48 protein-coding genes, 12 tRNA genes, 1 riboswitch and 1 other annotated feature (1 of these 62 running past the window's edge) are annotated in these 50,538 nt (G+C 47.4%); of the genes, 49 read left to right on the top strand and 11 right to left on the bottom strand.

Annotated features, from left to right (window positions below; translation table 11 throughout):
* Positions 1-53 precede the first annotated feature (53 nt).
* From FQV30_RS11885 to FQV30_RS11830, 12 genes are all read left to right on the top strand, one after another.
* A tRNA-Ala gene (locus tag FQV30_RS11885) sits at positions 54-129 on the top strand.
* Between the two features lie 21 nt (positions 130-150).
* Positions 151-224, top strand: a tRNA-Met gene (locus FQV30_RS11880).
* An 8-nt stretch (positions 225-232) separates the two neighbouring features.
* Positions 233-309, top strand: a tRNA-Ile gene (locus FQV30_RS11875).
* A gap of 15 nt (positions 310-324) precedes the next feature.
* Positions 325-417: transfer RNA gene (locus FQV30_RS11870), tRNA-Ser, on the top strand.
* A 180-nt stretch (positions 418-597) separates the two neighbouring features.
* A tRNA-Met gene (locus FQV30_RS11865) sits at positions 598-674 on the top strand.
* 3 nt (positions 675-677) lie between these two features.
* Positions 678-753: transfer RNA gene (locus tag FQV30_RS11860), tRNA-Asp, on the top strand.
* Positions 754-770: 17 nt separating this feature from the next.
* Positions 771-846: transfer RNA gene (locus tag FQV30_RS11855), tRNA-Phe, on the top strand.
* 6 nt (positions 847-852) lie between these two features.
* Positions 853-926: transfer RNA gene (locus tag FQV30_RS11850), tRNA-Gly, on the top strand.
* A gap of 10 nt (positions 927-936) precedes the next feature.
* Positions 937-1,013 (top strand) — tRNA-Ile (locus tag FQV30_RS11845).
* Between the two features lies 1 nt (position 1,014).
* A tRNA-Asn gene (locus tag FQV30_RS11840) sits at positions 1,015-1,089 on the top strand.
* Between the two features lie 6 nt (positions 1,090-1,095).
* A tRNA-Ser gene (locus tag FQV30_RS11835) sits at positions 1,096-1,186 on the top strand.
* Positions 1,187-1,192: 6 nt separating this feature from the next.
* Positions 1,193-1,264 (top strand) — tRNA-Glu (locus tag FQV30_RS11830).
* Positions 1,265-1,337: 73 nt separating this feature from the next.
* On the opposite strand, the gene FQV30_RS11825 is transcribed toward FQV30_RS11830, so the two are convergent.
* Positions 1,338-2,321, bottom strand: a complete 984-nt coding sequence (locus FQV30_RS11825) for a DMT family transporter (RefSeq protein WP_146500345.1) — start codon at positions 2,319-2,321, stop codon at positions 1,338-1,340.
* Between the two features lie 292 nt (positions 2,322-2,613).
* Here FQV30_RS11825 and FQV30_RS11820 point away from each other — a divergent pair, with 292 nt between their 5' ends.
* The 7 genes from FQV30_RS11820 (at position 2,614) to FQV30_RS11790 (ending at position 10,642) form a co-directional block, all read left to right on the top strand.
* Entirely contained in the window at positions 2,614-4,005 is a 1,392-nt protein-coding gene (locus tag FQV30_RS11820) for an isochorismate synthase (protein ID WP_146500344.1), read from the top strand.
* Positions 3,992-5,692 (top strand): 2-succinyl-5-enolpyruvyl-6-hydroxy-3-cyclohexene-1-carboxylic-acid synthase, encoded by a 1,701-nt coding sequence (gene menD / locus FQV30_RS11815; RefSeq protein ID WP_146500343.1) that lies wholly within the window; start codon positions 3,992-3,994, stop codon positions 5,690-5,692. The genes FQV30_RS11820 and menD overlap by 14 nt, the downstream gene beginning before the upstream one ends.
* Positions 5,693-5,697: 5 nt before the next feature.
* A complete protein-coding gene (gene menH / locus FQV30_RS11810) occupies positions 5,698-6,501 on the top strand; it encodes a 2-succinyl-6-hydroxy-2,4-cyclohexadiene-1-carboxylate synthase (RefSeq protein ID WP_146500342.1) in 804 nt (267 codons plus the stop codon).
* 11 nt (positions 6,502-6,512) lie between these two features.
* Positions 6,513-7,331 (top strand): 1,4-dihydroxy-2-naphthoyl-CoA synthase, encoded by an 819-nt coding sequence (gene menB / locus FQV30_RS11805; protein WP_146500341.1) that lies wholly within the window; start codon positions 6,513-6,515, stop codon positions 7,329-7,331.
* A 61-nt stretch (positions 7,332-7,392) separates the two neighbouring features.
* On the top strand, positions 7,393-8,826 hold the full coding sequence (locus FQV30_RS11800; protein WP_146500340.1) for an o-succinylbenzoate--CoA ligase: 1,434 nt from the start codon (positions 7,393-7,395) through the stop codon (positions 8,824-8,826).
* On the top strand, positions 8,817-9,881 hold the full coding sequence (gene menC / locus FQV30_RS11795; protein ID WP_146500339.1) for an o-succinylbenzoate synthase: 1,065 nt from the start codon (positions 8,817-8,819) through the stop codon (positions 9,879-9,881). Before FQV30_RS11800 ends, menC begins: the two co-directional genes overlap by 10 nt.
* Positions 9,882-9,961: 80 nt before the next feature.
* A complete protein-coding gene (locus FQV30_RS11790; protein ID WP_146500338.1) occupies positions 9,962-10,642 on the top strand; it encodes an MOSC domain-containing protein in 681 nt (226 codons plus the stop codon).
* Between the two features lie 255 nt (positions 10,643-10,897).
* Here FQV30_RS11790 and FQV30_RS11785 read toward each other — a convergent pair whose 3' ends face one another.
* Together FQV30_RS11785 and yidD are read right to left on the bottom strand one after the other, a co-directional pair.
* Positions 10,898-11,908, bottom strand: a complete 1,011-nt coding sequence (locus FQV30_RS11785) for a metal ABC transporter solute-binding protein, Zn/Mn family (protein ID WP_146500337.1) — start codon at positions 11,906-11,908, stop codon at positions 10,898-10,900.
* A gap of 88 nt (positions 11,909-11,996) precedes the next feature.
* Positions 11,997-12,227 carry a membrane protein insertion efficiency factor YidD gene (gene yidD, locus FQV30_RS11780; protein ID WP_146494247.1) on the bottom strand — a complete coding sequence of 77 codons (231 nt, stop codon included), beginning with the start codon at positions 12,225-12,227 and terminating at the stop codon, positions 11,997-11,999.
* Between the two features lie 113 nt (positions 12,228-12,340).
* Between yidD and FQV30_RS11775 the strand changes: the two genes are divergently transcribed.
* From FQV30_RS11775 to FQV30_RS11765, 3 genes are all read left to right on the top strand, one after another.
* Entirely contained in the window at positions 12,341-12,787 is a 447-nt protein-coding gene (locus FQV30_RS11775) for a Dps family protein (RefSeq protein WP_146500336.1), read from the top strand.
* 70 nt (positions 12,788-12,857) lie between these two features.
* On the top strand, positions 12,858-13,316 hold the full coding sequence (locus FQV30_RS11770; RefSeq protein ID WP_146500335.1) for an NUDIX domain-containing protein: 459 nt from the start codon (positions 12,858-12,860) through the stop codon (positions 13,314-13,316).
* Complete coding sequence (locus FQV30_RS11765; protein WP_146500334.1) at positions 13,297-14,073, top strand: alpha/beta hydrolase family protein; 777 nt, start codon at positions 13,297-13,299, stop codon at positions 14,071-14,073. The genes FQV30_RS11770 and FQV30_RS11765 overlap by 20 nt, the downstream gene beginning before the upstream one ends.
* Positions 14,074-14,159: 86 nt before the next feature.
* Here FQV30_RS11765 and pckA read toward each other — a convergent pair whose 3' ends face one another.
* The gene (pckA, locus tag FQV30_RS11760; protein ID WP_146500333.1) at positions 14,160-15,752 is read right to left on the bottom strand and encodes a phosphoenolpyruvate carboxykinase (ATP); all 1,593 of its coding nucleotides are present in this window, start codon (positions 15,750-15,752) and stop codon (positions 14,160-14,162) included.
* 233 nt (positions 15,753-15,985) lie between these two features.
* Positions 15,986-16,096, top strand: a riboswitch (SAM riboswitch).
* A 200-nt stretch (positions 16,097-16,296) separates the two neighbouring features.
* On the opposite strand from pckA, the gene metK reads away from it, so the two are divergent.
* The gene (gene metK, locus FQV30_RS11755) at positions 16,297-17,499 is read left to right on the top strand and encodes a methionine adenosyltransferase (RefSeq protein ID WP_186725637.1); all 1,203 of its coding nucleotides are present in this window, start codon (positions 16,297-16,299) and stop codon (positions 17,497-17,499) included.
* A gap of 262 nt (positions 17,500-17,761) precedes the next feature.
* Here the strand turns inward: metK and FQV30_RS11750 are convergent, their stop codons facing one another.
* A complete protein-coding gene (locus tag FQV30_RS11750) occupies positions 17,762-18,277 on the bottom strand; it encodes a gamma carbonic anhydrase (RefSeq protein ID WP_146500331.1) in 516 nt (171 codons plus the stop codon).
* 109 nt (positions 18,278-18,386) lie between these two features.
* Between FQV30_RS11750 and FQV30_RS11745 the strand changes: the two genes are divergently transcribed.
* Together FQV30_RS11745 and FQV30_RS11740 are read left to right on the top strand one after the other, a co-directional pair.
* On the top strand, positions 18,387-19,190 hold the full coding sequence (locus FQV30_RS11745; protein WP_146500330.1) for an alpha/beta hydrolase: 804 nt from the start codon (positions 18,387-18,389) through the stop codon (positions 19,188-19,190).
* A 22-nt stretch (positions 19,191-19,212) separates the two neighbouring features.
* The gene (locus tag FQV30_RS11740) at positions 19,213-20,226 is read left to right on the top strand and encodes an LLM class flavin-dependent oxidoreductase (RefSeq protein ID WP_146500329.1); all 1,014 of its coding nucleotides are present in this window, start codon (positions 19,213-19,215) and stop codon (positions 20,224-20,226) included.
* 31 nt (positions 20,227-20,257) lie between these two features.
* On the opposite strand, the gene FQV30_RS11735 is transcribed toward FQV30_RS11740, so the two are convergent.
* The 3 genes from FQV30_RS11735 to mnmL all read right to left on the bottom strand — a co-directional run bounded on the left by FQV30_RS11735 (position 20,258) and on the right by mnmL (position 23,432).
* Positions 20,258-21,736, bottom strand: a complete 1,479-nt coding sequence (locus FQV30_RS11735) for a protein adenylyltransferase SelO (protein WP_146500328.1) — start codon at positions 21,734-21,736, stop codon at positions 20,258-20,260.
* A 179-nt stretch (positions 21,737-21,915) separates the two neighbouring features.
* Positions 21,916-22,482: a tRNA 5-(aminomethyl)-2-thiouridylate-methyltransferase MnmM gene (mnmM, locus tag FQV30_RS11730; RefSeq protein ID WP_146500327.1), complete on the bottom strand. Its 567-nt coding sequence runs from the start codon at positions 22,480-22,482 to the stop codon at positions 21,916-21,918.
* A complete protein-coding gene (gene mnmL, locus FQV30_RS11725; protein WP_146500326.1) occupies positions 22,479-23,432 on the bottom strand; it encodes a tRNA modification radical SAM protein MnmL/YtqA in 954 nt (317 codons plus the stop codon). Before mnmL ends, mnmM begins: the two co-directional genes overlap by 4 nt.
* Positions 23,433-23,589: 157 nt before the next feature.
* Here mnmL and FQV30_RS11720 point away from each other — a divergent pair, with 157 nt between their 5' ends.
* The 4 genes from FQV30_RS11720 (at position 23,590) to leuS (ending at position 29,119) form a co-directional block, all read left to right on the top strand.
* Complete coding sequence (locus FQV30_RS11720; protein ID WP_146500325.1) at positions 23,590-24,786, top strand: MDR family MFS transporter; 1,197 nt, start codon at positions 23,590-23,592, stop codon at positions 24,784-24,786.
* A gap of 169 nt (positions 24,787-24,955) precedes the next feature.
* Positions 24,956-25,648, top strand: a complete 693-nt coding sequence (locus FQV30_RS11715) for a CoA transferase subunit A (RefSeq protein WP_146500324.1) — start codon at positions 24,956-24,958, stop codon at positions 25,646-25,648.
* Positions 25,649-25,666: 18 nt separating this feature from the next.
* Entirely contained in the window at positions 25,667-26,323 is a 657-nt protein-coding gene (locus FQV30_RS11710; protein ID WP_146500323.1) for a 3-oxoacid CoA-transferase subunit B, read from the top strand.
* Between the two features lie 45 nt (positions 26,324-26,368).
* Positions 26,369-26,576 (top strand) — a binding site (T-box leader).
* A 131-nt stretch (positions 26,577-26,707) separates the two neighbouring features.
* Complete coding sequence (gene leuS / locus FQV30_RS11705; RefSeq protein ID WP_146500322.1) at positions 26,708-29,119, top strand: leucine--tRNA ligase; 2,412 nt, start codon at positions 26,708-26,710, stop codon at positions 29,117-29,119.
* Positions 29,120-29,172: 53 nt separating this feature from the next.
* Here leuS and FQV30_RS11700 read toward each other — a convergent pair whose 3' ends face one another.
* Positions 29,173-30,450 (bottom strand): BaiN/RdsA family NAD(P)/FAD-dependent oxidoreductase, encoded by a 1,278-nt coding sequence (locus tag FQV30_RS11700; RefSeq protein WP_146500321.1) that lies wholly within the window; start codon positions 30,448-30,450, stop codon positions 29,173-29,175.
* 164 nt (positions 30,451-30,614) lie between these two features.
* On the opposite strand from FQV30_RS11700, the gene FQV30_RS11695 reads away from it, so the two are divergent.
* Both FQV30_RS11695 and FQV30_RS11690 read left to right on the top strand, forming a co-directional pair.
* Positions 30,615-32,222 carry a putative polysaccharide biosynthesis protein gene (locus FQV30_RS11695; RefSeq protein WP_146500320.1) on the top strand — a complete coding sequence of 536 codons (1,608 nt, stop codon included), beginning with the start codon at positions 30,615-30,617 and terminating at the stop codon, positions 32,220-32,222.
* A gap of 9 nt (positions 32,223-32,231) precedes the next feature.
* Complete coding sequence (locus tag FQV30_RS11690) at positions 32,232-32,945, top strand: pseudouridine synthase (protein WP_146500319.1); 714 nt, start codon at positions 32,232-32,234, stop codon at positions 32,943-32,945.
* 41 nt (positions 32,946-32,986) lie between these two features.
* On the opposite strand, the gene FQV30_RS11685 is transcribed toward FQV30_RS11690, so the two are convergent.
* Complete coding sequence (locus tag FQV30_RS11685; RefSeq protein WP_106534341.1) at positions 32,987-33,208, bottom strand: DeoR family transcriptional regulator; 222 nt, start codon at positions 33,206-33,208, stop codon at positions 32,987-32,989.
* A gap of 294 nt (positions 33,209-33,502) precedes the next feature.
* On the opposite strand from FQV30_RS11685, the gene pepV reads away from it, so the two are divergent.
* From pepV to FQV30_RS11655, 6 genes are all read left to right on the top strand, one after another.
* On the top strand, positions 33,503-34,876 hold the full coding sequence (gene pepV, locus FQV30_RS11680) for a dipeptidase PepV (protein WP_146500318.1): 1,374 nt from the start codon (positions 33,503-33,505) through the stop codon (positions 34,874-34,876).
* Positions 34,877-34,893: 17 nt separating this feature from the next.
* Complete coding sequence (dat, locus tag FQV30_RS11675; protein ID WP_146500317.1) at positions 34,894-35,742, top strand: D-amino-acid transaminase; 849 nt, start codon at positions 34,894-34,896, stop codon at positions 35,740-35,742.
* Positions 35,743-35,814: 72 nt separating this feature from the next.
* Entirely contained in the window at positions 35,815-36,351 is a 537-nt protein-coding gene (gene thpR, locus FQV30_RS11670) for an RNA 2',3'-cyclic phosphodiesterase (RefSeq protein WP_146500316.1), read from the top strand.
* A complete protein-coding gene (locus tag FQV30_RS11665) occupies positions 36,348-37,325 on the top strand; it encodes a diacylglycerol/lipid kinase family protein (RefSeq protein WP_255473416.1) in 978 nt (325 codons plus the stop codon). Before thpR ends, FQV30_RS11665 begins: the two co-directional genes overlap by 4 nt.
* Positions 37,325-37,975 (top strand): tRNA (guanosine(46)-N7)-methyltransferase TrmB, encoded by a 651-nt coding sequence (trmB, locus tag FQV30_RS11660; RefSeq protein WP_146500315.1) that lies wholly within the window; start codon positions 37,325-37,327, stop codon positions 37,973-37,975. The genes FQV30_RS11665 and trmB overlap by 1 nt, the downstream gene beginning before the upstream one ends.
* An 18-nt stretch (positions 37,976-37,993) precedes the next feature.
* Complete coding sequence (locus FQV30_RS11655) at positions 37,994-38,848, top strand: YtnP family quorum-quenching lactonase (RefSeq protein ID WP_146500314.1); 855 nt, start codon at positions 37,994-37,996, stop codon at positions 38,846-38,848.
* Between the two features lie 156 nt (positions 38,849-39,004).
* Here FQV30_RS11655 and FQV30_RS11650 read toward each other — a convergent pair whose 3' ends face one another.
* On the bottom strand, positions 39,005-39,319 hold the full coding sequence (locus FQV30_RS11650; RefSeq protein WP_146500313.1) for a PepSY domain-containing protein: 315 nt from the start codon (positions 39,317-39,319) through the stop codon (positions 39,005-39,007).
* A 169-nt stretch (positions 39,320-39,488) separates the two neighbouring features.
* On the opposite strand from FQV30_RS11650, the gene FQV30_RS11645 reads away from it, so the two are divergent.
* The 12 genes from FQV30_RS11645 to FQV30_RS11590 form a co-directional block, all read left to right on the top strand.
* On the top strand, positions 39,489-40,562 hold the full coding sequence (locus tag FQV30_RS11645; protein WP_146500312.1) for a M42 family metallopeptidase: 1,074 nt from the start codon (positions 39,489-39,491) through the stop codon (positions 40,560-40,562).
* Between the two features lie 64 nt (positions 40,563-40,626).
* Positions 40,627-41,175, top strand: a complete 549-nt coding sequence (locus FQV30_RS11640; RefSeq protein WP_146500311.1) for a DUF84 family protein — start codon at positions 40,627-40,629, stop codon at positions 41,173-41,175.
* A gap of 33 nt (positions 41,176-41,208) precedes the next feature.
* A complete protein-coding gene (locus FQV30_RS11635; protein WP_146500310.1) occupies positions 41,209-41,724 on the top strand; it encodes a hypothetical protein in 516 nt (171 codons plus the stop codon).
* Positions 41,725-41,738: 14 nt separating this feature from the next.
* Positions 41,739-42,056 carry a thioredoxin family protein gene (locus FQV30_RS11630; RefSeq protein WP_146500309.1) on the top strand — a complete coding sequence of 106 codons (318 nt, stop codon included), beginning with the start codon at positions 41,739-41,741 and terminating at the stop codon, positions 42,054-42,056.
* Between the two features lie 59 nt (positions 42,057-42,115).
* Positions 42,116-42,931, top strand: coding sequence for a DUF1444 family protein (locus FQV30_RS11625; protein ID WP_146500308.1), 816 nt, complete (start codon positions 42,116-42,118; stop codon positions 42,929-42,931).
* Positions 42,928-43,536 carry a YtpR family tRNA-binding protein gene (gene ytpR / locus FQV30_RS11620; RefSeq protein ID WP_146500307.1) on the top strand — a complete coding sequence of 203 codons (609 nt, stop codon included), beginning with the start codon at positions 42,928-42,930 and terminating at the stop codon, positions 43,534-43,536. The genes FQV30_RS11625 and ytpR overlap by 4 nt, the downstream gene beginning before the upstream one ends.
* A 6-nt stretch (positions 43,537-43,542) precedes the next feature.
* On the top strand, positions 43,543-46,164 hold the full coding sequence (locus FQV30_RS11615; protein WP_146500306.1) for a DNA translocase FtsK: 2,622 nt from the start codon (positions 43,543-43,545) through the stop codon (positions 46,162-46,164).
* A gap of 157 nt (positions 46,165-46,321) precedes the next feature.
* Positions 46,322-47,635, top strand: coding sequence for a UDP-N-acetylmuramate--L-alanine ligase (murC, locus tag FQV30_RS11610; RefSeq protein WP_146500305.1), 1,314 nt, complete (start codon positions 46,322-46,324; stop codon positions 47,633-47,635).
* A gap of 137 nt (positions 47,636-47,772) precedes the next feature.
* Positions 47,773-48,264 (top strand): DUF948 domain-containing protein, encoded by a 492-nt coding sequence (locus tag FQV30_RS11605; RefSeq protein ID WP_146494212.1) that lies wholly within the window; start codon positions 47,773-47,775, stop codon positions 48,262-48,264.
* A gap of 33 nt (positions 48,265-48,297) precedes the next feature.
* Positions 48,298-49,230 carry a YtxH domain-containing protein gene (locus tag FQV30_RS11600; RefSeq protein WP_146500304.1) on the top strand — a complete coding sequence of 311 codons (933 nt, stop codon included), beginning with the start codon at positions 48,298-48,300 and terminating at the stop codon, positions 49,228-49,230.
* A gap of 26 nt (positions 49,231-49,256) precedes the next feature.
* Entirely contained in the window at positions 49,257-49,586 is a 330-nt protein-coding gene (gene ytxJ / locus FQV30_RS11595; RefSeq protein ID WP_146500303.1) for a bacillithiol system redox-active protein YtxJ, read from the top strand.
* A gap of 169 nt (positions 49,587-49,755) precedes the next feature.
* Positions 49,756-50,538 carry the 5' portion of a bifunctional 3-deoxy-7-phosphoheptulonate synthase/chorismate mutase gene (locus tag FQV30_RS11590; RefSeq protein WP_146500302.1) on the top strand. 303 nt of this gene lie beyond the right edge of the window, so the window shows 783 of its 1,086 coding nt (coding positions 1-783); it begins with the start codon at positions 49,756-49,758; its stop codon lies beyond the right edge, outside the window.

Raw genomic sequence — 50,538 nt, 5'->3', positions numbered from 1 at the left:
GTTTGGGACCAAGGGGTCGCAGGTTCGAATCCTGTCTTCCCGACCATTACAATGGGGCCTTAGCTCAGCTGGGAGAGCGCCTGCCTTGCACGCAGGAGGTCAGCGGTTCGATCCCGCTAGGCTCCACCAACTATATATTATAAAGATCCTGGCGGCGTAGCTCAGCTGGCTAGAGCGTACGGTTCATACCCGTAAGGTCGGGGGTTCGATCCCCTCTGCCGCCACTTTTTAAGGACCTTTAGCTCAGTTGGTTAGAGCAGACGGCTCATAACCGTCCGGTCGCAGGTTCGAGTCCTGCAAGGTCCACCACATATATATTATCTCGGAGGAATACCCAAGTTTGGCTGAAGGGATCGGTCTTGAAAACCGACAGGGGAGTCAAATCCCGCGGGGGTTCGAATCCCTCTTCCTCCTCCATATTTTTAAAGTGTGGGCAAGTCTTGAAAATTATATATTAAGAGATTAATACATAATTGATCGTATTGTCGCGGAGTGGAGCAACGAACAGCGAAAGCTGCGAGTTACATCGATGCAGACGAAGCAGATGTCCATTGCGAAACAAGCGCAAGAGAAACAGCTTATCATCATTAATATTATCGCGGGGTGGAGCAGTTCGGTAGCTCGTTGGGCTCATAACCCAAAGGTCGCAGGTTCAAATCCTGCCCCCGCAACCAAATGGTCCCGTGGTGTAGCGGTTAACATGCCTGCCTGTCACGCAGGAGATCGCCGGTTCGATCCCGGTCGGGACCGCCATTTTTTCTTACATATGTGGCTCAGTAGCTCAGTCGGTAGAGCAAAGGACTGAAAATCCTTGTGTCGGCGGTTCGATTCCGTCCTGAGCCACCATATTTTGCGGGTGTAGTTTAGTGGTAAAACCTCAGCCTTCCAAGCTGATGATGAGAGTTCGATTCTCTTCACCCGCTCCATTTTACATATGGGCCTATAGCTCAGCTGGTTAGAGCGCACGCCTGATAAGCGTGAGGTCGATGGTTCGAGTCCATTTAGGCCCACCATTCCGAAGTAGCTCAGTGGTAGAGCACCGCACTGTTAATGCGATGGTCGTAGGTTCGAATCCTACCTTCGGAGCCATATACTGGGGAAGTACTCAAGTGGCTGAAGAGGCGCCCCTGCTAAGGGTGTAGGTCGGGAAACCGGCGCGAGGGTTCAAATCCCTCCTTCTCCGCCAGTATACGGCCCCTTGGTCAAGCGGTTAAGACACCGCCCTTTCACGGCGGTAACACGGGTTCGAATCCCGTAGGGGTCATTCCAAAAAACACTATGCATATTCTGCATAGTGTTTTTTATTATATAAAAAGCAGCTAGCTGAAAAAATTCGGCTAGCTGCTTTTTGGATTGTCAATGATTTTTTCAGGAATAGAAGTGCTTCTTTTTATCGAGGCTTGACTATGGATGATCATGCCGAGCATAACAACTATAATGCCTATCCATGAGGTTGGAGAGGGAAGGGCGATTGAGAGAATGATAATTTCTCCAGCCAAGGCGAAAAGAACTTCCAGTGATTGGGTAGCTTCGACTGCCGCTAACTTTTTCATGTCTTTTCGGACAAGATCAGTTGCTTTGAAAAAAAGAACAGTAGCAATGACTCCGGAACTTATTGCTACGATTAAGGATTGAAGGCTTTGGCTTATGCTTGGCACTCCCACTGTCGATACACCATAAATGGATAAGATGAACCAGAAGGGCAAACTGGCTAAAGTCATTCCAAGAACACGCTGGTAGGCATCCAATCGCCCATCACACAACTCCATCATTTTACGGTTTCCTAAAGGATAAGCGAAACAAGCGACCATAACAGGCAAAAATCCTAACAAAAAGACTTCCAATGAGATTTTTTGTGCACTTTCAACTTGCATTATAATGACCCCCAGCAAAATGATTATCGAAAACATTAAGCCCTTATAAGGAATTTTTTCGCGCCTCCACTGGGGTCCGCTAGAAGTATGTATTCTTGCAAAGAAAAAGGGAGCGATCAAAGACCCGGCTATAATTGTGATTTGCCAGCTGCCTGCGATAAGCCATCCAGGAGAATAGGCAGCTGCAAAACAAAGGGGCATGTAGAAAAGGCCAAATCCAATGAAACTCCACAGCAGCCAAGCTTGAGGGGCCTTCTTCATTTCCTTCAATAAAGGCTTCAAGTTTCTTCTAGCAAGCACAATGGCCACTAGAAAAGGAACCATAAAAATATACCTTAAAGCGGCACTCCAAATCCAGCTCCCTCCAGTAGCGTCCATACTTGCATTCAAAACAAAAGTGAAAGCAAAAAAGAATGCGGCAAAAATCCCTATAACAATCGGTTTCATAATATGCACCCCAATCCCAAACAATTATTAAATGATATGCTAATATATCGCATTTAGAAATTTCAGTCAACAGCCGGTTTTATTCAAAAATAGCAAAACCACCTCGACACGCCTAAGCTATTGCCTTATGGCCTTCTGCCATGACGATTCGGTGTTTTTTTTCTGTTTTATCAAAATAAGGTCGGGCAACAGCAAATGTTGTGCTGATTTTTATAGAAAAGAGTATGATAGAGGGTAGAGATTTAAAAGTGAAGAAGTTTAGCCATACTTATTTGAAAACGGAGGTAATCTGATGAATTCACAACCGTATTCATCGACCGAGAAATACGAAGATACGCGGTTTTTAGCGTATCGCTTCTATACTGAAACAATTGAAGTGACTGGAATGTCAGCACTAGCTTTTTTTGAAGCGGGAAAGGCTTCCTTCAAAGGGCAGCGGATGTTTTGGCAGAATCGTGAAAAAACGTTCACGCTTGTCGGGGTAGGGCATGCACATACACTTTCTACAGTGAATCACCATGGGCGATTTGAAGATATTCAAAAGGATTGGCAAAGCTTGTGCAAACAGATTGTCAATGAGGAACGTTCGGTACAGCCGGTTTTGTTTGGCGGATTTTCGTTTGATCCATTGAACAAACAGCAAAGTGAATGGGTCCGGTTTCCACAGGCTTATTTTGCTGTACCGTCATTCCAATTGGTCATAAAAAATGACCGGGCTTATGTCAGCATCCATTTGATCACCAAAGAGGAAGAAACATTCAATGAGTTTGAGGCTTTAAGGAAAGAACGGGACAAGATGATCCACACAGCCCAAGTGTCGGAACTGGCCGCTTATAATAAGCCGATTGTGAGTGGGCGGCAGGAATTGAAAAAAGAACAGTATATGGAATCGATTAAAAAAGTGACTGCCATCATCAAAGCGAAGCAAGCCGAAAAAGTGGTCATCGCCCGCACCTTGAAATTGAAATACAAAGAGGCCCTCTCTCCGGCATCTGCCCTTTATCAAGTTTCAAAAGAACAGCCTGAAAGCTTCTTGTTCGGTTTGGAGGCAGAAGACCAATTTTTCTTTGGGGCAACGCCAGAACGGCTTGTGAAGGTGGAAAATCGGCAAGCGCTCTCTACTTGTCTGGCTGGTTCCACTTCCAGAGGAAAAACAGTGGAGCAAGATACCGAGTTGGGCGAGGAATTATTGCGGGATCGGAAAAATCGTTCAGAACACCAATATGTTGTTGCGATGATCAGTAAAGTCTTTGCAGAACATTGCAGGGAGACCCTTGTCCCTAAAATGCCTGCGTTGATGAAAACCAGAGATATCCAGCATTTGCATACTCCGGTAAAAGGTGAATTGAAAGCGGGATCGACATTGTTCGATTTGGTGCGTGATTTACATCCGACACCTGCTTTAGGAGGGGAACCGAAACAGGCAGCCCTCAGTTTGATCCGCCAGTATGAAACGATGAATCGCGGGTATTATGCTGCACCTATCGGCTGGGTGGATGCCGGGGGCAACGGAGAATTTGCAGTTGCCATCCGATCAGCTCTATTAAATGAAAAAGAAGCATATTTGTATGCAGGCGGCGGAATTGTTGAGGATTCCACTCCCGAATCGGAGTATTTGGAGACTTGGATCAAGTTCCGGCCGATGCTCCGTGCGCTTGGAGGTCAACTACGTGATGAATCGTGAATATTTAACTGAATATGTATCGGCATTTACCCATTCGCTTGTCCATTTAGGGGTGAAGAATGCGGTGATCAGCCCGGGTTCCCGGTCTACACCGCTCGCTTATGCATGCATGAAACAGCAAGGCTTGAAAGTATACCGGCAGATTGATGAGCGTTCAGCAGCCTATTTTGCCCTTGGTTTGGCTAAAGCATCGGGAGAGCCTGTGATGCTGCTTTGCACTTCCGGGACGGCTGCAGCCAATTATTTTCCGGCGATTGTGGAAGCTTTCTATGCTCGAGTGCCGCTTATTGTAGTGACGGCTGACCGGCCGCATGAATTGCGTGAAGTCGGAGCACCGCAAGCGATCAACCAAATTGACCTCTTTGGATCCCATGTGAAATGGTCGGTTGATTTGCCGATGCCCGAACAGGAAAACCGGTTTGCTTTTTTGAGCCGCCATTTGCATCGGTCGGTTGCTTCCGCTAAAACAGAACCGAAAGGGCCTGTACATATCAACGTGCCGTTCCGGGAGCCTTTGAGAATTGATTTTGAACAGGGTTATGAGAGCCGGGGAGAAATTGCACATTTTTCCGGGGAATTAGCTTTATCTGAAGAAATGAAGAGCTTTTTGCTAGAGATGTTGGACAAACCAAAAGGAATAGTGATTGTCGGAGAAATGTCAGAGGCGCTTCCTGCCGAGTTTTGGGAGTTTGTCCAAAAACTGCAGTGGCCGGTTCTGGCAGATCCTCTTTCGAATATCCGGACGAATATCGACCCATCCTGCAAAGAGCTGATCATCGATTCTTATGATGCCTTGCTAAAGAATGAAGCATTCAAAAAAGAGGCGGTTCCGGAGGTGGTTATCCGCATTGGCCCTCAGCCGGTATCAAAACCGCTGTCGCTCTATTTAACGGCCATCAACCCTGAAACGTATATCGTATTTGATGAAAGCCCTATGCTGAGGGATGCCCAGTCGGTTGTGACGCATCACATCCAGGCTTCAGCTGCCGGTTTGTGGAATTTGCCCATAAAAGCAAAACCAGAAACTGATTATCGCTTGCAATGGACAAAAGCGAGAGATGTTTATTGGCAAGTGGTGGTGCGCCATTGTATGGAAGAAAAAGATGAAGGTGTAATGGCCAAGCTCTTTTTTGAAGAGTTGGATGCCTGTGATTTGGTTGTAGGCAGCAGCATGCCGATTCGGGATACCGATACATTCCTGCAGTCGACAGAACGGGATGTGCGGATTTATGCAAACCGGGGGGCAAACGGCATAGATGGCGTGGTGTCGACGGCGTTTGGCGTACAAGCTGCAAATGATCGGCCGGCATATTTGTTTATCGGTGATTTATCGTTTTTGCATGATATGAACGGATTGATCGCTTCGAAAATGCAGGCAACCGATTTGACGATTGTCATCATGAACAACGATGGCGGCGGCATTTTTTCCTATTTGCCTCAATCGCAAGAAGAGCGTTATTTTGAAGAATTGTTCGGCACCCCTACAGGATTGACGTTTGGCGAAGCCGCAAAAATGTACGATGCTGAATATGCGGCTGTCCAAACGAAAGAACAGCTGCTTGAAGCACTGCGGGCAACAAAACAAAAACAGGTGAAAATCATCGAAGTGTTTACGGACCGCCAAGAAAATGTCCGGGCTCACCGCAAATTATGGGAGCGCCTGAACGAGGAGTTGGCAAAGCAGTGAATGTAATGGCAAATGGTGTCCGTTATCATGTTGAAGTTGTTAATGAAGCAAAACAGCAGACGATTGTCTTTTTGCATGGATTTACTGGCAGTACAAAAACGTGGCGTCCGATTACAGAACAGCTGAAAGGCTTTAGAATAGTCTTGATCGATTTGATCGGACACGGGCAGTCGGAAAGTCCGCAGTCAGCAGAGCGTTATGCCATGGATCGGCAAATCAAGGACCTGGATGATATGATCAGCGAGCTGGCATTAACAAATTTCATCATGGTCGGCTATTCGATGGGCGGGCGCACGGCGCTTGCCTACGCCTGTACATATCCAGAACGCCTTAAGGCGCTAATCCTGGAAAGCGCTTCTCCTGGCCTTTGGACGACAGAAGAACAGAAGGAGCGGCAAGAGCGTGATGCTGCCTTGGCTCGCCGGATTTCAAGCGGCGGCATTCCGGCTTTTGTTGATTTTTGGGAAAATATTGCGTTGTTTGACAGCCAGAAACAATTGCCGGACCCGGTAAAACAAGCAGTGCGGCAAGAGCGGCTGGCGCAAAATCCGATTGGGCTTGCCAATAGTTTGCTTGGCATGGGAACTGGCTCTCAAGCTTCATACTGGGAAGCTTTGAAAGATCTGAAAATGCCGGTTTTATTGCTTGCAGGGACGCTGGATGCAAAGTTTAAAGGGATCAATGAAGCGATGCTCGCCCTTTTGCCGAATGGCCGCCTAGAGATTATGGAAGCAGGCCATGCAATTCATGTGGAAAAACCGCTCGAATTTGCTACAATGGTAAAGGAGCATTTGACATTAGAATTTTGAGGAGGAACATCATGACACGCGAGTGGATTACAGAACGTACATATGAAGATATCAAATATGAAACGTACAACGGCATTGCGAAAATTACGATCAACCGTCCGGAAGTGCGGAATGCTTTCCGCCCGAAAACGGTCCACGAATTGATTGACGCGTTTTCACGTGCACGCGACGATTCAAAAGTAGGAGTTATTGTTTTAACTGGTGAAGGCGAAAAAGCTTTCTGTTCAGGCGGAGACCAATCCGTACGAGGCCACGGCGGCTATGTTGGCGAAGATGAGATTCCGCGCCTGAATGTGCTGGATCTTCAGCGCTTGATCCGCGTCATTCCAAAACCGGTTGTTGCAATGGTTGCGGGCTATGCAATCGGCGGCGGCCATGTGCTGCATGTTGTCTGTGATTTGACAATTGCGGCTGACAACGCACGTTTCGGCCAAACAGGACCGCGCGTCGGATCTTTTGACGCTGGATACGGTTCCGGCTATCTGGCGCGTATTATCGGCCATAAAAAGGCTCGTGAGATTTGGTATTTGTGCCGCCAATACGATGCACAGGAAGCGCTTGACATGGGGTTAGTCAACACTGTGGTCCCTTATGAGCAGCTTGAAGATGAAACCGTTAAATGGTGCGAAGAAATGCTTGAAATGAGCCCGACAGCACTTCGTTTCATCAAAGCGGCAATGAATGCCGATACAGATGGCTTGGCGGGACTTCAGCAAATGGCAGGAGACGCGACATTGCTTTACTATACAACGGATGAAGCGAAAGAAGGACGAGACGCGTTCAAAGAAAAACGCAAACCGGACTTTGGCCAATTCCCTCGTTTCCCATGATTTAAATAGTTGAAAGCTGTCCTCTCGGGGGCAGCTTTTTTTGAAGGAAGGGTTTTAAAATATGAACTATCCGAACTGGTTATCACAGCGTGCCTATTTAAGCGGCAACCGGATGGCGCTGTCCTATGAAGAACAGGAATGGACGTTTTCTGAAATTGATCATATAGCGCAAGTGTACGCAGGCAAGCTCGCTGCACTGGGCGTCAGCAAGAAATCACGCGTGGCCATCCTTTCGAAAACGCATCCTGAATCAGTCTTTATCATGTATGCATGCCTTCATATCGGCTGCGAGATGGTCATGCTGAATGAACGGCTATCGGCTGTAGAATTGAAGTATCAGCTTGAAGATTCAGCTGCCCGGTTTATCCTGGCTGACGATGAATTGATTGGGAAAATCGAAGATTCAAATGCAATCTCTTTTGGTTCGATCCGAACTGAGGAACCGGCTGAATTTGTGATGCAGGAAGAGTGGGAGAAAGGGCAGACAGTTTCAATCATGTATACATCGGGAACAACGGGAAATCCGAAAGGCGTCCGCCAGACCGCAGAAAACCATTTTTCCAGCGCGGTATCATCAGCTTTGAATATCGGAGTATCACCGGAAGATATTTGGCTTTGCACGATGCCGCTGTTTCACATTAGCGGGTTTTCAATCTTGATGCGTTCGCTCATTTACGGCATGGGGGTTCGGCTGTATGCGAAGTTTGACGCTCAAAAATGCGCGGAAGAATTGGCGGAAGGATCAGTCACCCATATGTCGGTCGTTGGAGTCACATTAGAGCGGATTCTTAGTGTTTTGGATAAAGAGGAAATGACTGTATCATCAAAATTCAAGACGATGCTGGCTGGAGGCGGACCGATACCGGTAGCCTATATCCAGCGTGCTGAAGCGTATGGCATTTCAGTGCTGCAGACATATGGCATGACGGAAACCTCATCACAGACAACAACGCTGCAGCCGGCAGATGCGGAGCGGAAAATCGGGTCATCCGGAAAACCGCTATTCCTCTATATAGTGAAGATTGATGGAGCGGAGAATCCCGGTGAGCCGGGAGAAATTCATATTCGCGGGCCTCAAGTGGCGCCAGGCTATATCGGACGCTATTCGGAATTCCCTGTACAAAAAGACGGCTGGCTGCATACAGGAGACATCGGCTATTTGGATGAAGAAGGGTTCCTGTATGTCGTAGACCGGCGTTCGGATTTGATCGTCTCAGGGGGAGAAAACATATATCCGGCGGAAATCGAAAAAGTGCTGCTTGGGCATCCCGCTGTGCGTGAAGCGGGAGTATGCGGGATGCCGAGCGACGAATGGGGCGAAGTTCCGGCTGCGTTTGTTGTATTGAGCAATGGAGTCGAGGCGGATGAGCTGCTGGCATTTTGCCGGGGACAGCTTGCTTCCTACAAACTTCCAAAATCCATAAAAGCGGTGGATTCTTTGCCGCGCAATGCTTCCAACAAACTGCTGAGAAGAGAGCTGAAGGCATGGAACTGACTATTGCCGGCATCGAACTGCACCATGTGAAAAAGCCGCTTAAAACGCCTTTTAAAACCGCATTGCAGACGGTAAGGGAGCGGGAGTGCATCCTCATTCGGACAATGGATGCCGAAGGGGTTGAGGGATACGGAGAATGCGTCGCTTTTTCCACGCCCTGGTACACGGAAGAAACGATAGCTGGCTGCAGGTTTGTTTTGGAGAAGGTCTTGATGCCGCTGGTATTGAATAAAACTTTAACGTCTCCTGGACAAGTAGAGGAACTCTTTAAAAACGTCAAAGGCAACCGAATGGCGAAAGCTGGCATTGAGACAGCAATTTGGGATTTGTTTGCAAAAAAACAGAAGGTACCGCTATGGAAGTTCATCGGAGGGATTGACAAGCCGATTCCGGCGGGGGTCGTAGTGGCGTCAGATGAAGACAAGATCATGGAGCAAGTCGAGGCGGCGGCTGCCAAAGGCTATGAGCGCATCAAACTGAAAGTCACTCCGGCGTCTGACAGGGACTTGCTGAAAGGGGTAATCGGGAGATTTCCGGATATCCTATTTTTTGCCGACGCCAATGGCGGATTTGACGATGAGCCCTTTGAAAAGCTGCTCGCATTCGATTCGATCGGCTTTGCGCTTATCGAACAGCCATTCAGCGAAGAACAATGGCTGCTTCACGCACGGGCGAAAAAAGAAATGGAAACACCGATTTGCCTGGATGAAAGCATACGCAGCGCCGAAGATGCCCGGCGCATGATTGAACTGGAGGCAGGGGATGTCATTGTGCTTAAAATGGGCCGGCTTGGCGGCTGGAGTGAAACATTGAAAGTGGTCGAGTTGTGCCGGGCGCACGGAATCAGGATGTGGGTTGGAGGCATGATTGAGTTTGGTGTTTCCAAAGCGCATAACTTGGCGCTGGCCTCTTTGCCTGATATTTCATTGCCGGGCGATTTTTCCGATTCGGACCATTTCTGGCATGAAGATGTTGTCGAGCCGGAGATACGCGTTGACACCGGTAAAATCGCTCTTCGGTCGGAAACGGGCATAGGGTATAATTTGAAAATTTAAAGGAAAGCCTGAATTCTTGCCGAATTCAGGCTTTTTCTGTGATAACATGGCAGTAGAGATTTTGTTGGAAATGGGGTTTGATGAACTTGCAAAAAGTTGCTGCTATAGAAATCAGGAATTTAGCGGTCGGCCTGCCGGAACTGATGAAGTATGGGGAAGGAAAAGAAATGAAAACCGCCATACGCAAAAAGCCGGTGGAAAGAGTATTTTTATCAAAAGAAAAGTTCCAAGGAGACGACGTAGCAGACTTGAAGCACCATGGCGGGCCGGATCGGGCTGTTTGCATCTATCCTTATGAACATTATGCGTTATGGGAGAAAGAATTCGGCAAGCCGCTGCCCGCTTCCGCTTTCGGGGAAAATGTTACGGCGGCGAATATGCTGGAGGAGACAGTTTTTATCGGAGATATTTACCGGTTGGGAGAAGCCGTTATACAAGTGAACCAAGGACGGGTGCCGTGCAGTACGATTGACCGCAACCTGGATATGACGCCTCTTTTGAAAGCGATGGTGAAAACGGGGTTCACCGGTTATATGTGCCGGGTGCTCGAAGAAGGATATGTAAGCGCGGATTCCTCGCTGGAACTGCTTGAGCAGCATCCCCAGAAAGTTTCCGTCCTTTATACCAACCAAGTATTTTTCCATGAACCCAAAAATATCGAGGGAATAAAAAGAATTTTGGCTGTTCCCGAATTGGCGGACGAGTGGCGCGACAAGTTTGAAATGCGCTTGAGCAATTTGCTGAAAAAGCAGGCGGAATGAAATAAGATGTCCTTTTTTGGAAAACAGATAAAATGTTGGAATGACATGCAACCCAGTGCCAGAAAAAGCGCAGAAAGAAGATTTGTCTGTCCTAATGGATTTTAAAAATCGGCTTGCTGCAAGTAGACTGGAACATCCTTTTCAGCCAAAATTGTTGTTTGAATGGCTTGGGCCAAATGTTTTGTTGCCGGCAAAATTCATACGCAGTAGCATAAAAAAAGGCGGACCCTTAAGGGATCCGCCTTTTTTATGTGTTTATTTCAGTGCAGTTTTGAGCGTTTGAAGATTTTTCTCCATCAAGGTAAAATAGGTTTCCCCGTTATCAAGATCTTCTTGGGTAAGCACTCCGAGGTTATGCATTTGCAACGCTTCAGCACCGACTTCGTTTTGGATGACTTCCGTTAATTTCGAAGAAACATTCTGTTCAAAAATGATGTAATCGATGTTTTTCTCTTTTGCCAAATCGACTATTTCCGTCAGCTCTTTTTGGGACGGTTCATCCTGGCTGTTCAAGCCGGCGACTGGAATCTGCTCTAGGCCGTATGGTTCTGCAATATAGCCAAAAGCGGAGTGGGAGACAAAGAATGTCTTATTTGTTACCTGGTCCGATAAATCGGTGAACGACTGGTCAAGTTCTTCCAGCTCGCCAATGAGCTTCGCATAATTGGCTTCATATGTCTCAGCGCCTTCCGGATCTGCTTCTGTTAAAGAGTCTTTGATGGAGGCGGCTAATTTTTGGCTAAGCACCGGAGATATCCATACATGTGGATCTGTGTCGCCATGATTATGCCCTTCATGTGCTTCGGCTTCGTGCGCTTCTTCATGTTCATCTGAATGCTCTTCCTCATGTCCATCTGCATGCGCTTCTTCGTGTTCCTCTTCATGCGCTTCTCCGGACTCCAGTTCTTCGTCTGTGATAGCATCCGATGTCGCGACAAATTTTACATTTTCGTTTTCCAATGTCTTTTTCGCGTTGTCAATAAACCCTTCCAATCCAAGGCCGACATAGAACATCAAGTCAGCTTCGGCAAGCGCGATCATGTTTTGCTGAGTTGGTTCAAATGTGTGTTCATTGGCTCCGGCAGGGTAAATGGATTTGACATTGACCCGTTCTCCGCCAATGCGCTCGGTAAAGTACGTCAATGGATATACAGTAGTATAGACATCGACTTTGCCGGTTTCTTCGGCTTCGTTTTGCGAGCCGCCAGACTGGCCGCACGCGCCCAGTATTAGAACAAGAATAAACAAGAAAATTAATTTTTTCATAATAGGACCTCCAAAGTGTAATGATTACGTTTTTCTGACATTAGGTTATATTACACGAAACCGCCGAGAAAAACAAGAAACCCCCTAATTATTTTTTAGGGGGCCATTCTTCGGGAACAAAATCAATTCCGCCTTTATGAAATGGGTGGCATTTCAAGATCCGCCGTATTGCCAAATAAGCGCCTTTGACAGCACCGTGTTTCTCGACCGCTTCTATGCCGTAATGCGAGCATGTCGGATAAAACCGGCAGCTTGGCGGTGACAGGGGGGAGATGAACCGTTGATAAAAACGGAATAGCTTCAACAGCGCGGTTTTCATGGGAAGTCAGCTCTTTTCGGATGGTTTGAAAATCCTTTAATGTTTATTGTAAGGACTTTAGAGGTATTAATAAAGCATATAAGCTTAATCAACCTAAATGGAGAGTGATTGGAATGTCAGCGGAATTAAATCAGGAATTGAACGTGCAAGTGGCCACATGGTCGGTAGTCTACACGAAATTACATAATTTTCATTGGTATGTGAAAGGTCATCAGTTCTTCACTTTGCATGTGAAATTTGAAGAATTGTATAATGAAGCGACGCTGCACATGGATGAGATTGCCGAGCGGTTGCTGGCACTTGGCGGCAAGCCGGTTGCAACAATGAAGGAACAGCTGGAAATATCGGTTGTCGATGAAGCGACAAGCAAGGAAAGCTCTGATGAAATGGTCCAGACGGTCGTTTCCGACTATGACAAAATCATGAAATCGCTGAAACACGGCATGGAATTGGCTGCAGAAGACAACGATGACATGACAGAAGATATGTTGAATGCAATCCATCAAAACTTAGAAAAACATTCTTGGATGTTATCAGCATTTTTGGGCGAAAAGAAGTAAAATGGAAATAATGAAGCGTACACTGGTTCTTCAGTGTACGCTTTTTCTGATTGCCTAGAGGTGAATGAGGATGGAATATAAAGATTTGAACAATTACAGGTGTGAGTTGTCCTTCGTACCCGGCCAGTTTTCATTGGCCAGCAAACATGTATTGGTGATTGCGAAATTTCAAGGGCGTTGGCTCTTGACCGATCACTTGGTGCGCGGGCTTGAATTTCCGGGCGGCAAAGTGGAAGCGGGGGAAAGTTTAGCCGCCGCGGCAAAACGGGAAGTGTATGAGGAGACCGGAGCCATCATTGAAGACTTGGAATGGCTGGCAGAATACGTAGTGTATTCGGAAAAGCCTTTCTGTAAAACGGTCTTTTTGGGAAGAGTCAGCCGAATGGAAGCTAGTCCATTGCTTGAGACGGCTGGTGCGGTGCTGGCGGAAGAATTAGCGCTCGATGGCCGTTTCAGTTTTTTGATGAGAGACTCAGGCATGAAGGAAATTTTGGAGAAGGTGAAAAACAGTGGAAAATGGAGCGATTGAATCGAAAAAATGGTATCCATCGCCGAATCCGCATGTCCGGATGCAAGAAATTGTATACTGGTCTGAAGGCTTGAAAGTGAAAGGCTTGCTTGCTGAACCGAAAACACCCGGTGACTATAGCGGTGTTTTGTATTTGAGAGGCGGCATCCAATCGATCGGCATGGTCCGCCCTGCACGCATTGCTCAATATGCGGCGCAAGGGTTTGTCGTTTTCGCGCCTTACTACCGCGGCAACCGCGGAGGAGAAGGAAAAGATGAATTTGCGGGGGCAGACAGATGGGATGCGGTTTACGGTGTGGATGTATTGAAAGCGAAGTGCAATGGCAAAGTCCATGTTCTGGCATTTTCCAGAGGCGGCATTATGGCGCTTTGGACCGCTGTTTTGCGTGATGATATCACTTCCGTTGTCACATGGGCCGGCGTGACCGATACTGTATTGACGTACAAGGAACGGCCAGACATGAGGCGCATGATGAAACGGATTTACGGCGGTACGCCGAACACAGCCCTTGCGGCATATGAAGAACGCAATCCGTTGCTGCGTTTAGAGGAAGCAACAGCTCCGTTTCTGATTATCCATGGACTGAAAGATGAAAACGTTTCGCCGGGGCAAGCATATTTGCTTGAAGAAGCGCTAAAGATGAACAACCAGCCTCATGAAACATGGTATTTTCCAGACTACACTCATTTCTTTCCCCCAGTAGCGAACCGGCGGACAGTGCGGGCAGCGGCTGAGTGGATGAAAAAGCAAGAATAAGCCAAAAGAAGCTGTCCATTCAAGGACAGCTTCTTTTGGAACCGAAAAAGCCACCCGCATGGAGCGGATGGCTTTTGTATAGTCCGTTATTCTGTTACTGCAGGTCCGCCTTGCACACTGATGTGAGAAGAGACCGTGCCGAATTTTTTGAAGTTTGCTTGGAATTGGCGCGCTAATTCTTTCGCTTTTCTGTCGTATGCTTCTTTGTCTGCCCAAGCGTTGCGCGGGTTCAAGACTTCAGTCGGTACACCAGGAACTTCCTTTGGAACTTCAAAGCCGAATACAGCTTCTTTTTCTGTTTCTATGTTGTTCAGTTCGCCATGAATGGCTGCGCGCACCATTGTGCGTGTATAAGACAGCTTCATGCGGTTTCCGACGCCGTATTCTCCGCCAGTCCAGCCCGTATTGACCAGGAATACTTGGACGCCATGCTCGTCGATTTTTTTGCCGAGCATTTCAGCGTAGACCGTTGCATGCAGCGGAAGGAACGGCGAGCCGAAGCAAGTTGAGAATGTTGCTTCCGGAGAAGTGATGCCGCGCTCAGTTCCAGCCAGTTTGGATGTGTAGCCGCTCAAGAAATGGTACATCGCTTGCTCTTTTGTCAAATGGCTGATCGGAGGCAAGACGCCGAATGCATCAGCAGTCAGGAAAACGATCGTTTTTGGATGCCCCGCAACTGATGGATCCACTATATTGTCAATTGCTTGGATCGGATATGCAGCGCGTGTGTTTTCAGTCAATGAGCCATCGTGGTAATCAGGGATGCGCGTGCCTTCATCAACTACTACGTTTTCAAGAACAGAGCCGAAGCGGATAGCATCAAAAATTTGTGGTTCGTTTTCGCGAGTCAAATTGATGGTTTTAGCATAGCAGCCGCCCTCAATATTGAAAACGCCGTTATCTGACCAGCCATGCTCGTCATCGCCGATCAATCTGCGGTTTTCATCTGCGGACAGCGTTGTTTTTCCTGTGCCGGAAAGTCCGAAGAACAGCGTTACATCGCCTTCAGGGCCAACGTTTGCAGAACAGTGCATAGGAAGAATCCCTTTTTCAGGAAGGATATAATTCATAATAGAGAAAATCGATTTTTTCATCTCGCCGGCGTATTCAGTACCGCCGATCAAAATGATGCGTTTTTCCATCGACACGATGATGAATGTTTCCGAATCGGTGCCGTCTATTGCAGGATCAGCGTAGAATGTAGGTGCATATACGACGGTGAATTCAGCTTGGTGCGCTGCAAGTTCTTCTGCAGTCGGGCGGATAAACAATTGATGGGCAAACAAATTGTGCCAAGCGTATTCATTGATTGTCTGGATTGAAAGGCGTGATTCAGGGTCAGCGCCGGCAAATCCTTTAAAGACATACAAAGCTTCTTTTTGTTTCAGATGGTTGATGACTTTAGCGTAAAGGTTTTCAAAAACTTCAGATGAAATCGGGCGGTTGACGCTTCCCCAATCGATTTTATCTTTTGAGGTTTCTTCTTCTACCATATACTTGTCTTTTGGCGAACGGCCTGTGTATTTCCCGGTCTCCGCTGCAACAGCGCCATCCGCAGTCAATACCGCTTCGCCCCGGGATGTGGCTTCCTCCACTAATTGGGGAACAGATAATTGTACGCGTACAGTCGGGCTATTCAATAAATCATTCAGGTCATTTACAAAGTTTACTGAAGTCATATATGTACCTTCCTTTTCGGTTATTCCCATTTTTAAAACGGGGAGGTTGTATATTCGAACATTAGTATAACACATTGATTCGATTAGTCTATACTAATAACAGCCAAAATGCAAAGTTTCCAATCAGGGGGATTTTAGGCTCTTTTTGAAGTTTTTAAGAAGAAAAGGCAACTTTGTCGGAAAAAAGTTGACAGCAACAATTACATTCCGTAAGATGGAAAATTGAACGGATACTCTTATTCCGAGCTGGTGGAGGGGGCAGGCCCTATGAAACCCGGCAACCTGCTGTTATGCAGCGAAGGTGCCAAACCTGAAACAAGGCGCAGGGCCTTGGATGATAAGAGTGAAAGGTGCTAACGATGATTTTTTCCTTTCCTTATGTAAAAAAAGGAAGGGATTTTTTTGTGCAAATGCCCTTAATCCTCGTGTATAAAGGCCACAATACAACGGCTTGAAGCCTGTTCGATGAGAACGGGCTTGACATGGGAAATGAGTATCAGATCAATTTCGAGAGCAATCTCGCATGATATAAGGAGGAACACACATTTTGAAAAACCGTCGATTATTTACATCAGAATCAGTAACAGAAGGCCATCCGGATAAAATCTGTGACCAAATCTCAGATGCGATCTTGGATGCCATTCTAACAGAAGATCCAAATGCACGCGTAGCATGCGAAACGACTGTAACTACGGGACTTGTTCTTGTAGCTGGGGAAATTACAACTTCTACATATGTAGACATTCCAAAAGTAGTACGTGAAACAGTACGTGAAATCGGCTATACACGTGCCAAATACGGCTTCGACTCAGAAACAAGCGCAGTATTGACTTCAATTGATGAGCAGTCGCCTGACATCGCTGCTGGCGTTAACGTGGCGCTTGAATCACGCGAAGGCCAAATGACTGACAAGGAATTGGATGATATTGGAGCAGGGGACCAAGGTCTTATGTTCGGTTTCGCTACAAACGAAACTGAAGAATTGATGCCTTTGCCGATTGCTTTGGCTCATAAATTGGCACGCCGTTTGGCGGAAGTGCGCAAAGAGGAAATTCTTCCATACTTGCGCCCGGATGGAAAAACTCAAGTAACAATCGAGTATGATGAAAACAACAAGCCGCTTCGCGTGGACACAATTGTCATCTCTACTCAGCACCATCCTGAAGTAACGCTTGAACAAATTCAGCGCAACATCAAAGAATATGTCATCAACGAAGTGGTGCCAGCAGAATTGATGGATGCAGAAACAAAATACTTTATCAACCCGACAGGCCGTTTCGTTATTGGTGGGCCTCAAGGAGATGCAGGCTTGACCGGCCGTAAAATTATCGTTGACACTTATGGCGGATATGCTCGCCATGGCGGCGGTGCTTTCTCCGGAAAAGATGCGACAAAAGTTGACCGTTCAGCTGCATACGCTGCACGTTATGTAGCGAAAAACATTGTAGCTGCAGGACTTGCTGATCGTTGTGAAGTTCAATTGGCTTACGCAATCGGCGTAGCACACCCTGTATCTTTGGCGTTCGATACATTCGGAACTGGCAAAGTCAGCGAAGAAACTTTGATCGACCTTGTCCGCGCGAACTTCGATTTGCGTCCGGCTGGAATCATCAAAATGTTGGATCTTCGCCGTCCAATCTATAAACAAACTGCAGCTTATGGCCACTTCGGCCGCACAGATGTGGATCTTCCATGGGAACGCACTGACAAAGCAGCTTCTTTAAAAGAACAAGCTGGCGTTAAATGATAAATGATAAAAAAGCGGCCGGGCAAATTGCCCGGCCGCTTTTTTGTTTTCTTGATTAGTTCCCGGAAATGGCATGGATATCAATTGGCATAACGGGTGCGCCGCTATGCGCATTGAATTTTTCCGCTGCAGGAGGTAAGATGGAAACACTTAAAGAAATTACTAAAAATTCTAAAAATAAATATTGGATTTTATTTGCAGCTTTTGGGGAATCAGAATGAAAGGGGCCGATGCAATATAAAAAGCCGGAAAATCCGGCTCGTTACTGTTGTTGGAGCGATTTGTAATATGCCCCTTTTTCTCCGTACTCGCGGACAATCCGTTCCATATCGATTTTATCATCTTCACGCAGTTCTCGGACAACCTTGGCAGGCCGTCCCAGCGCCAGCATTCCAGGCGGAATCACTTTTCCTGGCGGAACGAGGCTTCCGGCTCCGATAAACGCGCCTTCGCCGACTTCGGCGCCGTCTAGAATGATGGATCCCATGCCGATCAACGCACCTTTCCGGATGGTGCAGCTATGAAGGGTCACTTGGTGGCCGATGGTTACATCATCTTCTAGCAGCAGCGTTTTTCCAGGGCTTTGATGTAGCATGCACAAATCCTGGATGTTGACGTTCTTGCCGATAATTGTCGGGGAGACGTCCCCGCGAATGACGGTATTGAACCAAACCGATGAACCGGAGTCAATTACAACATCTCCGGTCACTGTAACAAAATCGGCGATAAAGACGGATGGATGGATGGATGGATGTTTGTCTTTGAACGGATAGATCATTTGAAAAACTCCTTTAACGATAAATGATGTTTTAATCTTATCAAAACCAATTCAAAGGTCAAATTTAGGGAGATAGGGCTGGCAGATTCTTTCAAAGGGGGAAGATCGGATGTGGAAATGGGAAGCGGCTGGACAGGCGAAAGCTGTCATCGTTCTTATACATAGTGCATATGAACATCATCTGCGTTACGCTTGGCAAATCGAGCAGTGGCGTTCCCAAAATTTCAACGTCATCATGGGAGACCTGCCTGGGCATGGAGAGGGAATGGATGTCGGACTTGTACACGAGGAATCTTTTGAGGATTATGAACAGGCGGTCCGCTTGTCGATCGAAGCCGCGCAGAAAGACAGCCTGCCGGTGTTTGTCGTAGGCCATGGCTTAGGGGCGACCATTGCCATAAATGTTTTAAGCAAACATTCTTTTGCTGTAGCTGGCGCCGTTTTCACCTCGCCATGGCTCCACTTGATAAAGACGCCGTACAGCCTCTCCAAAGCGGTGCCGGGCCTGCATAAATTGATGGCAAATATGAAACTGGACCACGATATTCACATCCGCCACCTGACCCGTAACATCGAAGTGATCGTTGCCGAAAATGACGATAACTTATACAATACCTTGATCACCGCTGGTTGGTATAATGAACTGCAGGCTTATTTGAAAGGAACCGAACAAGGGAAAAACCGGTTTCCGGATATTCCGGTGTTTGTCCAGACGGGTGAAAAAGATGAAATCATCGATATTGATGCCGCAAAACAATGGCTTCTGCAACAGGATTTGAAGGAATTCAGTTTTAAAGAATGGAAAAATTGCTACCATGATTTGTTCCAGGAACCTGAGCGGGAAGACGTTTTCATTTCAGCTCATTTGTTCATGAAAAATGTATTGCGTTCACTCGGGTATCTAGTGGAGTGATGGGGCGTATGGAGGGACACCGATGGCTTTGAAATACAGCATACTTGACCAGTCGCCTATATCTGAAGGCAGCACACCAAAAGAAGCATTAAAGCAAACCGCCGAATTGGCACGGAAAGCGGAGGAGTGGGGATATACCCGATTCTGGGTTTCTGAACACCACGATGCAGAGACGCTCGCCGGTTCCTCTCCGGAAGTGCTTATTGCTCATTTAGGCGCAGTGACCACTAAAATCCGGCTTGGCTCCGGCGGAGTTATGCTGCCGCATTATTCAGCGTTCAAAGTAGCGGAGAATTTCAAGCTGCTTGAAGCGCTTTACCCGAATCGAATTGATGTAGGGGTAGGGCGGGCGCCAGGCGGCATGCCGCGGGCGAGCTATGCGCTGAACGAAGGCAGCAAACGGGACGCCAGCCGCTTTCCGGCTCAAATTGACGATCTCCGCATGTACTTGGCCGACTCCATTCCTGAGAATCATCCATACTACGGCATGAAGGCGACGCCTGTCACAGAATCGCCGCCGCCGATATGGGTATTGGGTTCCAGCCAAAGCTCAGCGGAACTTGCAGCCGAAAAAGGATTGCCGTACATGTTCGCCCAGTTTATCAATGGAGAAGGCGGCCAGAGTTTTGCGAGTACTTACCGGGACCGGTTTGTTTCTGCCGGCGGCAGCAGCCCCTATCAAGGCGTTGCCATTTTCGTTGTCTGCCAGGAAACGGAAGAGGAAGCGGAGCGCATTGCTTCTTCAATGGATTTAGCGCTTGCAATGGGGGCGCAAGGCATGCCGTCCAAAGGCACGCCGCCACCGGAAAGGGCAATAAATTATCCATATTCTAAATTTGAACGGCTTCTGGTCGAGGAAAACCGCAGGCGGATGATTGTCGGCACTCCCCGCCGGGTGGGGGACCAGCTGGAAAAACTGGCCGCATCTTACGGGGCGGAAGAAGTGATGATTGTTTCTATCGCCTACGATTTTAGCGCAAAACTGAAAACTTACCGTCTGATAGCGGAAGAAATGCAAAAACGTCAGGAAGCTTAAGCCTCCTGACGTTTTTATGTTTGCTGTTGTTTCATGTGCCGCAGAAAGTTCGATAGGAACCGCTTTCCGAGTCTGGCGGCGCAGCATATTCCGCTTGTTCAGGGGAGTGCGCAAACGGGTCTGCAAGAACAGCGAGCAAGCGTTCAAGGACACTGAAATCTCCATTGGCGGCCGCTTCAAGCGCGGCTTCAACCCGGTGGTTCCGCGGGATGACTGCTGGATTATTATTGCGCATCAATTCTTGCACCTCTTCTTTTGACTGGTGCTGGCGGCTGAGCCTTTCTTGCCAGCGGTCATGCCAGCCGATGAAACCTGATGTCCCGAACATTTCTGCCCCATCAAGTTTTCCGAAAGTCAGGGCCGCGAATGTATTGGTGTAATCTGCCTCATGCTCTTGCATCAACTCCAATAAATCATCAATCAAAGTTTCATCTTCCGCTTCTTTGTTGAACAAGCCAAGTTTGGAGCGCATGCCCGCATGCCAATTTTCATGGAACTGATCCGAATAAATTTTTAGCTGGGCTTGGGCTATTGCGACAGCTTCTTCCTGATCATCGTGCAAAAGAGGCAATAAGGTCTCGACAAAGCGTGCCAAATTCCAACCTCCTATGAGGGGTTGGTTGTTATATGCATAGCGGCCTTGTGCATCAATCGAACTGAATACCGTCTTCGGATGATAAACATCCATAAAAGCGCACGGGCCATAGTCGATTGTTTCACCGCTGATCGCCATATTGTCTGTGTTCATGACACCGTGGATAAAGCCGACGAGCTGCCATTTGGCGATCAATGAAGCTTGGCGGCTTGCCGCCTCTTGGAACAGTTTCAGGTAACGGTCCGGATCGTCCAGGCCGATTTCCGGAAAGTGGCGCTGCAAGGTGTAATCGGCCAAAGCCTGGACATCTTCTATCGATCCTGCACCTGCTGCATACTGAAAAGTGCCGACACGCAAGTGGCTGGCGGCTATGCGGGTCAATACAGCTCCAGGCAGAAAGCCGGCTTCACGGCGAATTGTTTCGCCAGTGGCGGCGACTGCAAGGCTGCGGGTTGTCGGGATGCCGAGTGCATGCATCGCTTCACTGATGATGTATTCGCGCAGCATCGGGCCCAGAGCAGCCCGGCCATCGCCGCCGCGCGAGTAGACGGTTCTCCCTGAACCTTTCAATTGGATATCAAAGCGCTGCCCATCCGGCGTAATTTGTTCGCCGAGCAGCAAAGCGCGCCCATCTCCGAGCATTGTCAAATACCCGAATTGGTGTCCGGCATATGCTTCAGCAAGCGGCTTGCCGCCTTCTGGAATTCGATTGCCTGCGAGCACGGCCACGCCGTCTTCACTTTCAAGCGCCTCAGCATTCAATCCCAAAGCACTTGCCAATGAATGGTTGAGAATGTCCAATTTTGGTGAAGGGACAGGATTTGGTTCCATGGTTGTATAAAATTTATCAGGAAGGCTGGTATAACTATTCTCTAAGTTCCATCCAATATCGGTTTTATCGATTTTTTTTGTCATGGGAATCCCCTTCTTCTTTTTTGGCTTTGTATGTTATGGACCGAAAAACATCTGCTTTGTTGTTTCTTAATCTGTATACCCTTTTGGCAGGAAGGTAAAGCCCGATAACCCGTGAAATGCTGCTGAAAACAGATGCGAAAAAAGGGCAGATGCCGAGAAAATGGCACTTGCCCTTCTTGCTATAAAACTTTCTTGCGCTTTTTTTCGACTGCAACAAGAAATGGCGGGGAGTGGCGCTGGTTGATAAAGCCATACTGCAAAACGTCAAAATCCGTTTGAGGCAGCGTACGGACATATTCCATGACGGCATCTCGTTCTTCGCTTCCGCCTTCATGCCCGCTGTAAATGACAACCAGCAGCAAACCATTCGGCTGGAGCAGTTCCAGGCATTGTTCCATCGCGGTAATGGTGCTTTGGGATTTGGTGATGATGCTATGGTCGCCTTTAGGCAGATAACCGAGATTGAAGACCGCAGCCGAAATAGGGGAAACCACATAATCACTGATTTTCGCATGGCTGTCATGGATCAGCTGGACGTGATGGAATGCTTCCACGCGGCTTTTCGTCGCTTGGATCGCTTCTTGCTGAATATCAAATGCGAAGACTTTGCCGGTGGGACCGGTCAGTTGGGCAAGAAAAAAAGTGTCGTGGCCATTGCCGGCAGTTGCATCAATAACCCGGTCGCCATTTGCCACAGCTTGTTCCAGCAGACTTTTGGTGAAGGGCAGAACGCGCTGCAAACTCATGATGTCACGCTCCCGGCAAATAGTCTTCCTTGCCAGCTGTCCCGGCGCACAAGCTCAGCATCAATGCCATTCAGCACGTCCCATTTGTTGACGCTCCACATCGGCCCAATCATCAAATCGATCGGACCGTCCCCTGTAATGCGCTGGACAACCATTTGGGGCGGCAGCACTTCCAGTTGATCAGCTACAAGATTGATGTATTCCTGCTTTTCCAGAAACTCCACCATTCCTTTTTCATACTGCTTGACCATCGGCGTCCCTTTCAACAAATGCAGCAAATGGATCTTGATGCCTTGGACATCGAGTTTCGCAACTTCACGTGCGGTCTCCATCATCATGTCACGATCCTCAAGCGGCAAGCCGTTGATGATATGGGTGCAAACCCGGATGCCGCGGCTGCGGAGTTTGTTGACTCCTTCGACATAGGACGGGAAATCATGGGCCCGGTTGACTAGCAGCGCTGTCCGTTCATGGACGGTCTGGAGTCCCAGTTCGACCCAAAGATATGTGCGTTCGTTGAGTTCCGCCAAGTAATCGACAACATCCTCAGGCAGGCAATCCGGCCGCGTGGCGATGCTCAAACCGACAACGTTTTCCTGTTCCAATGCCGCTTCGAATTTTTTCTTGATAACTTCCAGCGGTGCATGTGTATTCGTATAGGCTTGGAAATAGGCCATGTATTTGCCGTCTTTCCATTTTTGGTGCATCTTTGATTTGATTTTTTCAAACTGGACCGGAATCGGATCGACCCGATTGCCGGCAAAATCCCCTGATCCGGCAACACTGCAGAATGTACAGCCCCCGTGTGCAACCGTTCCATCGCGATTCGGGCAGTCAAAACCGGCGTCAAGCGCGATTTTCATCACCTTGAAGCCGAAATGATCGCGCAAATGGCGGTTCCATGTATAGTAGCGTTTGCCATCTGAAGAAAAGGGCAATGCATTTTCCATATAAAACAACTCCTCTTGGTTTTATTGTAGCATGCAGTAAAAATGCGCTTCAACGCCAGAAAAATCTGTTTTTACGGAATCCGAAATATTCCTCTTGCCGAGAAGCTTCAAAAAGAATACAATGGCTTTTGGAATTGAGGATGAAAGGAAGACTGGAATGCCTAAACGCGTCTGGCTGTTGATAATCGGAATGCTCGTAAACGTGACGGGGAATTCCTTTCTATGGCCGTTAACTACTATATATATGCATGATTATTTAGGGAAATCTTTATCGGTTGCCGGGCTGGTGTTAATGGTGAATGCCGGAGCGGCTATTATCGGCAATCTGCTTGGCGGATTGCTCTTTGACAGAATTGGCGGCTATCGTTCTATCATGGGCGGCATCATCGTGACCACACTTGCGCTCGCTGGCCTGACGGTTTGGCACGATTTTATGCAATTTGCCGTTTTGTATACCATTATCGGCTTCAGCGGGGGAATTGTGTTTCCAAGCATGTATGCAATGGTCGGGACTGTCTGGCCGGAAGGTGGAAGGAAGGCGTTCAATGCCATTTACCTGGCGCAAAATGTCGGCGTCGCAATCGGCCCCGCACTCGCAGGATTTTTGGCCGCTTACAGTTTTGATTATATTTTTGCAGCAAACTTGGGCATGTACATTCTTTTCTTTTTGATTGCTTTCTTTGGATTCCGGTCGTTGTCCATTTCGCCGATGAGCCATACATCGGTTTTTAATGAGAAAAAGAAAATCCGTAAAGCTGCACCTTTTTATGCGCTGATGATAGTGTCAATAGGGTATTTGCTATGCTGGATCGGCTATGTCCAGTGGCAATCCACAATTTCCGCGTATACACAGGAAATCGGAATCACCCTTCCGCAATATAGTCTCCTTTGGACAGTCAACGGTTTATTGATTGTCTTGGGTCAGCCGTTCATCCAGCCCATTATCAGGCGCATCGAAGACAATATCAAACGCCAACTGGTGATCGGCATCGTGATCATGATGGTTTCATATGTAGTAGTCGCATTTGCGGAAGAGTTCAGCATGTTCGTGATTGCGATGGTCATTTTGACCGTCGGCGAAATGTTTGTCTGGCCTGCTGTGCCGGCGCTTGCCAATCAATTGGCGCCGAAAGGGCGAGAAGGGTTCTACCAAGGAATTGTCAATAGCGTAGCGACAAGCGGCCGCATGATCGGTCCATTTTTTGGCGGTTTGATGGTGGATTTATATGGCATGCCGGCGCTCTTTGGGGTCATCACATTATTGGTCAGCGTCTCCATTGCAACTTCGCTTCTTTACGACTATCCATTGAAAAAGGAAATCAAAGAACAGCTTCAGGAGAATAACATGGAGTGAAAAAAGACCGGCAGCCCGGAGAAGGCAGCCGGTTTTATTTGTATGAAGCGTTTGACTTGGTTGCCTCCGTTTTCCGGATTGCCTTTTAATGGAGAGTTTGCTTAAATTGAGTATGAAAGCGCTTTATCGAAATGGGTCAATCCAGTGGATTTTGAAAGGGGAGCTTTGGGTGAAACCGATTTATGGATCTGCTCGGGAAGCAGTAGAGCAAATACAGAGTGGTGCGACGATCATGGTTGGCGGGTTCGGTTTGGTAGGGATCCCGGAACAATTGATTTTGGCGCTGGTGGACAAAGGGGTGACTGATCTGACTGTCATATCGAACAACTGCGGTGTGGATGATTGGGGTCTTGGGTTGCTGTTGAAAAACAAACAAATTAAAAAAATGATCGGTTCATATGTTGGCGAGAACAAAGAGTTCGAACGCCAAGTGCTGTCTGGCGAGATTGAAGTTGAATTGACTCCGCAAGGGACCCTGGCAGAAAAAATGCGTGCCGGCGGAGCTGGAATTCCGGCTTTCTTTACGCCGGCCGGAGTAGGGACGACCATAGCGGAAGGAAAAGAAATCCGTGAATTTGATGGCAAGGAATATGTGCTTGAGCATGCGCTGAAAGCGGATTTTGCACTAGTGCGCGCTGCCAAGGCGGATAAAATGGGCAACCTTGTCTACAATAAAACGGCACAAAATTTCAATCCCTTGGCTGCTGCGGCAGGCAAAGTGACGATTGCTGAAGTGGAGGAAATTGTGGAAACCGGTGATATCGATCCGAACCATGTCCATACACCAAGCATTTATGTGCAAGGGCTTTTGCAAGCAAAACAGGAAAAACGAATTGAACGCTTAACGACTCGAACCGTCTAAGAAAGGGTGTGGAATTTCGTGGATGACAAAAAAAGAGTAAGGGAACAGATAGCAAAGCGTGCGGAAAAAGAAATCAAAGACGGCGATTACGTCAATTTAGGAATCGGAATGCCGACCCTTGTCGCCAATTTCATCTCAGAAAACAAAAGTGTTGTGCTGCAATCTGAAAACGGCCTTCTTGGCATCGGGCCATATCCGACAGAAGATGAAGTGGATCCGGATTTGATCAATGCCGGAAAAGAAACGGTTTCGACGATTCCGGGCTCTGCCTTTTTCACAAGCGCCGAATCGTTTGCCATGATCCGCGGCGGCCATATCGACGTGGCGATTTTAGGCGGTATGGAAGTGTCGGAAAATGGCGACCTGGCCAACTGGATGATTCCCGGGAAAATGATTAAGGGGATGGGCGGCGCGATGGATCTTGTCCACGGGGCAAAAAAAGTCATCGTCATCATGGACCATGTCTCGAAGGACGGCTCCGCGAAAATCAAGAAACAATGTGATTTGCCGCTGACGGGCAAGGGCGTAGTCGACAAAATCATTACCGAACGCGCCGTGATCGAAGTGACGGAAAACGGTTTGGTGCTGACCGAAGTGTTTGAAGGGTACAGCGTCCAGGACATCATCGATTCGACAGGTGCGCCATTAAACACGGATAAGGTTAAAGTATCTTAAACTATTGCTAAAAAACGGTGCTTCGTCTAAAATATATAACAATAGCAAATGACAGCGAAGAGGATCAGTAGATTGCTTTTTTTCCCCAAGAGAGCCGGCGGTTGGTGCGAGCCGGTGAAAAGTGCAATCGAACTCGCCTTGGAGTCAGTGTATGTGAAACCAAGTAAGATACACCGTTTTCCGCGTTAAGGAGTCAAGTTGAGCGAGCAATCGCTAATTTGGGTGGTACCGCGGGAAAACTCCCGTCCCTTATTTTATTTAAGGGACGGGAGTTTTTATTTGTTCTGCTATCAATGCCGAGCTTTCTAGAGCGGGGGAAGCTGGGTTCGACAAGCAACACCGGCCTATTGGCCGTTTCCGCTTTTTAATAAGGAGGAACTGGACATGACATTCAAGCACAAAGAAGTTGAAAAGAAATGGCAGAAATATTGGGCCGACAACAAAACGTTCAAAATGGACAACGACGAGTCCAAAGAGAAATTCTACGCTCTTGATATGTTCCCATATCCGTCAGGGGCCGGCCTTCACGTGGGGCATCCGGAAGGCTATACAGCAACAGATATTTTGAGCCGCATGAAACGCATGCAGGGCTATAACGTCCTTCACCCGATGGGCTGGGATGCATTCGGCCTTCCTGCTGAACAATACGCACTTGATACAGGGAATGATCCGGCTGAATTCACTGCAAAAAATATCGCGACATTCAAGCGCCAAATCCAGGAGCTTGGATTCTCATATGATTGGGACCGGGAAATCAATACGACGGACCCGGCATATTATAAATGGACGCAGTGGATTTTCATTCAGCTATACAACAAAGGCCTCGCTTATGTGGACGAAGTGGCAGTGAACTGGTGCCCGGCTCTTGGAACAGTGCTTGCCAACGAAGAAGTGGTCGATGGATTGTCCGAGCGCGGCGGCCATCCGGTCGAGCGCCGTCCGATGCGACAATGGGTGCTGCGCATCACCGAATATGCAGACCGCTTGCTTGAAGATCTGGATGAACTGGACTGGCCGGAAAGCCTGAAAGACATGCAGCGCAACTGGATCGGGAAGTCCGAAGGGGCGGAACTTGAATTCCAAGTGGATGGAAATGGACATTCTTTCCGCGCGTTCACAACACGTCCGGACACTATTTTCGGCGCCACTTATGCAGTATTGGCGCCGGAACACAAATTGGTGGCAGATATCACGACCGAAGAACAAAAAGCCGCGGTAGAAGCTTATATTGATGATGTGAAAACGAAAAGCGATTTGGAGCGGACCGATTTGGCGAAGACCAAATCCGGAGTCTTCACAGGAGCTTATGCGGTCAATCCAGTAAGCGGCGAAAAAATGCCTATCTGGATTGCGGATTATGTTCTTGCAACTTACGGCACTGGCGCCATCATGGCAGTTCCGGCGCACGATGAGCGCGACTATGAATTTGCTAAGCAATTCGATTTGCCTATCGTTGAAGTCGTTTCAGGCGGCAGCATCGAAACCGAAGCCTATGCAGGCGACGGGGAATTGATCAATTCCGATTTCTTGAACGGGCTGAACAAAAAAGAAGCGATCGCCAAGGCGATTGCATGGCTTGAAGAACATGGCGTAGGGGAAAAGAAAATCACGTACCGCTTGCGCGACTGGCTATTCAGCCGCCAGCGCTATTGGGGCGAACCGATTCCAATCATCCACTGGGAAGATGGCACAATGACGGCTGTAGACGAAAAAGACTTGCCGTTGACGCTTCCGGTGACCACCGATATCAAACCGAGCGGAACCGGCGAATCGCCGCTTGCCAATATCGAGGACTGGGTCAATGTCGTCCATCCGGAAACAGGCTTGAGGGGCCGACGTGAAACGAACACTATGCCGCAATGGGCAGGCAGCTGCTGGTATTATTTGCGGTTTATCGATCCGACAAACGATGAAATGCTTGCAGATCCGGAACTTCTGAAGCGCTGGCTGCCGGTAGATGTCTATATCGGAGGAGCAGAACATGCCGTATTGCATTTGTTGTACGCACGTTTCTGGCATAAGGTGCTTTACGATGTAGGGGTTGTATCAACAAAAGAACCGTTCCAAAAATTGTTCAACCAAGGAATGATTTTAGGGGAAGGCAACGAGAAAATGTCGAAATCCAAAGGCAATGTCGTGAATCCGGACCAAATCATTGAAAGCCACGGAGCAGATACGCTTCGCATGTATGAAATGTTCATGGGGCCGCTTGAAGCGTCGATCGCTTGGTCGACAAATGGCCTTGACGGTTCCCGCCGCTTCCTTGACCGTGTATGGCGCTTGCTTGTGGAAGAGGGTCAATTGAGCGGGAAAGTGGTTGAAGCCAATGACGGCAAACTTGAAAAAGTCTACCACCAGACGGTCAAGAAAGTGACGGAAGACTTTGAAGCGCTTCGCTTCAATACAGCTATTTCACAAATGATGGTCTTCATCAATGAAGGCTATAAAGCCGATTCGATTCCACAGGAATATGTTGAAGGTTTTGTGAAACTCCTGTCTCCGATCGCGCCTCACGTAGCGGAAGAACTATGGGAAAAATTGGGCCACAGCGGAACCATCGCCTATGAAGCATGGCCGGCATTCGATGAATCGAAATTGGTTTCGGACGAAGTTGAAATCGTGGTTCAAGTGAATGGCAAAGTAAAAACGAAACTGGTTGTTGCCAAAGCCAGCACAAAAGAAGAACTGGAAACAGCGGCACTTGCCGACGAGCATGTACAAAAAGCGGCAGAAGGCAAACAAATCCGCAAAGTCATCGCGATTCCAGGGAAATTGATCAATATTGTAGTAGCATAAAAATAAAAAAACCGCCCTCCAGCTTAGTACTGGAGGGCGGTTTTTTTGGCCGGTTATGTGTTTGGGACAAATTCTGCTGCAAATCGTGCAGCGCTTTGGCCGGCAACATTGCCGGTAACCAACGCGGATGTGATGTTATAGCCGCCGGTATAGCCGTGGATATCCAGGATTTCACCGCAGAAATAAAGGCCTGCCTTCTTTTTGGATGCCATCGTCTTCGGCTCGATTTCTTTGATCGATACGCCGCCGCCTGTGACAAACGCTTTTTCGATAGGCTGCGTACCGTAGACAAACATGGAAAACGCGGTCAGTTGAGCCGCCAAGGTCCGGACTTTGTCGCTTGCGAGTTCTGCTCCGATCGCTTGCGGATCGATGCCCGCCCGCTCGAACAGGAACAGCAGCCAGCGTTCTTGGCCGATGCCTTTCCAGACATTCTTCACCGCTTTTTTCGGTTCATCTTTCATCATTCTATGGAGCATTTGGAACGCCGATTCGGCATTTTCATCCGGCAAGGAATTGATGCGGATTTCAACAGGCGCACCGCCATTTTTCTTCATTTCTTTCACAACGAATTGGCTGCAGCGCAGAATGGCTGGGCCGCTCAAGCCGAAATGGGTGAACAGCATATCCATTTGGTGGGTGACAAGCGCTTTTCCTTTTTTGTTGAGCACCGATACCGCCGCATCCCGAAGCGCCAAGCCTTGAAGTTCGCGGTTGACGATAAATGGCTCTTTCGACAGCAGAGGAACTTCCGTAGGATACAAGTCGGTTACGGTGTGGCCGGCTTTTTCTGCCCATGGATACCCGTCGCCGGTCGAACCCGTCTGCGGAACCGCTTTTCCGCCGACCGCCACTACCACCGCTTTGGCAGTGAACTCTTCGCCTGAATGCAGCCGGATACCGGTTACTTTTTCATCGGTCATCAGCAGTTTTTTTACCGGAGAATCAAGGAGGACTTTGACATTCAGGCGCTCCATTTCACGGAACATCGCATCCGCCACATCTTGAGCCCGGTCGGAAACAGGGAACATGCGGCCGTGGTCTTCTTCTTTCAGCGCTACGCCGAGGCCTTCGAAGAAAGCGATGATATCTTCATTATTGAAAACGGAAAACGGGCTGTGCAAAAACCGGCCATTTCCTGGAATGTTTTTCACAATTTCGTCAAGAGGAAGGCGGTTGGTGACATTGCAGCGCCCGCCGCCCGAAATGACCAGTTTTTTTCCGAGTTTTTTTCCTTTTTCGACCAACAAAACCTTTTGGTTCCTGGAAGCGGCAGCAATGGAAGCCATGAGCCCCGAAGGACCCCCGCCGATAATAATTACGTCATACATAAAATAAGAACTCGCTTTCGTTTTTCTTTTCAGTATACACGATGCATCGAAACACGTTGAGTAATTTCTTCTATGGGTGTAAACTATCGTGTAGATTGTTTTTTTAGAAGAGTAAATGCTGTGTCCCTTAGCCAGATTATTTTATACAAGTCAGGAAGTGCAAAATGTCAACACTCATCAAAGGAACCGCCATTTTAACTTTAGGTTTATTTTTATCGAAGATTCTTGGAGTTATTTATGTTATTCCGTTTTACGGCATGGTCGGAGAAGAAAATATCGGCCTTTACCAATATGCGTACATACCTTATAACCTCATGTTGTCGCTCGCCATATCAGGAGCGCCGATCGCTTTTTCCAAGTTTGTAGCAAAGTACAATTCGCTCGGCGACTATGAAACCGGGCGGAGGCTGTTAAAATCCGGATTGCTGACGATGATGGCCACCGGTTTTGTGTCCTTTTTGCTGCTGTATTTCTTTGCTGAACCGCTTGCCCATATGACAATAGACGAGAATGACAAAACCCACTCGGTGCAGGACGTCAAAGAAGTGATCCAGTGGGTCAGTTTCGCGCTCATCGTTGTACCGTTCATGAGCTTGTGGCGCGGATTTTTCCAAGGCTATAACTTCATGATGCCGACTGCGGTTTCCCAGTTGATCGAGCAGATCGTCCGCATCATTTTCTTGCTTGCGGGCGCCTACATCGTCTTGAATTTCCTGGACGGCACTCCGAAAACCGCTGTACAGGTCGCAGTTCTATCTGCTGCTATCGGGGCACTCGGCGGTGTGTTGGTCCTGTTCTACTACTGGCGCAAGAAAAAGCCGGAGTACAACCAACTCCGGGCAAATTCAGTTGAATCGTATGATGTGCGTTTACGCGACATGTACAAGGAAATTCTTGTTTACGCTGTGCCGGTCGTGTTTCTGGGCATCGCAAATCCGCTGTTCCAATTTGTCGACATGCTGACGTTCAACAACGCAATGAGCGGGACGCCGAATGCGGAAGAGTCCAGCACCTACTTGAGTATTCTCAACTTTACCGCCCATAAACTGGTGATGATTCCGGTCATGCTGGCAACCGGCTTCTCGATGGCATTGATCCCGCTTGTCACGAAATATTTCACGAAAAACGAACATCTGCAAGTGACCCGGACATTGGACCAGTCGTTTCAAGTGTTGCTGTTTTTGACTTTGCCGGCAGTGGTCGGCATGACGATGCTGTCAGATGAGCTTTACCACGTATTCTATGAAACAAGCGCAAGCGGTTCTGAGATTCTTGCGCATTATTTGCCGGTGGCGATTTTGTTCGCACTGTTCCCGGTGACAGCTTCCATTCTGCAAGGAATCAACCAGCAGAAATGGATCATCTTGAATCTACTGGTCGGCCTGCTGCTGAAGCTGGCCTTGAACATCCCGCTCATTAAATTGTTTGAAACAGACGGGGCGATTGCTGCAACAGTCATCGGATATGTAGCGGCTATCGGCATGAACTTGGCAGTTATCGCAAAAACGCTAAACTACCGCTCTTCTTTAGTAGTAAGAAGAATCGTATTGATCCTCCTGATGAACGCTGCAATGGCAGCTGCTGTGTTTGCGGCTATATCGGTGCTGGATCTGTTTCTTCAAATGGACAGCAAGTTCCATTCGGTCATTCGAATCCTGTTAGTCGGAGCAGTAGGAGGAGCGGTTTACGGCTTTATCGGATTGAAAACGGGCATCGCGCAAAAACTGCTTGGTGAACGATTGACCAAATATACGCGTAAATTCGGTTTCTAGGAGGAGAGCATGCGAATCGACAAATTTCTGTCCAATATGGGATTCGGTTCCCGAAAAGAAGTGAAGGTTTTGCTGAAATCCAAAGCGGTGGAAGTGAACGGCATCGTTGTCCGGGATCCGAAAGTGCAAGTCGACGAACAAAGCGACACTGTTGAAGTGAATGGTGAAGCGGTGGAATATGTGAAGTTTATCTATCTTCTGCTGAACAAGCCTGCAGGGGTCGTCTCAGCCACAGAAGACAATTACGACCGGACGGTCATTGATCTTCTGAAAGAAGAAGAAAAACACTTTCAACCGTTTCCAGTCGGCCGGCTCGACAAGGACACAGAAGGATTTTTGCTTCTCACCAATGACGGGCAGCTGGCCCACGAATTGCTGTCGCCGAAAAAGCACGTTGAAAAAACGTATTTTGCTGTCATTGCCGGCCAAGTGACCAGCGATGACGTCAAAGCGTTTGAAAAAGGCGTTGCGCTCGAAGATGGCTATGTGACCAAACCCGGGAAGTTGAAAATTTTAAAAAGCGGCCCGGTGTCGGAAATCGAACTGACAATTACAGAAGGCAAATTCCATCAAGTCAAACGGATGTTCATAAGCGTCGGCAAAGAAGTAAAGTATTTGAAGAGGCTATCGATGGGGCCACTGTCGCTGGATCCTGCGCTAAAACTTGGACAGTATCGACATTTGACCGTAGAGGAAGTTGAATTGTTAAAACAAAGAAAATGACCGCAGTTTTTTGCGGTCATTTTCTTTGTTTAGAAAGCCATTCAGGTTGTCACTTTCACTTTTTTGTGCGTCGTTGTCCATTTGCCTCGAGTTGGGCTAATCACCAAATCGTTAAAGGCTAACACATTCAAATCTCTTTGAATGGTGCGAGGAGTGATGCCGAATTCATCGACTAAATCTTGCGTAGTTACAGTTCCGTTATCACGGATGTACTTATACATATCTTTAATTCGGATGAGCATGCGATCAGTGGTAGGTTTCATTAAGTTAAACCACTCCTTCATCTTTTTTCCCATTGGCAAAGACTAGCGGACGATGTGCTGAGGTTTATACAGCAGGCTAAGTAATGAGAACGACAACCCCTTTTTCTAAAAAATATGTCAAATTAATTTATTTGACAATTTGATTATATCGAAAAAACAATTAGTTTACTATAATTTTCGCTTTTTTCCTTCTATTTAAGCAGATAAAAGGCGAAATAATGTCCATTTTATGCAACAGTTATTTAATTTATGCAAAAAAGGTGTACAATAGCTTTAATAAAAGGAGAGTGGAATATGGATTGGCAACTGGAAGCAGAAAAAAGAAAAGACAAAATGCTTAAGGAATTGCAGCAGCTGATTGCTATTCCAAGTGTTTTAAGCGAAGAAACGGAACCGGAAGCTCCCTTTGGAAAGGACGTAAAGCGGGCGCTAGAGTGGTTTTTGGAGAAAGGCACTGAAAATGGATTCAGTGTAAAAAATGTAGATTATGTAGCCGGTCATCTTGAAACTGGCCAAGGTGACGAACTGCTTGGCATTTTGGGGCACGTAGATGTGGTGCCGGCTGGAGCGGGCTGGACAAAAGATCCATTCGGTGGAGTTATAGAAAGCGGCAAGCTTTTTGGCCGGGGCGCTATTGATGACAAAGGACCGACAATTGCAGCTTGGACTGCGCTGAACATAGTGAAAGAAGCGGGGTTCGAGTTTTCCAAGCGCGTCCGCCTCATCATTGGCACTGACGAAGAAAGCGGCTTCCGCTGCGTAAACCGCTATTTCGAGACAGAGGAAATGCCGACAATCGCATTTGCGCCGGATGCCGATTTTCCGATCATCAACGCGGAAAAAGGAATTGCAGGCCTTGTTCTTTCAAAAACGGAGTGGCCGCAGGCCGATGAACTGGTTTCATTCAAGTCCGGGGAACGGACCAATATGGTTCCGGATTTAGCGGAAGCGACAGTCGCGGGTGAGTTGGCAGAATGGCAGGAACGCTTCAATACCTTTTGCGCTAGGCACCAAGTGAGCGGATCCGCAATTGAGAGCAATGGGTATACGACCCTTTCCCTTCATGGCAAATCAGCCCATGCGATGGAGCCGGATCTAGGCATCAATGCCGGCATCTTGCTCGCTTTGTTCTTGAAGGACCATTTGAGTGGGGATGGCAAGCATTTCACTGAATTTATTGCCGGCCATTTCCATAATGATTCGCGGGGCAGAAGATTCGGCCTCGAATATAATGACGAAGTTTCGGGCGATACAACATTCAACGCGGGCGTCATCCGGTTTGAAAGTGGCAAAAAAGCGACGGTTGCCATCAGCATGAGGTATTCGGTCACTTATCCTTTTGAAGAAAAGATGGCCAAGTTTGGGGCGGAAGGCTTTACACTGGAAATTGCCTCGAACTCGCGGCCGCATCATGTGGATGAAAACGACCCATTTATCGAAACCTTGCAGTCGGTGTATGAAAAACAAACCGGCCAAAAGGCGGACCTTTTGGCGATTGGCGGCGGAACGTATGCCCGTGTCTTGAAAAAAGGCGTAGCATTTGGCATGCTGTTCCCAGGGGAAAAAGATGTTGCCCACCAACTGGATGAATTTGTGGATATTGACAACTTGGTAAAAGCGACTGCTATTTACGCAGAAACGATCTACCAATTAGCTTGTAAAAAATGAGAAAAGAGGGATTGGCTATGGACTTGATTTTACATAACGATCAATTTATCCGGGAAGAAGAATTGGTGATTTCCAAAGAAGACCGCGGTTATCAGTTCGGGGACGGAATTTATGAAGTCATCCGTGTTTATGAAGGAAACCTATTCACGGCAAAAGAACATATCGACCGGTTTTACGCGAGTGCGGAAAAGATAAAAATCGTCATTCCTTATACTAAGGATGTTTTCCACAAGTTGATGTACGATTTGGTTGAAAAAAACGAAATCAATAACGGCCAAGTGTATGTACAGATCACTCGCGGCGCTTCGGTTCGGCAGCACCATTTTCCGGCAGACACGCCGCCGGTCCTGATCGGTTACACAAAATCGGTCGAACGTCCAGTGGAATTGATGGAAGCAGGGGTCCGGGCGACTTTTATCGAAGATATCCGCTGGCTCCGCTGCGACATCAAGAGCTTGAACCTTCTCGGCAATGTGCTTGCAAAACAAGAAGCATATGATAAGGGCTTTTACGAAGCGATTCTTCACCGGGGAGAAACGGTAACAGAAGGCTCTTCAACAAACATGTACGGAATAAAAGACGGCGTGGTATATACACACCCGACAGATAACCTGATTTTGCCGGGCATTACAAGAAGCGTCATTCTGGAACTCTGTGAACAAGCAGGCATCGGAGTCCAGGAAACGGCTTTCACAAAAACAGAGGCGCTGGAGATGGATGAGTTTTTCTTGTCTTCAACAACTGCGGAAGTGATGCCGATCATCGAGATCGACGGGCACCCGATTGGCGACGGAACTCCGGGCCCCTTGACCAAAATTCTTCAAAAAGCGTTTGCAGCGAATTTGAATTTGGCTGTCAAGGCATGAATGTGGTCGGCGAAAGCCGATCACTATTTTTTTATAACTCTTTAAATGATAAACTGAAAAGAGGTGGTGCAAATGTCCAAACATTACTTTATCGGAATCAAAATTCCTGAAGAAGTTGCCGTGGCATTGGACGCGGCAAGACAAGAATGGAACTTGGCGAGCCATAAACGATATACCCCGCCAGTCGATATGCACATTACCTTGCTATTCATCGGCAACGACCCTCATGGGGAAATCGAGGCTGCAGCAAAAGCGCTGAAGAGTGTGGAACATGCGCCTTTCGATCTTGCAGTCAACGGCGCAGAAACATTCGGCAACCCTTCAACTCCGCGTATCATCTATGCATCAGTCGAAGCTAGCAAGGAATTGGCCGCTTTGCACGACCAGGTCCGGCAAACGCTCCTTCCCTTCAACATGAATCCAGATACAAAACCGTTCGTACCGCACATTACCCTGGCAGGCAAATGGAAAGGCGGGCCGCCGATCGAGCAGCAATTGACGCTCAAGCCGGCCACGTTCCGAGTGGCGGAATTCTCCATATTCCAAATCGAGCCGCAACAAGTGCCAAGGTATATCCCTATCCACACTTACCAGTTGAAAGAGGGATGACGAATGATCCGAACAAATGTCATGGGATCGCTGAACTGCAACTGATGAAAGTGATATTCATCATCAACCCAGTCGCCGGCAACGGCATTGCATTGAAGAAATGGCGGCTCTTTGAGCAAACTGCCAAATTCCCTTTTGAAGCCCAGTTTACTGAAGCGTCAGGGCATGCGATCCAAATGGCGAAAGCGCTGCATACCTCAAAAGGACCCATCCTTCTCATCGGTTTTGGAGGCGATGGTACGCTGCGTGAAATCGTTGCTGGAGCGGCAGGAGCAGAAAACCTCATCGTCGGTGCCGTAGCAGCGGGATCGGGGAATGATTTCTGTAGAGGCTATACCGCTTTTCAGGATGCTGAGGCTATTTTGCGATTTTTAAAATGCCCGAAGTCCATAAAAGAAGATTTAGGGGAGCTTTGCGATGGAGGGGCAAGCCCCTTTGTCAGCTCTGCAGGAATGGGTTTCGATGGAGAGATTTCCATGCTGGCCAATCGATCATCGGCAAAAAAGTGGCTGAATAGACTTGGTGCAGGAAAAATCGTTTATTTGCTTTATGTGATAAAAACCCTGGTGAGTTTTGAAAGGTTTCAATTGGTGGTGGAGGAAGGAAACCGCAAACTGGTTTTTGATAATGTCTGGTTTGCCACCGTCAGCAACCAGCCTTACTTCGGTGGCGGCATGAAAATTTCCCCGCAATCCAAAACGGATGATGGACTATTGGAATTGACGGTAGTCCATAATTTATCCCGTTTGAAACTGCTGCTCGTTTTTGGTACGGTATTTACCGGAACCCATACCCGCTTCAAGGAAGTGGCCCAGATGAGCCGTCCGCAGTTCCAGCTAACAGCGGGCAAAGCGGTCTTCCGCCATGTGGACGGGGATGGTGCTGGAACGACACCTGTAAATCGGGCAGTAACATATGCCGTAAGCAAACAGCATTGGCAATCTGTGAATATAGAAAAGAAAGAGGAAGTCTAATGAGATCACGTTTTAAACCATGGGCGGCAGAATTGATCCAAGCCCATCCGGAAATCGTTATTCCCGAGCCGGAAACAGTAAAAGGGAAATGGCAAGAAGTTTTTGGCAACAGCAACCCGCTGCATATTGAGGCGGGAACAGGAAAAGGGCGGTTTATTGTCGGCATGGCAAAGATGAATCCTGAGATCAATTATATCGGGATCGAACTTTTTGACAGCGTCATAGTCAGCGCATTGGAACGCATATTGGAAGAAGAAGGCGGCATTCCGAACTTGCGCCTATTGAAGGTGAACGCGAAAAACATCGAATCTTATTTTGAAAAAGGCGAAGTGGACCGGCTTTATTTGAATTTTTCAGATCCATGGCCAAAGACGCGCCATTCGAAGCGCCGTTTAACGCATGAGACGTTTTTGCGCTTGTATGAGACTGTTCTTCCTGAAAATGGCGAAATCCATTTCAAGACAGACAATCGCGGCTTGTTTGAGTATTCGCTTACAAGCATTTCCGAGTACGGCATGCTATTGAAAGACGTATCGTTGGATTTGCATGCGAATGAGCCGGAATGGAACATCATGACTGAATATGAAGAGAAGTTTTCGAAAAAAGGCCAGCCGATTTACCGGCTGGAAGCACAATTTCAAAGGAATTGATGATCAGGGGGATGGAATATGGATAAGTTTCAATTTCACGATATGGCATTAACGTGGCTGGACGGGGGAACCACTTGGCTGGACGGGGGCACAATGTTTGGAGTAGTGCCGAAAGTTGTTTGGTCAAAGCGGTATCCAGTCACTGAAAACAATCAAATCGAATTGCCGACTCATCCGATTTTAGTGCAGTATCAAGGCCATAACATCATCATCGACAGCGGTCTTGGTTCAGGGAAATTGACAGACCGCCAAAAACGCAACTTGGGTGTTTCTTCAGAATCCCGTATCGATGAAGAGCTTTCGGAACTTGGGCTTTCTGCAGAAGATATTGATACTGTCTTGATGACGCATTTGCACGGCGACCATGCTGCTGGCCTGACAAAAAAACAAGGCGAATCTTACGTGCCGAGTTTTCCGAATGCGAAGATCCATGTGTCCTCAGTAGAGTGGGAAGAAATGCAAAATCCCAATATCCGTTCCAAGAACACTTACTGGAAAGAAAATTGGGAGCCGATTGCATTCCAAGTTGAGACGTTTGATAAAGAAAAAACGCTTTTTGACGCCATCACGATGGTCCATACAGGCGGCCATTCAAATGGCCATAGTGCCATAAAATTAAGGAGCGGCGGCGAAACGATCCTGCATATGGGGGATATCATGCCGACGCATGCCCATCAGAATCCGCTTTGGGTGCTGGCATATGACGACTATCCGATGGACTCGATCTACGCCAAAGAGAAATTGGTGAAAGAGGCGTTGGAAAAGGGCTATTATTTCAGTTTTTATCATGATGCCTATTATCGTTTGTTGAAGTGGGGACAGGACGGCAAAGCCATTACAGAATCGGTAAAATACAAAGAACTGCAATTTTAAAAAGAGCCGGGAATCCCGGCTCTTTTTTTGTTTGCTGGAATTGGTTCGGTGATCACGGAGCGGTACATGACAGGTATAAAGGCCGGAAAAATCACAAAACCCGTATGGAATAATTTCCATACAGGTTTCTCATTTTGCTGTCCCGCTGTTTCACATTTATACTTTTTTGACTTCCAACACGGCGCCAGTGTGGGCGTCGGCCAGGAACTCGAACTGTTCCAGCTGGTCTTCGCGGTGGCGGGTAATGCCGCCTTTATAGACTTCTGTTGTAATCGCATGTTGTTTGTACGGTTCGGTTTTCATGAAAATCCAGGAACCGTCGATCGGCCCTTCTTCTTTAAAGGCAGATTTGACGTGTTTTAGCACATCATCTGCTGAGTAAAGCTTTTCTTTGCGGTCGTATGCTCCTTTAACCAAAAAAGCAGCAGCGGCCCCTGTTGCAAATCCAATCAATAAATCGCGATTTTTCACTTGAATCCCTCCTATACGTGCTGCCTAAATTGTACCATAAATCAAAACAGGCAAGGAAATAATGTGCCGTCCCGAAGCTTTCCTTTCGCCAGCCGAAATATAAAGGTGGAAATACTCCGAAAAAAACTCTAAACTGTTAGCAGGCAGTTATTTAGGAGGAATTAGTTGTATGAACAGTGAAACAATCAATTTATTCAAAACCTTAACGGAACTTCCGGGTACTCCTGGCAACGAACATGCAGTAAGAAAATTTATGAAACAAGAACTTGGCAAGTACTCAGATGAAATCATCCAAGATAAATTGGGAAGCGTCTTCGGAGTCAAATACGGCAAAGAAGATGGCCCCCGCATCATGGTCGCCGGACATATGGATGAAGTCGGATTCATGGTATCTTCCATTACCGAAAAAGGACTTATACGCTTTCAGCCCCTCGGCGGCTGGTGGAATCAGGTAATGCTGGCGACCCGAGTAGAAATCATTGCAGGCGATAAATCCATACCTGGCGTGATCGGTTCAGTACCGCCCCACTTGTTAAGTGAAGAAATGCGCAAAAAACCGATGGAAATCAAAAACATGTTGATTGATATCGGGGCTGATGACAAAGAGGATGCAATCGCGATCGGCATTCGCCCTGGCCAGCAAATTGTTCCTTTCAGCCCATTTACACCGATGGCAAACGAGAAAAAGATTATGGCCAAAGCTTGGGACAATCGATATGGTTGCGGGCTGGCCGTGGAACTGCTGAAAGAGCTGAATGGCGAAACACTGCCGAATCAGCTGTTTTCAGGGGCGACAGTCATGGAGGAAGTCGGTTTGCGAGGTGCCCAGACCGCAGCTAATATGATTGATCCTGATATGTTTTTTGCCCTCGATGCAAGCCCGGCAAACGATGCAGCCGGCAACAAAAATGAATTTGGCCAACTTGGCGGAGGCACATTGATCCGCATTTTGGACAAAAGCATGGTCACACACCGGGGCATGCGCGAATTTATACTGGATACGGCTGCCACCCATAAAATACCGCACCAGTTTTTTGTATCGCAAGGCGGTACTGATGCAGGCCGCGTCCATACATCAAACCGCGGAGTGCCGAGTTCGGTCATAGGAATCTGCTCCCGCTATATCCATACGGCAGCTTCAATTGTCCATACGGATGACTACGCAGCCGCAAAAGAACTGCTTAAGCAGCTTGTCAAAACTGCAGACCGCACTACAGTCGAAACCATCAAGCAAAACGTTTGAAAAGTGCCTTCGGGCTCTTTTTTTTGCCCTTGTCCCAAACCATTTTTGAAAGGAATGAAGCAAAATGACAAAAATCAAAGCGGTTGTCGCATCAAACAACCCGGCAAAAATCAAAGCGGTTTCCGCTGTTTTAACAGAATTGGGCTTAGCATTTGACTTGCAGCCCGCCGAAACAGATTCGGGAGTATCCGCCCAGCCTTTTTCTTTGGAAGAAACACGGCTCGGCGCCATCAACCGGGCACGGCGGGCGCTCGGCACCGGGGAAGACTTCGCCATCGGACTCGAAGGCGGCGTATATGAAATTGAAGGGGTTATGTATTTGTGCAATTGGGGAGCCCTGTGTTCAAAAGAAGGGGAGCTGTTCACGGCGGCCGGGGCACAGATTCCGCTGCCGAAAAGCATTGCGGCTTCTTTGAAAGCGGGAAAGGAACTCGGTCCGGTCATGGATGATTATGTGCAAGAAAGCGGCACCCGCAAGCACAAAGGCGCTGTCGGAATTTTGACGGGCGGGCTTGTCAACCGCGATGAGATGTTCCAGCACATTGTCAGACTTCTTGTGGGCCAGTATATGCTCGGCGGCGCTTCAGTTGCATGTGCTTCCAAACACCTTTAAAATAGGAACATGCATAGCTAAGGAGGAATTATTGTGCCTCGTAGAAGATTTTTTGGATTGGTTCTTTTAGCGTCCGCCATGCTTGCCGGCTGCATGGAGTCTCCGGAAGAACGGATTGCCGACGGCTTAGCGCATGCGCGCCAAGCGTTCGAACAAGAATCGATGGATACCAACGAAACGGCAGCTGACAGGGAGCTATATCTTCCGGGCGGATATACCATTGAAAAGCCATCCGATGAAAATAACGTTATCATTACAAAAGGCAGCGATTCTTTTGTATTGTTCATAAATCCGAATGAAGCAGCCGACAGCAAATTTTTTTATGACCTTCAAAAAGCGAATCCGGATCAGCAGTGGCTGGTGGACGAAACGTTCGAACAAAACGGCCGTTTTGGTTTTACTACGGTCCGGCTGATTGCTGAAGACCGTTATGAGATAGTGGAAAGCATAGGCGGCGTGAAAATGACGACCATTTCCGAAGAAAGCGCCATTGCAGGCAATATGGATTGGATGATGAGGACGGTCCGATCAATCGATACTGAAGAATAGGAGCTGAAACAAAGATGAGACGTTTACAATCTGTTGATGAGTTTCATGATTTGACTGAGCAAAAACCGGTGGTATTCATGTTTACTGCTGGATGGTGCCCAGATTGCCGGGTGATCGACCCGATTATGCCTGAGGTGGAAAATTCCTTCAAAGATTATGAGTTTATTTCTGTAGACCGCGATGAGTTTATCGATTTATGCATTGAAAAAGACATATATGGGATTCCAAGTTTCCTGGCGTTCAACAATGGGCAAGAAAAAGGGCGATTTGTCAGCAAAGACCGAAAAACACAAGAAGAAATCGAATCATTCCTGGCCAAGCTGCCGAAATAATAAAAAAAGACGGTTCGCCTTTTGGGCTGAACCGTTTATTTTTGAAAGGATGAACGTCTATGAAATCAACTGAACTAGTAAATTTACTGAGAGAACGGATGCCGAGCCGCCAATTGGAATGGCGCTTTGACCGTGAAAAGGATATGGTGCATATCCGCCATGAAACATTGCAAAAAGGCATGTCCTTATCGCTTCCGCAAGTGATCAACCGCTACCAGGCGAAAGGCGACGCTGCGATTGAGGAAATTGTCTATACCATTACCGAAACGTTCAATGCCATGGAAAAAGAAGCCAAAGGAGAGCTTGGATCGCCGGAACACATCTATCCAGTCATCCGCTCGACTTCTTTTCCGCTTGAATCCAAAGAAGGCCATAAATTCATCACAATGGAACATACAGCTGAGACCAGGGTGTATTTTGCTTTGGATGTCGGCACTACCTATCGCTTAATTGATGAAAATGTGTTAAATTCATTAAGTCTGACAGAAGAACAGCTGAAGGAAATCGCAAAGTTCCAAGTGAAAAAGCTGACCACCAAGCTTAAAGAAGACCACGTCGCAGGCAATATTTTTTATTTTTTGAATGAAAACGACGGGTATGATGCTTCACGCATCTTGAATGAATCTTTCCTAAAAGAGATGAAAACGAAAATAGCAGGGGATATGACGGTGTCCGTACCTCATCAGGATGTATTGATCATCGGCGATATCCGCAATGAAACCGGATATGACGTATTAGCGCAAATGGCCATGCACTTCTTCACGAACGGAAAAGTGCCGATCACGTCTTTGTCGTTTGTCTACGATAAAGACGAATTAGAGCCGATATTCATCATGGCAAAAAATAGACCGAACAAGGAGAACGATAAAAAATGAATGTTTTCTACAATAAAAATGGAATTGGCGATGTATTGCTGGTTCAATTGCAAATGGAAAAACCTGAAGAAATCAAGCCTGAGATTTCAGGGGATATCACACTTATAAAAGATGGGGCGGATCAAATCGTCGGCTTCAACTTGTTCCATGCATCCTCTTATATTGATTTTCCTGAAACCCAAGCTGTTGACCTTTCAGAAGAACTTGTAACGGCATTGCAAAATGCTTTAGAAAAAAACGATATCGGCTATACATTGGAAGTGGACTTGTCCCCTAAATTTGTCGTAGGTTATGTGGAAACGAAAGAAAAGCATCCTAATGCTGACAAATTGAGTGTTTGCCAGGTGGCTGTTGGAACGGAAACCCTGCAGATTGTCTGCGGAGCCCCGAATGTCGAGCAAGGGCAAAAAGTGGTAGTGGCGAAAGTCGGCGCAATCATGCCTTCCGGCACATTAATCCGTGATGCAGAATTGCGCGGCGTTGCTTCAAGCGGCATGATCTGCTCTGCAAAAGAACTGGCGTTGCCGGATGCTCCACAAGAAAAAGGAATCCTTGTGCTGCCTGAAGATGCGGAAATCGGTTCATCATTTGAAGTAAAGGCGTGACGCATTATGGGTTGGGTTAAAAATATTTGGAAGCGCATGTTTTCCAGTGATATAGAAGAGGAAAATACACAAATGGAATGGGAGCAATCAGAGCCGCAACAAGCTGAACCCACTCCTTTTCGTTTTCCGCTCATCCCGGATGATGAAATAGAGGTATTTTTGAAACGGGATGCAACTCTAGTAAAAGTGGAAGCATCCATAAAACAGGAGACTCCACCGCCATTCGAACCGCCAGCGCGCAAACCGGCAGTCTCGCCAGCGCAAAAACCTTTTGTTCCTGCTACAGAAAAAAGGATTGCACCGCCCGTTCGCAAACCGCAAAAAACCGCAGCGAAACCGATCAACAAGACGCGCCCGTTTGAACCGACGAGAGTTCCTTCGCCCGTCTACGGTTTTGATGAAACGCGCCCAGCGCCAATTGAAAATTTGCTTGAACGAAAAGAAATCCGTTTTGAACCAAAAAAACTGCCAGCGCCTATGGCATTAAGAAATTCGGTTCAAAAATATGGAGAAGCGGACGGAAAATCAGCAGATGCCCCGGCTGTGGAAGAAAAAACGGCTGCGGCAGTGGAAGCTGTCAAGGCGCGCGGACTTGTTGGCCAAGGGGAGCCTGTAATGCAGGAGCCTTCGATGCAAGGGTCAGCGGCTGAAGCGGCGAAATCAGCAGTGCAAGAAAAACCAGCGGCAGAGCAGCCTGAAACGGCGCAAGAGGCGCCGCCGGCAGCACAAGAGCCGGCTGTGCAAGAAGAGGCAGCTGCAGTGCGAAATCCTGCTGTTGAAGAAAATTCCGGTCCAACGCAAAAGCCGGATGCTGAAGAAGAGCCTGTCTTAGTGCAGGAGTTCGCTGAGCAAGCGGAACCGGAAAACAAGCCGGAACCTGATCGAGAAGAAATTGAACAAGCAAAAGAAGCTGAACAATCGGTACATAAAGAAATTCAAAAAGAGAATACAGAAATTGAAAAAACGGAAACGGCCCCTGAAAAGAAAAGGGAAAGAACTGTGCCTTTCAATGTGTTGATGCTGAAATCGGACAAAGAGCGTCTTAAAAAGACTGCGCCAGCGGCCGCTGCCAAGCCGGCAAAACAGGAGATCGAAGAAACAAAAACGGTTGAACCTGCAATAACAGCCGAAGTTGCATCCGCAGAACCCGGACCGGCTGAAGGAATCCTTCCAAGTGAATCTGAGCCTTCTTTAGAAAAAGTCGAGGAAAAACCAGCGGCTTATTTGCATCCGGAAAATGGCTTTTTGCTGGCTCCGGAAGATGACCGAAAAGACGACAACTGGATGGAAGAACAGGGTGAACGGCTGGTAGAAGCGCTTTCCCACTTCCAAATCCAAGCGTCAATCCTGAGCATTGTCCAAGGGCCGGCAGTCACGCAATTCGAACTGACAGTAGCCCAGGGTGTGAAAGTCAGCAAAATCCGCAACTTGGCGGACGATTTGAAACTGGCGCTCGCAGCGAAAGACATACGCATACAGGCACCGATTCCCGGCAAAAGCTCCATCGGCATTGAAATTCCGAATCGGACATCCAGGGCTGTAAGGATTTCTGAAATCATTGACAGTCCTGTCTTCAGGGACTCCGATTCTCCTATGGAGGCCGCGCTTGGGCTGGATCTGACCGGAAAGCCGGTAACGCTGGACTTGCGGAAAATGCCGCACGGATTGATAGCCGGAGCTACCGGTTCGGGGAAAAGTGTCTGCATCAATTCGCTTTTGGTGAGCTTGTTGTATAAATCCTCCCCGAAAGATCTGAAATTATTGCTGATCGACCCGAAAATGGTGGAATTGGCTCCGTACAACCATATTCCGCATCTGGTCAGCCCAGTCATCACGGATGTAAAGGCGGCGACTGCTTCACTGAAATGGGCAGTTGAAGAGATGGAGAGGCGCTATCAATTGTTCGCGCATGTCGGGGTGCGGGACATCAGCCGCTACAACAAAATGGCGAAAGACAAAGGGGATCATGCGCAGCATCTGCCTTACATTTTAATCATTATTGATGAATTGGCCGATTTGATGATGATGTCTCCCTCTGATGTCGAAGATGCCATTTGCCGCATTGCGCAAAAAGCGCGCGCTTGCGGTATCCATTTGGTCATTGCGACGCAGCGGCCATCAGTTGATGTGATTACCGGGCTGATCAAATCGAACATTCCGACTCGCATCGCATTTTCGGTATCGTCACAAGTTGATAGCCGCACTATCTTGGATTCCCAAGGCGCTGAACGGCTTCTTGGCAGGGGAGATATGCTTTATCTTGGAAACGGCATGTCGGCTCCGGTGCGTCTTCAAGGAACTTTTGTGACAGACGAAGAAATAGAAGCTGTTATTGAGCATGTACGTGCGCAAGGAAAACCTGAATACTTTTTCAAAGAGGAAGAATTGATGAAACGCAACCATTCTCCAGGAGAACAAGATGATTTGTTCGAGGAGGCCTGCCGGTTTATCTTAGCGCAAGGAACTGCATCAACTTCGCTTTTGCAGCGGAAATTCCATATCGGCTATAACCGGGCGGCAAGATTGATGGACCTGCTCGAAGACCAGGGCTTTATCTCGGAACAGAATGGCAGCAAAGCACGATCTGTTTTGATCACCGCCGATGATATGGAAGAAGTTTTTCATTAAACTTACCATCTATCAATTAAAATGATAGAAAATACCACTTATTTTAGAATGATGTAAGAATATGATATAATTTACAGACTTAGTATTCTCAAACCAGCTGCAAAGCCGAATACCGGCTTTCGCAGACTAATTTTCAACTCCCACAGGAGGTCCAATTATGACAGTTTTACATTTCACGGGCATCAAAGGTGCCGGGATGAGTCCGCTTGCGCAAATCATGCATGATATGGGGCAGGAGGTCCAAGGTTCTGACATTGAACAGCACTTTTTCACGGAGGACCGCCTTCGCGAGAGAGGCATTACCATTTTGCCGTTCGATCCGGACAATATTGAAGAGAATATGACGATTGTGGCCGGCAACGCTTTCAATGATAACCACCCGGAACTTGTCAAGGCAAAAGAATTAGGGGCGACAATCATCCGCTACCATACATTCCTGGGCGATCTGATGAAGCAATACGTTTCAGTGGCCATTACAGGAGCACACGGCAAGACTTCTACAACAGGATTGATGGCACATGTGCTGAACGGATATAAGCCGGTGTCTTACTTGATCGGGGATGGCACCGGCTACGGCAAGGAGGATTCTCATTTCTTCGTATTGGAAGCTTGTGAATACCGCCGCCATTTCCTGGCATATCATCCGGACTACGCGATTATGACAAATATCGATTTTGACCACCCGGATTATTTCAGCGGCATCGACGATGTTTTCAATGCATTTGAAGAAATGGCGCAGCAAGTGAAAAAATGCATTATCGCTTGTGGCGACGATGAACATCTGCAAAAAATTCAGGCCCCTATTCCAGTGGTTTATTATGGGCTTGGCGAGGAAAATGATTTTCAAGCGCAAAATATCGTTAAAACAACTTCCGGCACTACATTCGACGTAGTGATCCGCGATGAGTTTTTCCATACATTCACAATCCCGATGTTTGGCGACCATACAATTCTAAACGCGCTTGCGGTAATTTCTCTCTGCCATTATGAAAATATTCCGGCGGATATCATCCAGCAGCAATTTTCAAGCTATGGAGGAGTGAACCGCCGCTTTACGCAAACCGAAATCGGCGGGCGCATTCTAATCGACGATTATGCGCATCACCCAACGGAAATCCGGGCGACGCTGCAGTCAGCACGCCAAAAGTTTCCAGAGCGTGAGCTGGTCGCAATTTTCCAGCCGCATACATTTTCACGGACCCAGACATTCCTGCAGGAATTCGCAGACAGTTTATCTGAGGCCAATCACATTTACCTATGCGACATCTTCGGTTCTGCGCGTGAAAAAGCAGGAGCTTTGACCATTGAAGATTTAGCCGGGAAAATCGAGGGCAGCCAAGTTTTGAAAGAAGACGGCGTCAGCGCATTGCTGGAGCGCGGCAATGCTGTGTTTCTATTCATGGGTGCTGGGGATGTCACAAAGTTCCAAGAGGCGTTTGAAAACTTGCTTCAGGCAGAAGAAACAGTTTAACCTTCGGGTTAAACTGTTTTTTTATTTAGGAAGGATTTCATAAGCCCGTGTTGAATAAATGTAAAGGGGGTTGGTTTAGTCGTACTTCAGTAGGGGTAGAAAACAATATAACGTTGAGTTGAAAAGGAGGAAACAACATGGATTGGAGAATACTGCTTTACATAGCCGCTATCGTGGCTGCAGTAGGGTTTTTGGTGTTATGCGTTGCTTTGGCAATGACATTGAACTCGCTTAAAAACACATTAAAAGAAGTTTCAGGAACTGTTGCAGGTCTTGAAAATCAATTACAGGGAGTAACATTGGAAACAACGAACCTGTTGCACAAAACAAATGAATTAGCTGAGGACATCCAGGACAAATCACAGAAACTGAATACAGTCGTGGATGCAGTGAGAGGGGTCGGAAATTCAGTAACAGACTTGAATTCATCCGTACGCCACATTACGACTTCTGTCACTTCACAAGTTGAAGACAATCGCGATAAAATCGCGACAGTAGTCCAATGGAGCAATGTTTTGATGGGAATCCGCGACAGCTGGAAGGAACGCAAGATTTATGAAGCCCGCGCTACTTCGGCTTATGAACCGGTTCCAGGCCAAAAACAATTGCCTCACAATGAACGCGCTTAAAAAATTCTATATTACTTATTGGAGGAATGAATTATGACGCAAAACTATAACAATAACCAAAACAACCAAGATTCGAAAGAAAATCAGCAGAACACGAACCATAACGATTCGGCTTATAACAACACATACTATACGCAAAACGGCGGAGCTTTTGAGCAAAGCCAATATGTGCCTCAATCGTATGGCATGTCGAACCGCTATGATGACCTTTACGACTATGAAGAGGAAGAAAGTTCAAAAGGTTTTCTGGCAGGAGTGATTGTCGGCGGACTGGTCGGGGCAGCGGTGGCATTGTTCTTGGCGCCTAAATCCGGCAAAGACTTCCGCACAGATTTGAATACCCACGCGTCTACGCTGAAGGAGAAGACTTCCGGCTACACGGATACAGTAAAAGGAAAATCCGGCGACTTAACGCAGCAAGTCAAAGACCAATCCTCAAAAGTGGTGGATAAAGTCAAAAATCTCAAAGGCGGAAAATCTCCAATGGACGATGGCACTGCTTCATCAGAAGGAGAAGAGTCAATCGAGATGCTGGATACTGTCCATAACCAAAGTGATGCGTCCACTGGCACAACAGCTGGCGGCCAAGAAAACTTTACATCCACTGCAGATGCGCTGAGAGAAGCGGTTGAAGAAGTGAAAGAAGAAAGCAAATCAGGTTCAGCCAATACGCCAGGCTCGGCTGGCAATTCAGGAACACAAGCTTCAGGGACTACTGGAACAGTAGGGTCTCCTGATTCCAAAAACCCTTCAACTTCAACCGGATCTACAGGTTCTAAAAATTCTTCAAGCTCAACAGGCTCTACAGCTTCTTCTGGCACTTCGAACAACAAGGGGTCTGGTTCTAATTCGACTTCCAACAGCTCGAACAAATCTTCAGGCACAAACAGTTCAGGGCGCTGGAACAATACGAACAATTCAAGCAAAAACAGCAGCTCGAATAGCTCTAGCAACAAAAACAAATAATACGAAATATCCTGGGAGCGGGTTTCATGAAAAATTTAGTTCGTGTTCAGAATTTAGACGCTTTGAAACAAGCAACTTCAGGTACACAACATTATTGGCTGTTTAAGCACAGCAATACTTGTCCTGTATCCGCGGCTGCTTGGAATGAATTCAATGAGTATTGTTCGTTGCACCCTAACCAACTATTTCTATTCTTAGTGGTACAAGAAGATCGTGAGCTTTCAAATGCGATCGAGGAGATTACACAGATCAAACACGAGTCTCCTCAACTCTTCCATTTTTCAAACCAGGTGGTTGATTGGCATGAATCTCACAATAAGATCAAAAGCAATGCAATGACGGAATTTCTTGCATAAAAAAGAGCTGGGGCTTTAAAGCTTCAGCTCTTTTTTTATGCTGAAAACACTTTCGCGCGTTGAAGCGTTAAAATATTTCGTGACTTTACCGAATACTTTGCATATAATAGTTTTAATGTGATAAGATGAGTCACTAAGTAAGGTGATTTGCGAAAGGAGAAGTTGGAGAATGGACCATTTAGATTTAGAACAGCTAAGAGAAAAAGTCGACGCAGTAAACCTTCAAATTTTGTCTCTTATAAATGAGAGGGCTTCTATAGTGCAAGACATCGGGAAGTTGAAAGAAAAGCAGGGGATGGAAAAATTCGATCCAATGCGCGAACGCCATATGCTCAATTTGCTGAAAGAAAACAATAATGGACCATTAGACCAAAAAACGGTTGACCATATATTCAAAGAGATTTTCAAATCAGCTCTTGATATGCAGGAAGAAGATCACCGTAAAGCGCTATTGGTTTCGCGGAAGAAGAAAGCTGAAGATACGATCATTACAATCAATGGTGAAAAAATCGGCGACGGAACTCCATCCTTTATCTTTGGCCCTTGCGCAGTCGAGTCACAAGAGCAGGTTTCAAGAGTTGCTGAAGTAATTGGCGCTAAAGGGCTTCGAATGATTCGCGGCGGTGCCTACAAGCCTCGTACATCCCCATACGATTTCCAGGGGCTGGGGCTAGAAGGTTTGAAAATGCTGAAAAAAGCGGCTGATGAAAACAACTTGGCTGTAGTTTCTGAAATTGTCACTCCACACCATTTAGAAGCTGCATTAGATTATGTGGACGTCGTTCAAGTTGGAGCGCGCAATATGCAAAACTTCGAACTTCTAAAAGCTGTTGGTTCCATCAACAAACCGGTCCTTTTAAAGAGAGGATTATCTGCAACTATCGATGAATTCATCAATGCTGCAGAATACATTATCGCAAACGGCAATAGCCAGATCATTTTGTGTGAGCGT

It is taken from the genome of Planomicrobium sp. CPCC 101110 (assembly GCF_007859395.1).
Lineage (GTDB): Bacteria > Bacillota > Bacilli > Bacillales_A > Planococcaceae > Planococcus.
Note: the sequence above shows the minus strand (reverse complement) of the source record. Positions and strands in the feature narration are given on the sequence as shown.

Coding starts and splice junctions, on each gene's coding strand:
- FQV30_RS11825 (WP_146500345.1), bottom strand. CDS start 2,321: ATGAAACCGATTGTTATAGGGATTTTTGCCGCATTCTTTTTTGCTTTC.
- FQV30_RS11820 (WP_146500344.1), top strand. CDS start 2,614: ATGAATTCACAACCGTATTCATCGACCGAGAAATACGAAGATACGCGG.
- menH (WP_146500342.1), top strand. CDS start 5,698: ATGGCAAATGGTGTCCGTTATCATGTTGAAGTTGTTAATGAAGCAAAA.
- menB (WP_146500341.1), top strand. CDS start 6,513: ATGACACGCGAGTGGATTACAGAACGTACATATGAAGATATCAAATAT.
- FQV30_RS11800 (WP_146500340.1), top strand. CDS start 7,393: ATGAACTATCCGAACTGGTTATCACAGCGTGCCTATTTAAGCGGCAAC.
- menC (WP_146500339.1), top strand. CDS start 8,817: ATGGAACTGACTATTGCCGGCATCGAACTGCACCATGTGAAAAAGCCG.
- FQV30_RS11790 (WP_146500338.1), top strand. CDS start 9,962: ATGAACTTGCAAAAAGTTGCTGCTATAGAAATCAGGAATTTAGCGGTC.
- FQV30_RS11785 (WP_146500337.1), bottom strand. CDS start 11,908: ATGAAAAAATTAATTTTCTTGTTTATTCTTGTTCTAATACTGGGCGCG.
- yidD (WP_146494247.1), bottom strand. CDS start 12,227: ATGAAAACCGCGCTGTTGAAGCTATTCCGTTTTTATCAACGGTTCATC.
- FQV30_RS11775 (WP_146500336.1), top strand. CDS start 12,341: ATGTCAGCGGAATTAAATCAGGAATTGAACGTGCAAGTGGCCACATGG.
- FQV30_RS11770 (WP_146500335.1), top strand. CDS start 12,858: ATGGAATATAAAGATTTGAACAATTACAGGTGTGAGTTGTCCTTCGTA.
- pckA (WP_146500333.1), bottom strand. CDS start 15,752: ATGACTTCAGTAAACTTTGTAAATGACCTGAATGATTTATTGAATAGC.
- FQV30_RS11750 (WP_146500331.1), bottom strand. CDS start 18,277: ATGATCTATCCGTTCAAAGACAAACATCCATCCATCCATCCATCCGTC.
- FQV30_RS11745 (WP_146500330.1), top strand. CDS start 18,387: ATGTGGAAATGGGAAGCGGCTGGACAGGCGAAAGCTGTCATCGTTCTT.
- FQV30_RS11740 (WP_146500329.1), top strand. CDS start 19,213: ATGGCTTTGAAATACAGCATACTTGACCAGTCGCCTATATCTGAAGGC.
- FQV30_RS11735 (WP_146500328.1), bottom strand. CDS start 21,736: ATGACAAAAAAAATCGATAAAACCGATATTGGATGGAACTTAGAGAAT.
- mnmM (WP_146500327.1), bottom strand. CDS start 22,482: ATGAGTTTGCAGCGCGTTCTGCCCTTCACCAAAAGTCTGCTGGAACAA.
- mnmL (WP_146500326.1), bottom strand. CDS start 23,432: ATGGAAAATGCATTGCCCTTTTCTTCAGATGGCAAACGCTACTATACA.
- FQV30_RS11720 (WP_146500325.1), top strand. CDS start 23,590: ATGCCTAAACGCGTCTGGCTGTTGATAATCGGAATGCTCGTAAACGTG.
- leuS (WP_146500322.1), top strand. CDS start 26,708: ATGACATTCAAGCACAAAGAAGTTGAAAAGAAATGGCAGAAATATTGG.
- FQV30_RS11700 (WP_146500321.1), bottom strand. CDS start 30,450: ATGTATGACGTAATTATTATCGGCGGGGGTCCTTCGGGGCTCATGGCT.
- FQV30_RS11695 (WP_146500320.1), top strand. CDS start 30,615: ATGTCAACACTCATCAAAGGAACCGCCATTTTAACTTTAGGTTTATTT.
- FQV30_RS11690 (WP_146500319.1), top strand. CDS start 32,232: ATGCGAATCGACAAATTTCTGTCCAATATGGGATTCGGTTCCCGAAAA.
- FQV30_RS11685 (WP_106534341.1), bottom strand. CDS start 33,208: ATGAAACCTACCACTGATCGCATGCTCATCCGAATTAAAGATATGTAT.
- pepV (WP_146500318.1), top strand. CDS start 33,503: ATGGATTGGCAACTGGAAGCAGAAAAAAGAAAAGACAAAATGCTTAAG.
- dat (WP_146500317.1), top strand. CDS start 34,894: ATGGACTTGATTTTACATAACGATCAATTTATCCGGGAAGAAGAATTG.
- thpR (WP_146500316.1), top strand. CDS start 35,815: ATGTCCAAACATTACTTTATCGGAATCAAAATTCCTGAAGAAGTTGCC.
- FQV30_RS11665 (WP_255473416.1), top strand. CDS start 36,348: ATGACGAATGATCCGAACAAATGTCATGGGATCGCTGAACTGCAACTG.
- trmB (WP_146500315.1), top strand. CDS start 37,325: ATGAGATCACGTTTTAAACCATGGGCGGCAGAATTGATCCAAGCCCAT.
- FQV30_RS11655 (WP_146500314.1), top strand. CDS start 37,994: ATGGATAAGTTTCAATTTCACGATATGGCATTAACGTGGCTGGACGGG.
- FQV30_RS11645 (WP_146500312.1), top strand. CDS start 39,489: ATGAACAGTGAAACAATCAATTTATTCAAAACCTTAACGGAACTTCCG.
- FQV30_RS11640 (WP_146500311.1), top strand. CDS start 40,627: ATGACAAAAATCAAAGCGGTTGTCGCATCAAACAACCCGGCAAAAATC.
- FQV30_RS11630 (WP_146500309.1), top strand. CDS start 41,739: ATGAGACGTTTACAATCTGTTGATGAGTTTCATGATTTGACTGAGCAA.
- FQV30_RS11625 (WP_146500308.1), top strand. CDS start 42,116: ATGAAATCAACTGAACTAGTAAATTTACTGAGAGAACGGATGCCGAGC.
- ytpR (WP_146500307.1), top strand. CDS start 42,928: ATGAATGTTTTCTACAATAAAAATGGAATTGGCGATGTATTGCTGGTT.
- FQV30_RS11615 (WP_146500306.1), top strand. CDS start 43,543: ATGGGTTGGGTTAAAAATATTTGGAAGCGCATGTTTTCCAGTGATATA.
- murC (WP_146500305.1), top strand. CDS start 46,322: ATGACAGTTTTACATTTCACGGGCATCAAAGGTGCCGGGATGAGTCCG.
- FQV30_RS11605 (WP_146494212.1), top strand. CDS start 47,773: ATGGATTGGAGAATACTGCTTTACATAGCCGCTATCGTGGCTGCAGTA.
- FQV30_RS11600 (WP_146500304.1), top strand. CDS start 48,298: ATGACGCAAAACTATAACAATAACCAAAACAACCAAGATTCGAAAGAA.
- ytxJ (WP_146500303.1), top strand. CDS start 49,257: ATGAAAAATTTAGTTCGTGTTCAGAATTTAGACGCTTTGAAACAAGCA.